This window comes from Streptomyces erythrochromogenes, assembly GCF_040684695.1.
In the GTDB taxonomy this organism is placed as follows: domain Bacteria; phylum Actinomycetota; class Actinomycetes; order Streptomycetales; family Streptomycetaceae; genus Streptomyces; species Streptomyces erythrochromogenes_C.
In genome coordinates, this window is record NZ_JBFBGM010000004.1 from 279,238 (window position 1) to 323,803 (window position 44,566).

Sequence of the window (44,566 nt, forward strand, 5' to 3'; positions counted from 1 at the left end):
CGCTCAAGGAAGCCCTCGACGCGATCATCAAGGACGGCACCTACAAGGCCGCTCTGGACAAGTGGAACGCGGGCTCCGGCGCCGTCACCGAGGCCAAGATCAACGCCGGTTCCTGACCTCCGCGTACCACCGCAGCACACTGAAGGGCAGTCACTGTGACTGACAAGCTCGACAAGGACCCGGGTCCGGCGGACACCCCGCCGGCCGGTTCCGTCCCCCCCGAGGCGATCCGTGCCATCCCGGTCCGCCACTACGGCCGCTGGATCAGTGCCGTGGTCGTCATCGGTCTGGTCGTGGCGCTCATCGTCGCCTTCTCCCAGGGCAACGTGCGCTGGGCGACCGTGCCGGAGAAGCTGTTCGACCCCTCGATCCTCCGAGGCGTCGTCAACACGATCTGGATCAGCGTCACCGCCATGGCCCTGGGCCTGGCGCTCGGCGTCCTGTTCGCGGTCATGCGCCTCTCGAAGAACCCGGTGACCAGCACCATCGCCTGGTTCTACATCTGGCTCTTCCGCGGCACCCCGGTGTACGTCCAGCTCCTCATCTGGTTCAACCTCGCCCTGATCTTCCCGATCCTGAACCTCGGGTTCTACAAGGACGAGATGACCCAGGTCATGACGCCGTTCCTGGCCGCCCTGCTGGGTCTGGGCCTCAACGAGGGCGCGTACATGGCGGAGATCGTCCGGGCCGGCATCCAGTCGGTCGACGAGGGCCAGACCGAGGCCTCGCACGCGCTGGGCATGACCCGGACGCAGACCATGCGCCGCGTCGTCCTGCCGCAGGCCATGCGGGTGATCGTGCCTCCGACGGGCAACGAGTTCATCAACATGCTCAAGACGTCGTCGCTCGTCGTCGCCGTGCAGTACTTCGACCTGCTGCGCGCCGCGCAGGACATCGCCTCGACCTCCTTCGCGGTCATGGAGATGTTCTTCGTCGCCTCGATCTGGTACCTGGCGCTGACCAGCGTGTTCAGCGTCGGCCAGTACTACCTGGAGCGCCGCTACGCCCGTGGCGCGCTCCGGACCCTGCCGCCCACGCCGCTGCAGAAGATCAAGGCGAAGCTGTCCAGCTTCTCGAACAGCAAGGCGGTGGCCTGATGACTGCCATGGTGAAGGCCGAGGGCGTCCACAAGTCCTACGGTGCGGCGCACATCCTCAAGGGCATCGACCTGGAGGTCGCTCCGCGTGAGGTCTTCTGCCTGGTCGGCCCGTCCGGCTCCGGCAAGTCGACCTTCCTGCGGTGCATCAACCACCTGGAGCAGATCAACGCCGGACGGCTGTACGTCGACGGGGACCTCGTCGGCTACCGCCAGAAGGGCGACAAGCTCTACGAGCTGAAGGACAGCGAGGTCGCGGCCCAGCGCCGGGACATCGGCATGGTCTTCCAGCGCTTCAACCTCTTCCCGCACATGACGGCCATAGAGAACGTCATGGAAGCCCCGGTCATGGTCAAGGGCGAGTCCAAGGCCGTGGCCCGCGAGCGCGCCATCCGCCTCCTGGACCGGGTGGGCCTGGGGGAGAAGGGCGGGAACTACCCCTCCCAGCTCTCCGGCGGCCAGCAGCAGCGCGTGGCGATCGCCCGCGCGCTGGCCATGGAGCCGAAGCTGATGCTCTTCGACGAGCCCACCTCGGCCCTGGACCCCGAGCTGGTCGGTGACGTCCTGGACGTCATGCGGGACCTCGCCGAATCGGGCATGACCATGATCGTGGTCACCCACGAGATGGGCTTCGCCCGCGAGGTCGGCGACAACCTCGTCTTCATGGACGGCGGCGTCGTCGTCGAGTCGGGCCACCCCCGCGAGGTACTGGGCAACCCCCAGCACGAGCGCACCAAGGCGTTCCTCTCCAAGGTGCTGTAGTCGGGACCGGCGGACGCGGCCGAGGGGCGGTACGGATTCCCGTACCGCCCCTCGGTCTTGCCGCGCCCCGGTTCCGCCGCCGTTGCGGATTCCCTACTTCAGACCTAGGACCAGCGCGTCGGAGGGCGAGCGCCAGACCGTACGGGCCTCCGCGAAGCCCGCGGCGCGCAGGGTCTCGGCGTGCCAGGCCGCGGAGGGGGTGTCGCCGTCGGCGTGCTCCCCGTAGATCTCGAAGCGGCGGGCGGTCGGCTCGGCCAGCGCCGGGTCGGCGGCGGCCAGGGCCCACCACTCGCGCCAGTCCACCGCCCCCGCCTCCTTGGCCCGGTCCATGCCGGCGTGCCGGTGAGCGCGCTCGGCGGCGTTGATGCGCGGGGTGGCCGGGTCGGGCATGTGGTCGGCGTTCATGAACGCCCCGCCGGGGACCAGCAGCGGCGCGAGCTGCCCGTACAGCACCGCCAGGTCCTTGCTGTGCAGCCAGTGCAGGGCGGTGGCGGTCAGGATGACGTCGTAGCCCTCGCGGCCGCCGTGGGGGAGGGCCGAGCGCCAGTCGGGGTCCTTGAGGTCGGCGGTCACGAACGAGACCCGCCCGTCCCCCGAGAAGTGGCCCCGGGCGATGGTCAACAGCGCGGGGTCGAGATCGACGCCCGTACTGGTGGCTCCCGGGAACCGCTTGAGGACGCGGTCCGTAATACTTCCCGTACCGCATGCGAGATCCAGCACCCGGGGGGTGGATCCCACCAGTGCCTCGACCATGTCCAGCATCACCCGGAACCGCTCCTCGCGGTCGGGCATGTACCACTCCTGCTGGCGGTCCCAGCTGTCCTGCCAGGCCTGCCAGTCGGTACCGGTCCGCCCCGCGTCGGTCGTGTCCGCCGTGTCCGTCGCATCCGCCATCCCGAACCCCTCCCTACGTAATACCCTCGAAGACGTCTCAGCTGTTACGAGAGACACTAATCCGCAGCCGTAAGGACTACAAGTGGAACTGGCCCATTACTCGGACTTCGCCGTGCGCCTGGTCAACACCGAGGAGCCGGCCCGCAACAAGGACGCGCTCACTTCGGTGGACGCCGTCCGCGCCCTGTTCGGCGCCAGCCAGCAGATGGCCCGCCGCGTCACGGACACCGACATCACCCGCTTCCGCAACGTGCGCGGCCGGCTGCGGGCCGTCTTCGAGGCCGCCGACGGCGGCGACCACGTCCTCGCGGTCGACCTGCTGAACTCGCTGCTCATGGAGTTCCCCGTCAGCCCCCAGGTCTCCGGCCACGAGACCCTCGACGACGACGGCCGCCCCGACTGGCACATCCACCTCGCCGAGCACCCCTCGAACGCCTCGGCCGGCTACGCCGCCATGGCCGCCATGGGCCTGGCCTTCGCCCTCACCGAGCACGGCCCCGACCGCCTCGGCCTCTGCCAGGCCGCGCCCTGCCGCAACGCCTACCTCGACACCTCCACCAACCGCTCCCGGCGGTACTGCTCCGACCGCTGCGCCACCCGGGCGAACGTGGCCGCCTACCGCGCCCGCAAGCGGCTGGAGGCCGAGGCGTCGGCCCGCAGCACGCGCAGCGACGAGGCCGCCCAGGACAACCGGGCCCTCAGCGAGCGCTGATCCTCCTCGCGCGGCCGGAACCGCAGGACCGCCGTCGCCAGCACCAGCTCGCCGGGCACCGCCCCGTAGACGGTGCTGTCGCCGGTCTCGTTGTACGGGTTGTCGCCCAGCACCCACCAGGAGCCGCCGGGCCGCCGCTCCACCGCGCGCTTGACCACGAGCAGGTCCTGCTGGAACGGGTGGCGCAGCACCACGATGTCGCCCGGCCGGACGGCGGCCCCGTACCGGACCACGAGCCGGTCCCCGTCCAGCAGCGTGGGCACCATCGACGGGCCCGTCACCTCCACCACCTCGAACCGCCTGCGCGGGCGGGCGCTCTCCACCATCCGTGTCCTCCTCGTCACTCCCGCATGCTGCCGCACGGCTCCGTACATTCGCTCACCGGTCCGGCCGTGACCCTGGACTTTTGTCCTAAGCCCACGGGGGCGCCCGCGAAATCCGGTTCCCCAGCGAGTAATGTCCCCCCTTGAGAAGACGATCACGAGGAGGACAACTCCATGCTTTCCCGCCTCTTCGCCCCCAAGGCGAAGGTCTCCGCCCACTGCGATCTGCCGTGCGGCGTGTACGACCCTGCCCAGGCCCGCATCGAGGCCGAGTCCGTCAAGGCCGTGCAGGAGAAGTACCAGGCCAACGACGACGCCGACTTCCGCGCGCGCGCCATCACCATCAAGGAGCAGCGCGCCGAGCTCGCCAAGCACCACGTCTCGGTGCTGTGGAGCGACTACTTCAAGCCGCCGCACTTCGAGAAGTACCCGCAGCTGCACACCCTGGTCAACGACACCCTGAAGGCCCTCTCGGCCGCCAAGGCGTCGAACGACCCGGCGACCGGCCAGAAGGCCCTCGACCTCATCGCCGAGATCGACCGCATCTTCTGGGAGACCAAGGCCGCCTGAGCCTTGCCCACCGCGCAGAGGGGCCCGTCCGCAGCAGCGGACGGGCCCCTCCGGCGTACCGGACACGTGCGGGTGTCCCCGATTCGGGTGTCGCCGATTCGGCCAAAACCCGACCGCCCTCGTCGGCGGGCGGGACCGGCCGGACTACTCGTCCTCGTCGTCCTCGTCGTCCAGCCGGGCCAGCCAGGTGGCCAGGCGCTCCACCGGGACCTCGAAGTCCGGGTTCAGGTCGACGAAGGTGCGCAGCTGCTCGGCGAGCCACTCGAAGGTGACCTCCTCCTCGCCGCGCCGCTTCTCCAGCTCCTCGATGCCGCGATCGGTGAAGTACAAGTCGGGCTCCGTGCCGTGATGTGGATGTGCAGGGGGTGTTTCCCGCCAGGATAATCCGCGGCGCCCGGGAGACCTCCCGTGCCCGGTGCCGCCGACGCTAGCCTGGACGTCCGACGAGCGGGCGGGGGCGTGGATGACCGACGGGCGCACGACCGGGACGGCGCGCGCCTTCGAGCTCCTCGAACCCCTCGTCCAGGCGGCGACCGTACGCGTCCACGCCCCGCCGGGCGGGTATGACAACCCCGGCAGCCATCGGACCGGTCCCACGTGGGGGAGCGGTTTCTTCATCGCCCCCGGCTGGGTCCTGACGTGCGCGCACGTGGTCGGCGAAGGGGGTGCCGCCGTGCGTCTGACAGGCCGCGAGGTCGGCATCACCTTCCACTCCGGCAGACCCCGCCGCGGCGGACCCGGCCCGGCCGGGGCCGTCACCGGAACCGTCACCGGGCGCGTGGAGTGCGTACTGCCCGAGCGCCTGGAGGAACGGCGGCCCGGCCGGCACGCCCTGTGGGACCTGCCCGACCTCGCGCTGGTCCGGGTCCTGGCCCCGGTCTCCCACGCCTGCGTCTGGCTCACCGACCGCTCCCGGCCGCGCTTCGACGAGGTCGCCTACTTCGGCTGCACCGAGGACCTCGGCACACCCGAGATCACCGGCCGCACCACCAGGCTGCGCGGCAGCGCGGGCAACGGCGCCGCCATCCGGCTCGCCGACGACGACGAGATCGACCCCGGCATGTCCGGCGGGCCCGTCGTGGACCTGGCCCGCGGCGAGGTCGTCGGCGTCGTCAAGGCCCGCCGGCAGACGGGCGGCGGCGGACTCGCCGTCTCCGTCGTGCAGTTGCGCACCCTGCCGACGGCCGCGCGCGGGCAGGTCGGGCTCTACCGCCGGATCATGCAGGCCCACGACCTGTACCACTACGACCGGCACCTCAGCGACCTCGACAACCGCCGCACCTGGACCGACGTGCACGGCGAACTCCCGCCGCAGGAGCGCGACCCGTACGGCGGCCGCGGCCGACTGACCCCCGGCGAACGCACCACCCTGTACGGGCTCCTGGCCGAACTGCCCCCGCCGAGCTCCTCCGAGGCCGTACGCGCCCTGGTCGAGTCCGTCCGCGGCGAGGAACCGGACCCGCAGCCGCCGGCCCCGCTGAGCTGGCGCGACGGACTGGGCCTGCTGCACGACCCGCCCGGCGGGACCGGCGAGGCCGCGACCATGCTCCGCTACGCCACCGACGTCAGCGTGGCCGACTACCGCGAACCCCCGACGCCGGGCGCGGACGAGGAACTGTGGGACTGGGTACGGGCCACGGCCGAGCGGCTCTGGCGGCCCCTGCGGCGCGAACTCGGCGAGCGCCGCGAACGGGGCCTCGCCGAGCGGGAGGGCCGCCGCCGGGCCTCGGCCGGGCGGGCCGCGGCAGGACCGGCCCGGCGGGCCGGCGGACTGCCGCCCGGCGCCTCGGTCCTGCTGGAGGTGTGGGCGCACGGCTGGGAGCACCTCTACGACTGGCGGGTCTCCGTGCTGGCGGGCCCGGCCCACCCCGGGCGGCTGACCCCCGTGGACTCCGGCGTACGGGCCACCGTGGCGGACCTGCCGGAGCGGCTGCGGGCCCCGCTCGCCGAGGCCTTCCGGCGGTGCGACACCCACGTGGCGGCGGCCCTGCTCGAAGTGGCCGTCGCCCCCGAACTGTTCGGGCTGCCGGTGGAGGAGTGGGTGGTGGCCGGCGGGGTACCGCTGGGCGTGCAGCGGCCGGTGGTGCTGCGCCACCCCGGCGACCCGGACGGCTACGGCCCGTGCACGCACCCGGGCGGTCCGGACGCCCACGTCCCGCAGCCCCATCCGGCGGACCACGAGGGCAGCCGGGCCGCCGCCCGGTGGGCCCGGGTCCAGGCGGGACCGCTCCAGGACGAACGGGCCGACTGCGCGGGCGGCCGCCCGCGCGCGCCCTCCGCCGCATGGCTGTCCGGCCTGCCCGACAACACCGTCCCGGTGCACTGCCGGACCGCCGACCAGGAGCCCACGCTGGGATCCCTGCACGCCGTACGGGACGCCGGCTACGGGGTGGCCGTGACCCGCAGGCCGCCCCCGGACCCGGGGGCGTCGTGCGCGCCGTTCCACCGCGGGCTGCGGGAGGAACTGGCCGACGCGGGCGGAGCCGAGGTGCTGCCGCTGCGGTTCCAGACGTTGCGGGGACGGGCGTACGGGGCGGACCCCGACGCCTACTGGGCCGCGGGGGCGGGGCTGGTGTGGGAGGACCCGGCGCGGCCGCTGCCGGACGTCGAGCCGCTCCACGGCGACCTGTGACGGCGCCCGGCGGCAGTGCCAGGCGTCGCGCCCGGCGGATTCGAGGGAGGGAACACGCACCATGAACGACGACTGGCTCATCTACCGCGGGATCGGCGAGCCCCACGACGGCATCGACGCCCTGCCCGACCCGCCGCCCTGGCGCGACTTCGACGGCGGGCCCGTCGTCGAGCCCGGCCCCGCGGCGGCGGCCGCCGAGGGCAACGTCGCCCGCCGGCTCGGAGCCCACCGGCAGGCCGCCGAACTGCACCGGCCGGAGCCGGAGGAGCTGGAAGCGATCAACGCGGCGCTGTACCTGCGTCGGCCGCTGCTCGTGACCGGCTTCCCCGGAACCGGGAAGTCCACCCTCGCGCACTCCGTCGCCCACGAGCTGAAGCTGGGCCGGGTACTGCGCTGGCCGGTGGTCTCCCGGACCGTGCTCCAGGACGGGCTCTACCGCTACGACGCCCTCGCCCGGCTCCAGGACGTGCAGCTCGCGGCCGGCGGCGCGGGGGCGGCCGGCGGGGCGCCCGGCACGCCGCCCGGCGCCGTCCCCGCCATCGGGAAGTACATCCGGCTCGGGCCCCTGGGCACCGCCCTGCTGCCCACCGCACGGCCCCGCGTGCTCCTCGTCGACGAACTCGACAAGAGCGACATAGACCTCCCCAACGACCTCCTGAACGTCCTGGAGGAAGGGGAGTTCGCCCTCCCCGAGCTGGAGCGCGTCGCCGACACCGAGCCCGAGGTCGAGGTCCTCACCGACGACGGGACGAAGGCCACCGTGCGGGGTGGCCGCATCCGCTGCCGGTCCTTCCCGTTCATCATCCTGACCAGCAACGGCGAACGGGACTTCCCCGCAGCCCTGCTGCGGCGCTGCATCCAGCTCAAACTCGGCCAGCCCGGCGAGAAGCGGCTGGCCACCATGGTCCGCGCCCACCTCGGGGAGGAGGCCGCCCGGCTCGGAGGCGACCTGATCCGCGAGTTCCTCGGCCGCTCCCAGTCCGAACTGGTCGCCGCCGACCAGCTCCTCAACGCCGTCTACCTCACCCACTACGCCTCCCCGGCGACCCGGGAGGACCTCGCCGACCTGCTCATCCAGCGCCTCGACCGCCCGAGGTGAGCGGCCGTGTCCGAACCCGCCGAACCACCCGTCCCCCCGTGCGCCGTCCCGCCCTGCGCCGCCGCGCCGCCGCCCGCCGCGCCGTCGCCCACCGCGTCCGGCGTCCGTGAACTGGCCGCCCTGCTGCGGGCCGCGGGGCTCGACCCGTCCGTCGAGGAACTCGCCGACGCCCTCTGGCTCGCCGGACACATCCGCGGCCCCGGACCCGCCCTGCCCGGCGCCCGGGACCCCGCCCGGGAAACGGACCCCGAGGATCCGGCCGCGGAGCCCGTGGACCCCGTACGCGCGGACGCGGACACCGAGGACCCGGTGCGGCTCTACGCCCCCGGGGCGCACCCCGCCGCGGAGGCCGGGGACGGGACGCCCGAGGAGTCGCCCGAGGAGTACGGAGTACCCGTACGCGTGCCCGGGGCCGCCGCCCTGCCCCGCATCCTCGACGTCCAGCGGGCCCTGCGCGCCCTCCAGCGGCACCGCCCGCCCGCCCCGCCCACCCGCCTGGTGATCGACGAGGGCGCCACCGCCGACGCCAGCGCGCGCGCCCTCGGACTGCTCATCCCCGTGCTGCGGCCGGAGAGCCGGCGCGAGGCGACCGTACGCCTCGTCATGGACGCCTCGCCCTCGATGGCCGTCTGGCAGGACATGTTCGAGGAACTGCGCACCGTCTGCGAGCGGCTGGGAGCCTTCCGGGACGTCCAGGTGCACTACCTGCACCGCCGCCCCGACGGTACGGCGGCGCTCGGCCGCGGCCCCGCCCCCGGCTCCGCACTGCGCTCCGGGGACCAGCTGCGCGACCCGACCGGCCGCGCCCTGACCATGGTCGTCTCCGACTGCGCCGGCCCCCTGTGGCGCGAGGGCGCGGCGCAGCGGCTCCTCCACCGCTGGGCCGCATGCGCCCCGTGCATGGTGGTCCAGCCCCTGCCCCAGCGGCTGTGGGGGCGCAGCTGGCTGCCGACCGAGCGCGGCACCCTCGCCCGGCTGGAGGGAGCCGGGCAGAAGCTGCGGTTCCGCCCGGACCGGCCGGCGCCGCCCGGACGGCCCACCGGCGGGATCGCCGTGCCCGTACTGCCGCCGAGCCCGACCGCCCTCGGGGCCTGGGCCCGGCTCGTCGCCGGCCTCGGCACCGGGCCCGTCGCCGCCGAGGTGGGCCGCGTACGGGCCGACCACCCCGCCGCGCCCGTCCCGCCGCCGCCCGCCGTCCGCCCGCCGCGCGAACTCGTGGCCCGGTTCCGCTCCTCGGCCGCGCCCCGCGCCGTACAGCTGGCCGTGTACCTGTCGGCGGCCCCGCTGACCCTGCCCGTCATGCGGCTGGTGCAGCGCACGATGCTGCCCGACTCCGAACCGTCGGACCTGGCGGAAGTCCTGCTCAGCGGGCTGCTGAGGCGCAGCGGACCGGGCCCGGGGCACTGGTACGCGTTCGTCCCCGGGGTGCAGGACGTCCTGCTGGGGCCGCTGGGACGGGACGAGGCCGCGCTGGTCCTCAAGCACTGCTCGGAGTACGTACGGGCGCACTTCGGGGCCGGCGTACGCAACTTCCCCGCACTCGCGGTCGCCCAGCTGACCGGGGTGGCGCCGGCGGTGACGGCCGCCGGGCCCGAGGACGGGGACCGGCCCCCCGAGGGGCGGCTCCCGCAGGCCTTCGCACAGGTTTCGGCCAAAGTCGTACGGCGCTACCTGCCCGGCATGCCGCAGGACGGGCGGCCGGTACGGGAACCCCCGGCGGTCCCCCCGATCGCCCGGGCCGGGGCGGTGCGCGCCGCCCGGGACCGGCTCGCGGACGCGGACGCCGACGGCGACGCGGGCGCACGGGCCCTGCACGAGGCCGTGGCCGTCCTGCGGCGGGCGGCCGCGGCCCCGGCCGGGCCCGCGGACCCGCCGGAGGAGGCCGAGACGGAACTGGCGTCGGCGCTGCTGCGGCTGTGGGCGGCCGAACGCGACCCGGAGGTCCTCGCCGAGGCGGAGCGGTCCGTGACCGGGCTGCGGACCGCCGCGGCGTGGGCGGTGCGAGGGCGGGTGCTGTACGAGCGGGCGCTCGCCGCCGGTCCGGACCCCGAACTGCTCGCGGCGGCGGACCGCGAGTTCGCGGCGGCGGCCGCGTCCGCCACGGCCGACCCCGAGCTGCGGCGGGACTGCGCGGTACGCCGGGCCGAGACCCTGATCCGGCTCGCCGGGCTCCGCGAGGACGCGGGCGCGCTGCGCGAGGCCCGCGCGGCCCTCGAACCCCTGGCCGGCCCCGCGCCCGGCGGGGACCCCGGCCCCCCGGACCCGCAGGCGCCCCCCGAACCGATCCCCGAGCCGTTTCCCGAGCTGCAGCTGGCCCTCGGCCGGGTGCTGCTGGCCCTCCTGCCCCGCACCCCCGACCCGGCCGAACGCACCGCCCTGGCCGAGGAGGCGGCGGCCCGCCTGACGTCGGTCCTGGCCGCGGCCCCGGCCGCCCCGCCGGCGGCCCGCGCCGGGACGGGCGCCGCGCAGGTGCGCGTGGAACTGGCCGACGCACTGCGCCACCTGCCCGCGCGGCTGGAGGACGCCGCCGGGCAGCTGGCCGCCGCCCTGGAGGAGACCGGCGGGGACCCGGAGCTGCGGGTGGCCGCCCTGCTGTGCCTGGCCCGCGTGCACCGCGAGCGGTACGCGCGCGACGCCGATCCGGCGGCACTGGAGGACGCGGCCGAGGCGTACGGCCGCGCCCGCAGGCTCGTACCCCGCGACGGCGAGGCCTTCCGGGAACTCCTGCCCGAGTGGGGCGAGGTACTCCTGGACCGGGCCCGGGGCGCCGGAGGCCGCCGGTTCACCGGGGCGGCCGTACGCGTGCTGCGCGAGAGCCGGGCGGCGGTCCCGCAGTCCGATCCCGGAGCCGCGCACCGGCTGATGCGGCTTGCCACCGGGCTGCGGCTGCGGCACGCCTACGAGCGGGACGCGGTCGACCTGCGCGAGGCGGAGTACCTGCTGGAACTGGCCGTCCGCAACGGCCGCGGCCCGCTGGAACGGGCCCGCGCCTGGCGGGACCACGGCGACGTGCAGCAGGAGATCCACGGCCACACGCGGGCCGCGGACCGCCTCGACCGGGCGGCCGAGTCCTACCGGCTGGCCTGGCGGGCCGCCCTGGAGGCCGACCGCGAGGGCCGCGACGACCACGAGGGCCGCGAGGAGCACGACGGCCGGGCGGGCCGCGAGGACACCGCGCTGCGTCTGGCCGCGCGCGTGCAGGAGTCCCGCGGGGCCGTACTGGAACGGCTCGCCCGGCCCAGGGCCGCCCTGGAGGAGTACCGCTCGGCGCTCCAGCTCTGGAAGCGGATCGGCACCGACCCCGACGGGCGCTCCGACGGCCTCCGCGCGCGGGTGCGGGCCCTGGAGGCGGGGCAGTGAGGCCCGCGCCACGGGGCCGGCACGCTGTTTCCACCGCCCCGGCCCGGGGGAAAAGGCAGGGAACCGTCCGGAATGCGACGCGACATGGGGAGCGGCGGCACATGGTGACGAAACGTCAGGACGTGGCGCCGGCCACCGCCCCGGGATGCCCGGGGCGACTGCCGGACCTCTCCGGGCTCGACCTGGCCGCCCTGCGCGGAATCGACCATCCCGTACTGGCCGAGGTGATCGAAGGCCTGGTCGAACGCGTGACCCACCCGGCCGAGATCCTCAACGCGTTCGACTCCAGCGCCGCCTAGCCCCCGATGGGGTTGCGGGTTCGCTTCGGCCGGGCCGGGCGGTCCTGCTCGGCCGGTGTTCCCGGGGCTCGGCCCCGGACCACGCGCCTCAATCGCCGGCGAGGCTGAATGGGGCCGGGTTTTCGCGGGGCGGGATGGCGCTGGTGGGGCGGTGCCCCGGCCGAGTGTCTCCTCGGCTCGGCGCGGGCGGGTATGTCGCGGCTGTCGGGCGGTGGTTGCACGCTCGTCCTGCGGGGACACTCCGCCGTGTCCCCACCCCAGGCCACTGCTCCGGCGCTCGCGGAACCGGGCTCGCGCTGCTGGAGCGGGGACGGTGAGGGGTGTCCCCGCAGGACGAGGCGCGACCACCGGGTACGGCCGAGAAGTGGCCGCGCGCGCCGAGCCGAGGAGATACCCCTCGGCGGCACCGCGACCCACCCGCACGGGCCACCGGTACTACCGGAGGGGCGCGCGGGGCACCCGGGTTGACCACTTTCCGCCGTTAGCCGGGACCGGCGGAAGGGCAGGGATGGACAGTCCGCCGGGGCGCCCCCGGCGGCGGGGCGGGGAGGGAGCGCGGCGATGCGGCGAGCGATCACGAGCGCCTCCGCGCTGCCCGCGCCCGCCACCCCCGGCCCGGATCCCGCCCGGCCCACCGCCGAAGGCCCCGCGCCAGCGACCCGGCGCAACGGCGAAGGCCCCGCGCCAGCGACCCGGCATACCGGCGAAGGCACCGCGCCAGCGGCCCGGCATGCGCGCAGCGCCCCCTGGCCCTATACCCGCCTCGACGTCGCCGCCGCGCGAGCCGCAGGGCATCCGCCCCATCCCATCCGGCAGTTCGTCCTCAAGACCCGCAGCCGCTGCAACCTCGCCTGCACCTACTGCTACGTCTACGAGATGGCCGACCAGGGCTGGCGCGACCAGCCCGTCGCCATGGCCCCCGCCACCACCGCCCGCGCCGCCCAGCGGATCGCCGAGCACGCCGCCGCCCACGACCTGCCCCGCGTCGACCTCGTCCTGCACGGCGGCGAACCCCTCCTCACCGCCCCCGCCGCACTGGCCGCGCCCGTGGAGGCCGTACGCGCCGCCCTCGCCGCCACCTCCCCCCGCACCCGGATCACCGCCACCGTCCAGACCAACGGCACCCTGATCACCCGCGGCCGCCTCACCGCCCTGGCCGCCTCCGGGATCCGGGTCGGCGTCAGCCTCGACGGGGGACTGCCCGCGCACAACACCCGCCGCGTCGACCGCGCCGGACACCCCGGCTTCGGAGCCGCCGCCCGCGGTCTGCGCCTCCTCGCACGCCACCCCGACAGCTACGCCGGCGTGCTCTGCGTCATCGACCTCGACCAGGACCCGGTGGAGACCTACGAGTCCCTGCTCGCCTTCGCCCCGCCCACCGTCGCCCTGCTGCTCCCGCTCGCCAACTGGAGCGCCCCGCCGCCCCCCGGCCCCGGCCCTGGCTCCGGCCGCCGCCCCGGCGGGACCCCGTACGCCGACTGGCTCCTCGCCGTCTTCGAGCGCTGGTGGCACGACGGCGAACGACGCACCCGCATCCGCCTCTTCGAGGAGATCATCGCCCTGCTGCTCGGCCTGCCCGCCACCACCGAAACCCTCGGGCTCGCGCCCGCCGCCACCGCCGTCATCGAGACCGACGGCTCCATCGAACAGGCCGATTCGCTGAAATCCGCGTACGAGGGGGCCGCAGCCACCGGCATGGCCCTCGACACCCACAGCTTCGACCAGCTCCTCGACCACCCCGGCTTCGCCGCCCGCCAGCTCGGACGGGACGCGCTCGCCGCCGGATGCCGTGCCTGCGAACTCGTCGAGGTGTGCGGCGGCGGCCACTACCCGCACCGCTACCGCGCCGGCGAGGGCTTCCGGCAGCCGTCCGTCTACTGCGCCGACCTGCAGGTCCTCATCCGGCACATCGCCACCGCCGTACAGCACGCCGCCACCGCCGGCCGGCGCCGCGCCACCGCCGTCCACCCCCCGGCGGCCGCCTCGTGACCGCCGCCCTCACCGCCTTCAGCGTGCCCTCCCGCACCCTGCGCGCCCTCGCCTCCACCGAGCCCTCCCCGGACGGCACCCGCCTGGTCCGCGACGTGCGCCGCTCCAAGCGCCTGGTCCTGCTCCGCGCCGTCCTCGACGCCGCACCCTGCGGCAGCTCCGGCCGGACCGCCGACCACTGGGCCCTGCTGGAGGAGGCCGAGCGCCACGACCCGGCCGCCGTACGCGACGTACTGCACTACCCCGCCACCGGCGTCTGGGCCGAGGAGACCCTGCGCCGGCTGCACGCCCCCTTCGGCCCGCCGCCCGACCTCGCCCACCTCGGCGCCCTCGCCGCGGCCGCCGCCCTGCGCGCCGGGATCCCCTTCACCCACACCCTGCGGCCCGTGCACGGCCGCCTCGTCCTGCCCACGCTCGGCCTGCTGCGCCCGGACCGCCCCGGCCCGCTCGCCCTCACCGAACGCTCCTGGGACCCCGAAGACCCCGCCACCCTGCCCCTGCACGCACTCCCCGGAGGCCGCACCGCCCTCGACGACCTCGACCCCTACCGGGCCTCCGGACCCGCACAGCCCGCCCCCCTGCGCCCCGCCCGCCGCCTCACCCCCAAGGGCCACAAACGGTGGGACACCCAGTGGTCCGGCGCGCTCACCCTCCTCCAGCGCTACGACACCGTCCGCGCGGAGGAGGCCGAGCAGCTGCTGCGCTCCCTCGTACCGCTGGCCGGCGGCTCCCGTTCCAGCGGCGCCACCCTCCCCGCGGCCGCCGGCTGCGTACTCGCCCGCGCGCAGGCCCCGCCCGCCCTCGCAGCGACCCTCGTCCACGAGGTCCAGCACGGCAAACTGACCGCCCTCGCCGACGTCCTCACCCTGCACACCGCCGACGCCGTGCCCCGCCACTGGGCCCCCTGGCGCAGCGACCCCCGCCCGCTGGAGGGACTCCTGCACGGCACCTACGCCCACCTGGCCCTGGCCGGGTACTGGCAGCGCGCCGCCCTCTACGGCGCCCGCGGAGCCTGGGCCCAGCACGCCCGGATCCGCGCCCAGGTCGCCGCCGTCCTGCCCGCCCTGCACGCGCACGACCGACTGACCACCGCGGGACGGGAGTTCACCGACGCGATGGCCGCCGCCGAACGGGCCATGGACGAGCTCCCGCCCCCAGGGGACCAGCACGCCGCGGCTCGCCGCGCCGTCGACCGCGAGCGGCGGGCCTGGTGCGAGGCACACCCCCAACTCGCCCCGTTCGCACAGGTCTGACGGACCGTCCGCTGCGGTACCTTTTCAGTCCCGTCCACTGCCCGCAGCCCAGGGAGACGGCCGCATGACCACCGGTAGCCGGCAGGACCGCGAATCGGCGCAACAGCCCCAGCAGCCACCCCAGCCCCAGCGGCCGCAGCGCTTCGTCATCAGCTTCGCGGGCTTCAACCGCCCCTGGGCCGTGTGGATCGCCCACCGCCTGGAAGAACACGGCCACCGCGTCGCGCTCCAGCGCTGGGACCCGCAGAGCAGCCCCGGCCTCACCCAGGCCCTCGACGACCTCGCCCGCTCCGGCAGCCGCGTCCTCCTCGTCCTCAGCGAACGCTACTTCTCCGCCGGCACCCACACCGACGACGAGTGGAACACCGCCCTGCGCGCCGTCACCGACGACCACCCCGACCGGTTCGCCGCCGTCTGCCTCACCGACGCCCCCCTGCCCAGCGCCGTCGCCGTACTGGAGAAGACCGACCTGTGGGGCCTCGACGCCTACGAGGCCGAGTACCGGGTCCTGCGCCGCCTCGAACTGCCCACCGACCGCGTCGGCACCGAAACCGGCCGCCGCGGCCCCCGCTTCCCCAACGACCCGCCCGAGATCTGGGGCCGCGTCCCCCGCCGCAACCCCCGTTTCACCGGCCGCAACGACGTCATCGGCACCCTGCGCCAGGCCCTCGCCGAAGCCCCGCCCGGCGCGTCCACCGTCACCCTCCTCGGCCTCTCCGGCGTCGGCAAGACACAGGTCGCCACCGAGTACGCCTACCGCTTCGCCTCCGAGTACGACGTCGTCTGGTGGGTCCCCGCGGAGGACCGCCCCACCCTCCGCGAACGCCTCGCCGACCTCGCCCCCGCCCTCGGCCTCCCGCGCGGCGCCGGCAGCTACGGCGAGCAGATCCGGGCCGTCCTCGAAGCACTGCGCCGCGGCACCCCGTACAGCCGCTGGCTGATGGTCTTCGACGGCTGCGACAACCCCGACGACCTCATCGACCTGCTGCCCTCCGGCGGCGCCGGCGACGTCATCATCACCTCCCGCAACCGCGAATGGGCCGCCCGCCACACCAGCCTCGTCGAGGTCCCGCTCTACGCCCGCCCCGAGTCGATCACCTTCATCCGCCGCCGCGCCCTGCGCCTGACCGCCGACGAGGCCGACCAGCTCGCCGAGGCCCTGGAGGACTACCCGCTCGCCCTCGACCAGACCGCCGGCTGGCTCGCCGACTCACCCCTGCCCGTCGGCGACTACCTCGCCCTGCTCCAGCGCCGCATGGACTCCCGCGAGGCCGTCGCCGTCTCCGAGGACTACCCGCTGCCCTTCCCCACGGCCCTCGCCATACTCCTCAACAACGTCCGGGAGAACTTTCCCGACGCCCTCGCCCTGCTCCGGCTGTTCGTGTTCTTCGCCCCCGGCCCCGTACCGCTGCGCCTCCTGCGCGAATTCCCCGCCGACGACGTGCCCGAACAGCTCGCCGGCCTCATCAACGACCAGATCCGCTGGAACGGCGCCCTCAACAAGCTCGTCCAGTTCTCCGTCGTACGGCTGGAGTACTCCGACCTCCCCGTCGAGGAGGGCGGCGGCGGGCTGGAGACCGTACAACTGCACCGCATGGTCCACGGCATCGTCCGCGAGGACCTCTCCGAGGACGAGGCCGAACCCCTCGCCCGGGCCGTCCGCCAGGTCCTCGCCGCGGCCGACCCCGGCCGCCCCTCCGACTCCCGGCTCTGGCCCCGCTACGCCGAACTCGTCCCCCACCTCACCCCCTCCGGGGTCATCACCAGCAGCAACCCGCGGATCCAGAACTTCCTGCTGCACTGCCTGCGCTACCTGATCCTCGCCGGCGAATACCGCACCTGCCTGCGGCTCTGCGAGGAGACCGACCAGATCTGGCGCGCCCGGCTCGGCGACGACCACCCCAAGGTCCGCGAGCTCAGCTACCAGTACGGCAACTCCCTGCGCAACCTCGGCCTGTTCCGCCGCGCCGAGATCCTCACCAGGGCCGTCGCCGATCGGCTCACCGGCGAACGCGGCGACCAGGACCTGGAGAGCCTGCGCGCCACCAGCGCCTACGGCGGCGTCCTGCTGTGCATCGCCAAGTTCGAGCCCGCCCGCGAGATCTTCGAGCACTGCCTGGCCACCTACCGCGAACTGCTCGGCGAGGACGACTCCATCACCCTCGACGCCCAGAACAACCTCGCCGCCACCTACCGCCTCCTCGGCCGCTACCAGGACGCCTACGACCTCGACCTGGACACCCTGCGCCGCCGCGAACGCGTCCTGATGCCCCTGCACATCTCCACCCTCGCCTCCGGCATCGCCTGTGCCATGGGCCTGCGGCTCATGGGCCGCTACCGCGAGGCCCAGACCCGGCAGGAACAGGGCGTCAAACTCAACACCCAGGTCCTCGGCCTCGGCCACCCCCAGACCCTGCGCGCCGAACACAACCTGGGCCTCTGCCTGCGCCGCTCCGGCGACATCCCCGGCGCCGGCCTGCGCCTGCGCACCGTCTGGGAGCGGGCCACGCGCGTCTTCGGCATCGACTACCCGTGGACGCTGATGGTCGCCTCCGACTACGCCACCTACCTCAGGGAGTACGGCGACATCGGCGAGGCCCGCCGCATCTCCGAGGACGTCGTCCGCGGCTACCAGTCGCAGCTCGGCCTCGCCCACCCGTACAGCATCGGCACCGTCGGCAACCTCGGCCTCGTCCTGCGCGCCCAGGGCGAACGCGCCGAGGGCCTCTCCCTCGCGGAACAGGCCCTCGTCGGCATGCGCGGCGCACTCGGCAGCCGGCACCCCTGGACCCTGGGCTGCGCCCTCAACGCCACCGGACACCGCAACATCACCGGCCGGCTGGAGGACGCCCTCGACCTCAGCCGGGAAACCCTGCGCACGGCCGAACGCGTCCTGGGCCCCGACCACCCGATGACGCTGAGCGCCCAGATCGCCCTGGCCGCCGACCTGCGGTCCGTACGCGAGGACACGGAGGCGGGCAAGCACGAGGAGGCCGGCATCAAGGGCCTGACCCGCACCCTGGGCGCCCAACACGTCCACACGGTCTCGGCCAAACAGCGCTCGCGCCCGTACTGGGACTTCGAGCCGCAGCCCTGACCCGGTCCCGCCGACGTCCGCGGTGCGTCAGTCGACGGGACGCAGCGCCCGCTCGGAACGCAGGGCCGCCCACGCCGCGACGGCGGCCAGCACGGCCACCCCGGCGAGGGCGAGACCGCCGGCCAGGGGCGACGGGTCGGGCGGTACCTGGTTCCAGACGTACAGCTCGTACTGCGCCTCGGGGGGCAGGTTCAACAGGTCGGCGATCCAGCGGTGCGGCAGGAACGGCGCCACCGGGAGCATCACGAGCGGCGCGGTCACGAGCAGGGGGCCCGCTCCGAGCGCGAGCGTCCCGATGACACTGCGCAGCAGGGCGGCCCCGAGTCCGGCCAGGCTGATGAAGAGGAGCTGGACGAGGAGGGCGCCGGCGATCGCGCCCACGGCCTGGCCCCAGGTCGCGGACTCGGCGGGCAGGGGAGGCACGGTCTCGACCGTGCCGCCGCCGAACCCCGGCGGGATCGTGCGCGGCCGTACGGGCGACAGCCGGGCCAGCGCCGACGTGGACAGCCACAGCAGCACGCCCGTGACGACCTGACCGGCGAGCGACAGGGCGAGCGCCGCGCCGATCCTGCGCGCCCACAGCACCCCGACCCGGTTCTCGAACAGGCGCAGGGCGCCCCAGGTCCCGCCTTCCAGGCTCTGGCCGAGACCGGTCGCGATGACGACCGCCGTGAGGAGGAGCCCCAGCAGGGTCCCGGACTGCCAGGCCGCCGCCCGCAGTGCGGCCGGGAGCGAGGTGAGAGCCGACACCGAGGGGTCGAGCACCCCGTACGAGGCGCCCGCCATCCAGAGCCGGACGACGAGACCCAGGCTCACCGCCGTGGCCACCGCGGTGGCTCCCCAGACGGGGGCGGTCCACAGGGCGCGCAGCTCACCGGCCCAGGCGGCCCCTTCCGCGCGCGTGGGCCGACGTCGGGTACCGGCCATCAGGCGCGGTCCCGGGTCCGGTTCAGGCGGCCGAGCCCGAGCCACAACAGGCCGATGAAAGCCAGGGTCGGCAGGACGCGCAGCAGGACGGGGGCCGTGGAGGGATCGGTGGAGATCCAGAAGTGGTCCCACACCCCGTCCACCGCGCCGAAGCCGACGAGGTCGGCCAGGGCGCCGCCGGGAAGCCAGGCGCCCAGCCCCGGAGCGGCGGAGGTGCGGACCACGAGCACGAGCAGCAGCATTCCCGCGAGGAAGGTGCGCAGCGGCTGGCGGAGCAGTGCGGCCAGGGCGACCGCGACGGCTGCCGCCCCGGCCAGGACGGCGGCGCCTGCCAGAACGCCCAGAGCGGTGTCGGCGAGGACGGACCCGAGCGCCCCGGCGGAGGGCAGCGGATGGGCGCCACGGCCGTAGAACATGCCGAACGCGGCCGTCACGGCGGCGGACGCGCACAGCAGTGTCAGGCTCCACACCCAGATCGCGACGGCCTTTGCGGCGAGCAGCCGGCCGAGGCGGGATTCGTAGAGGAGGAGCGGCACGATGGAGCCCCGGCTCCACTCCCCGGCGACGGAGAAGGCCGCCACCATGACGAGGAGCGCGAGACCGGGCACGGACGTCAGCAGGCGCACGGTCCACAGGAGCGAACCCACCGGGTGCTGAGCCTGCGCGGCACGGACTCCCTCGGCGGTGAACCGGTCCTGGATCCGCTCCAGCCCGACGGCCTGCAGCGGCACTTCGGCGAGGCACTTGGCCTTCTGCTCGGGGCCGTTGCGCGGGGATTCGCACGACTTCGGAAGGAAGTCGAGGTTGGCCTGCACCTGCTTGATGTTGTACGAGGCCATGCTCTGGCTCACCCAGGCGCAGTACAGGGAGCCGAAGACGAACAGGGCGGCGAGGGTGAGGGCGAGCGGGTGGCGCAGCAGTCGCCGGGTCTCGGCCCGGACGAGGCGGTTCACGGACGCGCCCCGTTCCCGACGAGCCCGAAGAACCAGTCCTCGAAGGCGGCCGGACCGCTTTCCGGGTCGTAGCCGAGCGCGTCGAGGGTGCCGGCGGCGACGACGCGGCCCTGGGCGAGCATGATCACGCGATGGCAGATGCGCTGGATCTCGTCGAGCTGGTGGCTGGAGACGAGTACCGCTGCCCCGCGCTCGGCCTCTTCCGCGACGATCCGCCGCACCATGCGCAGACCCTCGGGGTCGAGCCCGTTGGTGGGCTCGTCGAGGATCAGCAGGTCGGGCTGCTTGAGCAGCGCCGCGGCGATGGCGAGCCGCTGCCGCATGCCCTGCGAGTACGTCCCGAGGCGCCGGTCGGCGGCGCCGGTCAGCCCGACGCGGTTGAGCGTACGGGCGATCCGCCCGCCGTCGGGAAGGCCGGCGGTGTCGAGCAGGGTGCGCAGCATGGCGCGCCCGGTGGACCAGCGGTGGAACGCGGGGGCGTCGAGTGCGGCCCCGAGCCGGTCGAGCTGCCGCGGCCGCATGGGCAGGGACTCCCCGAACAGCCGCACCTCACCGGAGTCCGGGGTGGACAGCCCGGTGATCACCCGCATCAGGGTGGTCTTGCCCGCACCGTTGAACCCGAGGAGGCCGACGATCTCGCCGGCCTCCAGGCTGAGATGGACCCCTTCCAGCACGGAGTGCTTCCGGAAGCTCTTGGTCACTTCGTGACAGGAAAGGACGCTCATCGTCTGAGATTACTTCCAGTTGTAGACGACGCGGCCCGACGAGTGGACGAAGTGCGGCGCGTTGGCGATCTGCATGTAGTAGCTGCCGGCCGGGGCGTTGTTGAATTCCTTCCAGTACGTGCCGTTGTCGCAGGACCAGTCACGCCAGGCGACCCACTGGTCGGGCTGCCAGGACTTGTCGATCTTGAAGTCGTAGCCGACCCGGCCCTGGGCGCCGTTGCTCGTGGCGCACTGGTCCTGCGTGGCCGACTGGCTGTTGCCCGGGGCGGACCAGCGACCGGTCTCGGCGCCGACGCCCTCGTCGGTGAAGGAGAAGTTCTTCACCTGGGTGTACGCGGCGGACGCGCTCGGCGCGAGCGCGCCGACGAGCCCGACGGCGAGCGCGGCCGTGGCCATGGTCGACTTCATACGAGTGCGCAAGGGGTTCCCTCCCGTTTGCCCCACCAGAGCGGTGGAGTACGTGAACTGACGCGTCGTCATCGACGCTCAGCCGAAGATGATCTTCACATTGACTGCAACTTCGGTCAAATTGAGGAAGGTTTGCGCCAATCATCGACAAGGGTGTTTATTCTTCCGGTGAGTTGCCTTCGGGTGGAGGGGCGATCCGGGGCGGCCCATGACCGGCCCACGGGGCCTGCGGACGCCGTCAGGCAGGAGCGCGTAGCGATGCGGGGCGCTCCGGGCTCCGCCCGCGCATCGCTGATTTTCCCGATGGTCTCTCGTCGCCCGGACAGCCGGAAGGCCCGGCCCCCCGAGGGGGCCGGGCCTTCCGGATGCTGCTGTGGCCGCGAGGGTTACGCCTCGAAGACCTCGTTGATCAGCTGCTGCTGCTCCGCCTGGTGGCGCTTCGCGGAGCCCACCGCCGGGGACGAGCCGTGCGGGCGCGAGATGCGCCGCAGGCGCTCGCCCGCCGGGACGTCCGCGCCGACCGCCAGGTCGAGGTGGTCGATCAGGTTCAGCGCGATGAACGGCCACGCACCCTGGTTCGCCGGCTCCTCCTGCGCCCAGATGTACTTCGCCGCGTTCGGGAACTTGGCGATCTCGGCCTGGAGCTCGGCACCCGGGAGCGGGTACAGGCGCTCGATGCGGATGATCGCGGTGTCCGTGATGCCGCGCTTCTCGCGCTCGGCCTCCAGGTCGTAGTAGACCTTGCCGGCGCAGAAGACGACCTTGCGGACCGCGTTCGCGTCCACCGTGCTGTCGCCGATGACCGGACGGAACGAACCGGTCGTGAACTCCTCCGCCTTCGACGCCGCCGCCTTCAGACGCAGCATCGACTTCGGGGTGAAGACGATGAGCGGCTTGTGGTGCGGGTTGTGGACCTGCCAGCGCAGCAGGTGGAAGTAGTTCGACGGCAGGGTGGGCATGGCCACCGTCATGTTGTCCTGCGCGCACATCTGCAGGAAGCGCTCGGGACGCGCGGACGAGTGGTCCGGGCCCTGGCCCTCGTAGCCGTGCGGGAGGAGCAGGGTGACGCCGGAGGTCTGGCCCCACTTCTGCTCGGCCGAGGAGATGAACTCGTCGACGACGGTCTGCGCGCCGTTGACGAAGTCACCGAACTGGGCCTCCCACAGGACCAGCGCGTCCGGACGGGCCAGCGAGTAGCCGTACTCGAAGCCCATGGCCGCGTACTCGGAGAGCAGCGAGTCGTAGACGTTGTAGCGGGCCTGGTCCTCGGACAGGTAGAGCAGCGGGGTGTAGTCCTCGCCGGTCTCCCGGTCGATGAGGACCGCGTGGCGCTGGCCGAAGGTGCCGCGGCGGGAGTCCTGGCCGGACAGCCGGACCGGGGTGCCCTCCATCAGCAGCGAGCCGAAGGCGAGGGTCTCGCCCATGCCCCAGTCGATGGTGCCCTCGTCGATCATCGCCGCGCGGCGCTGCAGCTGGGGCAGCAGGCGCGGGTGGACCGTGACGCCCTCGGGGATGGTGACCTGGGACTCGGCGATCCGCTTGACGACGTCCTGCGAGATCGCGGTGTCGACGGCGACCGGGAACTCCTGCGCGGTCTGCGCGGGCGTGACCGGGGCGCCGACGGCCGGGGCCGTGGCGGCCTCGCGGACCTCCGCGAAGACCTTCTCCAGCTGGCCCTGGAAGTCCTGGAGCGCCTGCTCGGCCTCTTCCAGGGTGATGTCGCCACGACCGATGAGGGACTCGGTGTAGAGCTTGCGCACCGAGCGCTTCTTGTCGATCAGGTCGTACATCAGCGGCTGGGTGAACGCCGGGTTGTCGGACTCGTTGTGGCCGCGGCGGCGGTAGCAGATGAGGTCGATGACCACGTCCTTGTTGAACGCCTGGCGGAACTCGAAGGCGAGCCGCGCGACGCGGACGACGGCCTCCGGGTCGTCGCCGTTCACGTGGAAGATCGGCGCCTCGATCATGCGGGCCACGTCGGTCGCGTACATCGAGGAACGCGAGGACTCCGGGGCGGCGGTGAAGCCGACCTGGTTGTTGATGACCACGTGCACGGTGCCGCCGGTGCGGTAGCCGCGCAGCTGCGACATGTTCAGCGTCTCGGCGACGACGCCCTGGCCGGCGAAGGCCGCGTCGCCGTGGAGGGCGAGCGGGAGGACGGTGAAGTCCGTGCCGCCCTTGTTGATGACGTCCTGCTTGGCGCGGGCGACACCCTCCAGGACCGGGTCGACCGCCTCCAGGTGGGAGGGGTTCGCGACGAGCGAGACCTTGATCTGCTCGCCGTCGAGGCCGGTGAAGGTGCCCTCGGCGCCCAGGTGGTACTTGACGTCGCCGGAGCCGTGCATGGACTTCGGGTCGAGGTTGCCCTCGAACTCGCGGAAGATCTGCGCGTAGGACTTGCCGACGATGTTCGCGAGCACGTTCAGGCGGCCGCGGTGGGCCATGCCGATGACGACCTCTTCGAGGCGGGCCTCGGCGGCCGAGTCGATGACGGCGTCGAGCAGCGGGATGACGGACTCGCCGCCCTCCAGGGAGAAGCGCTTCTGGCCGACGTACTTCGTCTGCAGGAAGGTCTCGAAGGCCTCCGCCGCGTTCAGGCGGCGCAGGATGCGCAGCTGCTCCTCGCGCTCCGGCTTGGTGTGCGGGCGCTCGATGCGGTCCTGGATCCAGCGGCGCTGCTTCGGGTCCTGGATGTGCATGAACTCGACGCCGGTGGTGCGGCAGTACGAGTCGCGCAGGACACCGAGGATGTCGCGCAGCTTCATCATGGACTTGCCGGAGAAGCCGCCGACCGCGAACTCGCGCTCCAGGTCCCACAGGGTGAGGCCGTGCTCGGTGATGTCGAGGTCGGGGTGCTTGCGCTGCTTGTACTCCAGCGGGTCGGTGTCGGCCATGACGTGGCCGCGGACCCGGTAGGAGTGGATCAGCTCGAAGACGCGGGCGGCCTTCGTGACGTCGTCGTCGTGGCTGGCGTCGATGTCGCGGTTCCAGCGGACCGGCTCGTACGGGATGCGCAGCGACTCGAAGACGGAGTCGTAGAAGTCGTTCTCGCCGAGGAGCAGGTTGGCGACGATGCGCAGGAACTCGCCGGAGGCCGCACCCTGGATGACCCGGTGGTCGTAGGTCGAGGTCAGGGTCATGACCTTGGAGATGCCCAGCTTGTTCAGGGTGTCCTGCGAGGTGCCCTGGAACTCGGCGGGGTAGTCCATGGAGCCGACGCCCATGATGACCGACTGTCCGGGCATCAGGCGGGGCACGGAGTGCACGGTGCCCAGGCCGCCGGGGTTGGTGAGGGAGCAGGTCACGCCGGTGAAGTCGTCCATCGTCAGCTTGCCGACGCGGGCGCGGCGGACGATGTCCTCGTAGGCCTGCCAGAACTCGAAGAAGTTGAGGGTCTCGGCCTTCTTGATGCCGGCGACGACGAGCTGGCGGTCGCCGTTGGGCTTCACCAGGTCGATGGCGAGGCCGAAGTTCACGTGGTCGGGCTTGACCAGGGTCGGCTTGCCGTCCTTCTCCGCGAAGGAGTGGTTCATCGACGGCATGGCCTTGATGGCCTGGACCATCGCGTAGCCGATGAGGTGCGTGAAGGAGATCTTCCCGCCCCGGGCCCGCTTCAGGTGGTTGTTGATGACGATGCGGTTGTCGAACAGCAGCTTCACCGGGACGGCGCGGACGGACGTGGCCGTCGGGACGTCGAGGGAGGCGTTCATGTTCTTGGCCACGGCTGCCGCCGGGCCGCGGAGCGTCACCAGCTCGGGGCCCGCGGGGGCCTCGGTGGCGGGCGCGGCCTTCTGCGGGGCTACGGAGGCGGGGGCGGGCGCGGCCGGTGCGGCGGCCGGGGCCTGGGAGGTGACAGTCACAGCAGGGGCACCAGAGGGGATGGCAGGAGCAGGGGCAGGAGCTGACACAGGCGGAGGAGTCGGCGTCGCGGTGTGCGCGGGCGCGGCGTCCGCCGCCCCCGTGGCGGCGTCGGCGACCTGCGGGGTCCGGGCGACGGCGGTGGCGGCCTGTGCGGAGGCGCCGTCCGTCGGCGTGGACTTATCGGGACCGGCCGACGTCACCGGAGCGGCAGCGCCCCCCGGCTTGTAGTCGGCGAAGAAGTCCCACCAGGCGCGGTCGACCGACTGCGGGTCCTGGAGGTACTGCTGATAGATCTCGTCGACGAGCCACTCATTCGCGCCGAAGCCTGAGGCAGGGTTCTTCCCGCCCTCTGCTGCTTCGGTCGTGGTGCTCGAGTTACTGGGGGACTGTGGCGACACGGCGGCAACCGCCCTCTTCCGCTTCACAAGGTATGGACAGCGGGAATAAAGGCTACGCCTCCTGGACCGCTGCATGCAGGCCGGGCGGGACTTACGTCGTGCAGGTCACATCGAACGGCGGGTTTCATGACGTGGAATGGCGGGAAACCAGCCTGGTTCGGGTAGGGGGCACCGAGGTTGCGGCCCCCATGGCTTCGCACCCCTGACGGACCCCGGGTACGTGTGGCCGAGATCATGTCCTTCCCAGTCGAACCCTACGTCAACACGCGACCTACGAGCTGCCCGGAAGCGTGACGAGGATGCGGCAGCCACGTGACGATTCGGCCACCCCGATCCGGCCGCCGTGCAGCTCCACGGCCCAGCGGGCGATCGCCAGGCCCAGTCCGGTGCCCCCGTCGCCGCCCCGGGCGCTGCCCCGGTTGAACCGCTCGAAGACCCGGTGGCGCTCGGCCTCCGGGATGCCGGGGCCCTCGTCGCGGACCTCCAGCGCCAGGTCACCGGGCGTCTCGCCGGCCCGGGCCCGGACCGTGACCCGGCCGTGCGGCGGGCTGTGCTTGACCGCGTTGTCGATCAGATTGGCCACCACCTGGTGCAGCCGCTCGGCGTCGGCGTACGCGCACAGGTCGGGCGGGAAGACGTCCAGGTGCAGGTGGACGTCGTTGCGGGTGTGCCCGCCGGAGCCGGAGAGCAGCCCCGGCCGGCCGGAGGCCGCCAGCCCCGACTCCTTCAGCACCCCGGACAGGTACGGCCACACCTCGAAGCGGCGGGCCCTCAGCGGCACCACCCCGTTGTCCACCCGGGACAGGTCCAGCAGGGTCTCCACGAGCCGGCCGAGGCGCTCGGTCTGCTTCAGCATGGTGCGCATGGTCTCGGGGTCGGCGGCGGAGACCCCGTCGACGACGTTCTCCAGCACCGCCCGCAGCGCGGCGATCGGGGTGCGCAGCTCGTGCGAGACGTTGGCGACGAGCTCCTTGCGGTGCCGGTCCACGGCCTCCAGGTCGTCCGCCATCAGGTTGATCGTGGAGGCCAGGTCGCCCAGCTCGTCGCGGCGTCCGGCGCCCCGCACGCGCCGCGTGAAGTCGCCGTGGGATATCGCACGGGCCACCGTCGTCATGTCGTCCAGCGGCGCCGTCAGGCTGTGCGCCACGAACTGGGTGATCAGCATCGAGGCGATCACCGAGAAGACGGTGATGAACCGCAGCTCGGTGTCCGTGCGCAGGGCCACCAGGAGCAGGCCGGTCGTGATGAAGACCGAGACGACCACGAGCGTGCCGAGCTTGGTCTTGATCGAGAACGGCGAGAAGGGCCGCAGCCCCCCGGTGGGCCGCTGGCGCTGGCGCGGCCCCGCCGCCCGGCCGTTCACGGCTGGGCCGGGGTCTCCAGGGCGTACCCGACGCCGTGGACCGTACGGATCCGCTCGGCGCCGATCTTCCGCCGCAGGGCCTTGATGTGGCTGTCGACCGTACGGGTCCCGGACGCGTCGGCCCAGTCCCAGACCTCCGCCAGCAGCTGCTCCCGGGAGAGCACGGCCCGCGGGGTCCCGGCCAGGCACACCAGCAGGTCGAACTCGGTCGGGGTCAGGTGGACGTCCTCGGTCTGCACCCGGACCCGGCGCTGCGCGTGGTCGATCTCCAGGTCGCCCAGGCGCAGGGTGGCGCCGCGCGGGGTGTGGGCGGCGATCGTGGCCCGCTCCACCCGCCGCAGCAGGACGTGGACGCGTGCGGCCAGCTCGCGCATGGAGAACGGCTTCGTCATGTAGTCGTCGGCGCCGACGCCCAGCCCGACCAGCATGTCGGTCTCGTCGTCCCGGGCGGTGAGCATCAGCACCGGGACCGGGCGCTGTGCCTGGACCCGGCGGCAGACCTCCAGCCCGTCGAAGCCGGGCAGCATGACGTCGAGGACCAGCAGCTCGGGCAGCCAGCTCTCGGCCGCCGCTACGGCCGCGGGACCGTCGGTCGCCGTCTGTACCTGGAAGCCCTCGGCGCGCAGCCGGGCCGCGATGGCCTCCGCGATGGTGCGGTCGTCCTCGACGACGAGCACACGCCGCTGGGCGCCGGGGGTTGCCGCGGCGCCGGTGTGGGTGGTGTGTGTCTGTTCCATGTCCGCCCCTGAAGATCCCGCTGAATGGGGTGCAGCGTAGAGGAGGCTCCGGCCTGCGGCTACGTGGGGTTCGGACACGGCATATGCGCTGGACCTGAGCAAATGGAATGGGTTGTACCGCATGTCGGACCCCCCGCGGGACCGGCACCCGGCGGGTGGGGCGGTCAGCTGCCCCACCGGCTCCGACCTCGTCGGATCCCTCTTGGAGGGGGCCTACAAGGCCAGTCCGTGACCATGGGGGAAGACGGGGTCGTGAGTGTCGTTCGGCACATCGGGACGGGACGCCGCGACCGCCGCCATCGAACGCGGGAGCTCGAAGGGGTTGATACAGACCAGGGTGGGGACGCGGTCCAGCGAGCGCTACGCCCGGGAGCTGGAACACGCCCGCCCGGGAGCGTGGACATGCCCGCCCGGCTGCGCGGGTTCCTGGACCGGCTGCTGCGGGAGCTCAGCCCCGCGTGAACGGCGGCAGCGCCTGCGCCACCTTCACCAGGGCCGGAGGCAGGGAACCCTCCTCGCCCGCGACCTCGTACCCGCCGTGCGCGAAGGCGTAGAAGAACCCGTCGTAGATCTTCGGGCCGCCCGTCGCGATCCTGGGCTGACGGGCGAAGTCCGCCTCCCGGAGCGCGGTGCGCAGGGCCGCCAGCTCCCCTTCCGACAGCTTCCCCGAGCCCTCCGGCCCCGCCTTCGCGTCCAGCCGGGACCAGGAGCCGTCGCCCTTGACGACGAGGGTGTGCGTCTCGCCCGCGAAGCCCCCGCTGCGGGTCACCCGGACCAGGGTCTCGCCGGGGGCGGGCGCCGCACTCGTGCCCGCACTCGTGTCCGCGCCCGGGCTCAGGCTGGGGCTCGCGGCGGGCCCCGTGCTCGCGGTGGGGCCCGTACTCGTACCCGGACCCGTGCTCGTACCGGTACCCGAGGTCGGGGCGTCGTCGCCACCTCCGGAACCGGACGGTCCGCACCCCGTCAGGACCACCGCACCCAGAAGTACCGCCGCCACCGCCCGTAACGCGTGCACACCCACCTCCGCAGCCACTCGGGTCCACCCCCGAGTATGGAGTCCGCACCCTCGATCCGACAGTTCCAGGAGGCCGCCATCAGACGCATCGCGCCATGGCGCCTGCTGCCGCCGCTGCTCGCCGCGGCCCTCGGCCTGTGGGGCCTGGAGCGCGGCGGCAGCATGTGGCGCGACGAGTCCGTCACCTGGCAGGTGGCGCACCGCACGCCCGGCGAGATCTGGGACCTCCTCGGCCGCGTCGACGCCGTGCACGGCCTGTACTACGCCCTCATGCACGGCGTGTTCCAGGCCTGGGACGGCGGCCTGTGGGCGCTGCGGCTGCCCTCCGTCGCCGCCACCGCCCTCGCCGCCGCGGGCGTGGCCGCCGTCGCGCACCGGCTCGCGGGGGAGCGGGCCGCACTGATCGCCGGCTGCGTGTACGCCGTGCTGCCGCCCGTCCAGATGTACGCACAGGAAGGCCGCTCGTACGCCCTGGTCGCCGCCGCCGTGGTGTGGGCGACCCACCTGATGCTCCGCGAACGGTGGATCGCCTACACCGTCGTGCTGCTCCTCGGCTGCTGGCTGCACGAGTTCGCCGCGCTGGCGCTGCTCGCCCACGCCTTCACCGCCCACCGGGCACGCGGCTGGCGGTGGAGCGCCGCGACCGTCGCCGTGCTGCTGCTGCCGCTCGCCGCGGTCGGCGTGCGCCAGGCCCACCAGCAGCTCGGCTGGCTGGGCCGGCCCAGCTGGCAGGACTGGGCCGCGTACGCCGTGGTGGGCGGGGCCTGCCTGCTGCTCGCGCGGGGCGCCCCGAAGGACCTCGTACGGGTGGCGCTGCCCCTCGCCCTGCTGCCGCCCGGACTGCTCATGGCGGTCTCCCTGATCAACCCCTGGTACGTCGACCGGTACGTGCTCTACGCGCTGGCCGGGCCCGCCCTGCTGGCCGGCGCACGGCTGGCCGCCGCCCGCGGATGGTGGCCGTGGGTGCTGGCGGGAGCCCTCCTCGTACCGTTCGGGATCTGGTCGGCCTGGCTGCGCACCCCGGAGAGCCGCAAGGACGACGTCCTCGCGGTCGCCGCCGCCGTGCGGGAGCGGGCCCGCCCGGGGGACGCGGTGGTGTTCATGCCCTCCCGCAGGCGCGAGTGGCTGCTGTCCTCGCCGGACGTCCACGCAGGCCTGCGCGACATCGCCCTCGCCACCGGCCCGGCCGCCTCGCACAGCCTGCAGGGCACCGAGCGGTCCCCGGAACGGATCCGCGCGGCCCTGCTCGCCTCGCCCCGGGTGATCGCCCTGCAGGACCCGGTGGGGCAGCCGCTGGACCCGTACCCGCGCGAGGCGGTCAAGCGGGAGGTGCTGGCCGGCCGCTTCGACCTCTGCTCGGTCACCGACGTACGGGGCGCCCGGGTCGCCGTCTACGCCCGCCCGGGCGGCTGCGCCGCCACCTGACGCGGGGCCGGTCCGCCCGGCCCGGGGAGGGCTCGGCGAACCGGCCCCGTACGGGGGCGGCGGCGGGCCCGGCAGGGGCGCGCCGGAGGATGGGGGCGATCGCGTCGTACAGCTCGCGGGCCGTGACGCCGGCCGTGACGCCGGCCGTGACGCCGCCCGTGACACTCCAGGAGGTGCTGCCGCATGCCCACGTCCGACCACCCGGCGTCCGTGGACCCCGCGCCCTGCCACCACGCAGCCGACACCCCCGCGCCCGGCGGGGCGGGTCCCCGCGGGCCCGGGCCCGGGCCCGCGCATCCGGGACCGCTGGTCGGGGCCGACTGGCTCGCCGCCCGGCTGGGCGACCCGGGACTGGTCGTCTTCGACGCCTCCGTCGGCGCCCACCGCGCCGCGGGCCGCCGCATTCCGGGCGCCCGCCCCTTCGACCTCGACGGAGCCCTCTCCGACCACGCGGCCCCCGCCCCGCACACCATGCCCGGCCCCGCCGCCCTCACCGAGGCGCTGCGCTCCCTCGGCCTCCACGACACCGACACCGTCGTCGTCTACGACGGCGCCGGGGTGTACTCCAGCGCCCGCGCCTGGTGGATGCTGCGCGCCGCGGGCTTCGACCGGGCCGCCGTCCTCGACGGGGGCCTGCCCGCCTGGACGGCCGCCGGCCTGCCCGTCGAGGCCACCGGCCCGGAGTACTCGGGTCCGCGCGGCTCCTTCACCGCCCGGCCCCGCCCCGGGCTGCTGATCGACGCCGAGGCCGTCGCCGCGGCCCTGGCCGACCCGGCCGCGGCCGTCCTGGACGCCCGTACCCGCGAACGCTTCGAGGGCACCGCCCCGGAACCCCGTCCGGGCCTGCGCGGCGGGCACATGCCGGGCGCCGCCAGCCTCCCCTTCGGCGACCTCCAGGGCCCCGACGGCCTGATGCGCCCGGCCGGGGAACTCCGCGCGGCCTTCGAGGCGGCCGCGGGCGACCGCGCACGCCTCCGCTTCAGCTGCGGCTCCGGGGTGACCGCCTGCGTACTGGCCCTCGGCGCCGACCTCGCCGGCTACCGGGACCTGGCGGTGTACGACGGCTCCTGGAGCGAATGGGGCCTGCCCTCGCCCCTGCGCCCGGTCGCCACGGGCCCGGGCCGCTGAACGGCGGTCAGCGCGGGCCGTCGGTGTTCCGGATCATCTGCCGCAGGACCTTGAGCGCGGTCACGTAGTCGGCGTCGTCGATGCCCTCGTGGATGCGGTCGCGGATGGCGGGAGCGTGCTGCTTGAGGCGGGTGCGGGCCTCCTCGCCCGCCGTGGTGATCCACAGCCTGCCGGTGTCGTCCCTGGTGACCCGGCCCTGCTCCAGCAGGGCCTCGGCCTCGGCGGCCAGGTCGTCCTCGGGCCGTAGGTAGGACCGCATGGCCTCCTGGAGCCGGGGCACGGTCATCCCCGTACCGTCCGGCGAGAGGTCCTCCTTCGACAGGTGGCGCAGCACCCAGTACGCGGGCTGGGTGAAGCCGAGTTCGGCCTGCCGGGCTCGGGTGAAGGCGATCAGGGCCTCGTAGGCCAGTCCGGTCCAGTAGGCGGCGGGCTGTGCGGCGAGTTCGGCGTCGGTGAGGTGCGGGACGGTCATCGGCTGTTCCCCCTTGGAAGATCGCTCGTGCGAGCACCGTAGAACCTGAACCAAGGTTGAGGGCAAGGGGTGCGAGGGGCGTGAGGGGTGTGAGGGGCGGGCCGGGAGTCCGGTGCGGGGCCGGGGCCCGGGGGATAACCCGACCTCGGATCCGGGTACCGGCACCATCGGCCGGGCGGCGCCCGCGCCGGAGGATCGGTGCATGACTTCCCACACCACGGCGGCCCGGGCCGCCCGCGCCGCGGCCGTCGCTCTCGCGGCCGGCGTCCTCATGGCCGGATGCTCCTTCGTCGACGGCCCGCGCAGGACGGCTCGCGCCGACACGGTGGTCACCGAGGCGGTCACCGCCGTCGAGGTGACCGGCACCCGCGCCGGGTCGATCGAGGTCACCGCCGCCGCCGGTCCCGGCGTCACGGTCCGCCGTACCGTCCACTACCGCGGCGACACCGCCCCCGTCACCGGCCAGCAGGTCAGCGGGGGAGTGCTCACCTTCACCGACGGGTGCTCCGGGAACTGCTCCATCGACTACCGCCTGGAGGTCCCCGCCACCGCGAAGGTCACGCTGGAGAGCGACAGCGGCGACATCACCGTGACGGGCGTGGCCGCCGCCGAGGTGGAGGCCGACTCCGGCGACGTCCGGGCCGAGGCCGTCACCGGACCCCTGAGGATCAGCACTAGCTCGGGCGAGATCACCGCCACCGGTCTGACCTGCCCGAGCGCGGCGGTGCACTCGGACTCGGGCGACACCCGCGTGGAGTTCGCGAAGGCCCCCTCCTCGGTGCTCGCCGAGACCACCTCCGGCGACGTCAGCCTGAAGGTGCCCGCGGCCCCCTACCGCCTTTCGGTCGACACCACCTCCGGGGCCCGCGACGTCACCCTCCCCGACGACGCCTCGGCCCCCGCCCGCCTCTCGGCGAAGACCACCTCGGGCGACGTCCGCATCTCCCCCCTGAACGGCTGACCCGACCCGGGCAGCACGACCGACGGAGTCCGTTCGCCCCGGGCGAACGCAGGTTGGGGAACACCGGCGGGCGCAGATGCATTGAGTCGGCATAGCTCAACTTCACTGCCGGAGGGAAGATCATGGCTTCGACGTCCGTAACGCTCACCCTGCCCGTGCTGCCGCTCGACGACGAGGTCGTGCTGCCCGGAATGGTCGTCCCGCTGGACCTGTCCGACGCCGAGGTGCGCGGAGCCGTCGAGGCGGCCCAGGCCGCGGCGGGCAGCAGCGGGAAGCCCCGGGTCCTGCTCGTGCCGCGGATCGACGGCAAGTACGCCGCCACCGGTGTGCTCGGAACCGTCGAGCAGGTCGGCCGCCTCTCCGGCGGCGACCCCGGCGCGCTCATCCGCGGCCTCGGCCGCGTCCGGATCGGCGCCGGCACCACCGGGCCCGGAGCGGCCCTCTGGGTCGAGGGCGAGACCGTGGACGAGAGCGTCCCCGATCCGCTGCCGGGCGCCGTCGCCGAGCTGGTCAAGGAGTACAAGGCCCTCGCCACCAGCTGGCTCAAGAAGCGCGGTGCCTGGCAGGTCGTGGACCGCGTCCAGCAGATCGAAGGGGTCTCCGCCCTCGCGGACAACTCCGGCTACTCGCCCTTCCTGACCGTCGAGCAGAAGGTCGAACTGCTGGAGACGGCCGACCCGGTCGACCGCCTCAGGCTCGCCGTCAAGGCGCTCAGCGACCACCTCGCCGAACAGGACGTCGCCGAGTCCATCGCCAAGGACGTCCAGGACGGCGTCGACAAGCAGCAGCGCGAGTTCCTGCTCCGCCGTCAGCTGGAGGCCGTGCGCAAGGAGCTGCGCGAGCTGAACGGCGAGAAGGACGGCGAGGAGTCCGACGACTACCGGGCCCGCGTCGAGGCCGCCGACCTCCCCGAGAACGTCCGCGAGGCCGCGCTCAAGGAGGTCGACAAGCTGGAGCGGTCCAGCGACCAGAGCCCCGAGGGCTCCTGGATCCGCACCTGGCTGGACACCGTGCTCGAACTGCCCTGGAACGAGCGCACCGAGGACCAGTACGACATCCAGGGCGCCAGGGCCGTGCTCGACGCCGAACACGCGGGCCTGAACGACGTGAAGGACCGCATCACCGAATACCTGGCCGTGCGCAAGCGGCGCAGCGAGCGCGGCATGGGCGTCATCGGCGGCCGGCGCGGCGGCGCCGTGCTCGCCCTCGTGGGCCCGCCCGGAGTCGGCAAGACCTCGCTCGGCGAGAGCGTGGCCCACGCCATGGGCCGCAAGTTCGTCCGCGTCGCCCTCGGCGGCGTACGGGACGAGGCCGAGGTCCGCGGCCACCGCCGGACCTATGTCGGCGCCCTGCCCGGCCGCATCGTCCGGGCCATCAAGGAAGCCGGATCCATGAACCCCGTGGTCCTGCTCGACGAGATCGACAAGGTCGGCTCCGACTTCCGGGGCGACCCCGCGGCCGCCCTCCTGGAGGTCCTCGACCCGGCCCAGAACCACACCTTCCGGGACCACTACCTGGAGGTCGAGCTGGACCTGAGCGACGTCGTCTTCCTGGCGACCGCCAACGTGCTGGAGGCCATCCCGGAGGCCCTCGCCGACCGGATGGAGCTCGTCCGCCTCGACGGCTACACCGAGGACGAGAAGGTCGTCATCGCCCGCGACCACCTGCTGCCCCGCCAGCTGGAGCGCGCCGGGCTCGCCGCCGACGAGGTGGTCCTGGAGGAGGACGCCCTGCGCAAGCTGGCCGGGGAGTACACCCGCGAGGCGGGCGTGCGCACCCTGGAGCGGGCGATCGCCCGCCTGCTGCGCAAGGTCGCCGCCCAGCACGAGCTGGGCGAGCGCGAGCTCCCGTACCGCATCGGGGCCGACGGGCTGCGCGGCCTGATCGGACGCCCGCACCACGTGCCCGAGTCCGCCCAGGACCCGGCCGAACGGCGCACCGCCGTCCCCGGCGTGGCCACCGGCCTCGCGGTCACCGGCGCGGGCGGCGACGTCCTCTTCGTGGAGGCCTCGCTGGCCGACCCGGAGACGGGCGCGGCCGGACTGACCCTCACCGGCCAGCTCGGAGACGTGATGAAGGAGTCGGCGCAGATCGCGCTGAGCTTCCTGCGCTCGCACGGCGCCGAACTGGAACTCCCCGTCGCCGACCTGAAGGACCGGGGCGTGCACATCCACTTCCCGGCGGGCGCCGTGCCCAAGGACGGCCCGAGCGCGGGCATCACCATGACCACCGCCCTCGCCTCGCTGCTCTCCGGACGACAGGTGCGCACGGACGTGGCCATGACCGGCGAGGTCTCGCTGACCGGGCGGGTCCTGCCCATCGGCGGCGTCAAGCAGAAGCTGCTCGCCGCCCACCGGGCGGGCCTGACCACCGTGATCATCCCCAAGCGCAACGAGGCCGATCTGGACGACGTCCCGGCCGAGGTGCTGGAGGGGCTGGAGGTGCACCCGGTGACCGATGTCCGCCAGGTGCTGGAGCTCGCCCTCGACGGGGCGCAGGTGCCGGTCACCGCCGTCGCCTGACGGCCGTCCCGCCGCCGTCCCGCCGCTCCCCGGAGACGGCTTCAGGACGGCTCCAGGACTGCTTCCGGACGGCCCGGGGTCCCGCTGCGGCGGGGCCCCGGGCCGTCCGTGCACCCGCTGCGAAATACTGGGCCCCCCACCCACCGGGCCCCACCCGCCGGGGTGCCACACATCGAAGAAGGAGCGGTACGTGCACGGGAGTGAAGACCAGGAGTTCCTTGCCCTGGAGCGGGAGCTGTCCGTCTTCCTCCGGCGGGCCCGCGCCTCCTCCGGCGAGATGGCCCGCGAGCTCCACCCCGAGCTGGAGCCCGCCGCGTACGGGCTCCTCGTACGGCTGGAGGCGGCCGGCCGGCAGCGGGCCACCGAACTCGCCGCCTACTTCGGCGTCGGCAAGGCCACCATGAGCCGGCAGCTGCGGGCCCTGGAGGTCCTGGGCCTGGTCGCCCGCGAGCAGGACCCCGCCGACGGGCGGGCCTTCCTCGTCGGGCTCACCGAGGAGGGGCGCGAGCGCTTCCTGCGGGTACGGGGCGCACGGCGCGAGCAGTACATGCGCAAGCTCGCCGGCTGGGACCGCGGCGAGGTCGCGGAACTGGCCCGCCTGCTGCACCAGTTGAACGCCGGCGCCGAGTAACGCCCCCTCAGAGCTCCGCGTAGACCGCCGACGCGTCGTCGTGCCGCTTGTGCCGGGCCGACGGGCGCGCCGGGTCGGACTCGATGGCGCGGACCCGGCCGATCAGCCCCTCCGCACCCTCCTTCCGCAGCACCGCCAGGCACTCGGCCCAGTCGCCCTCCCCGAACGTGTCCGTCCACCGGCTCGCCCCGTCCGTGAGCGCGGCCACCGCCCGCACCCGCGCCCGCGGGGTGCGCCCCGTGACCGCCCGGGCCGCCACCGCCGGATCCGCGGCCGCCGTGAAGAAGCCGCCCTCGGCGTTGCGCAGGGCGTCGGTCGCGGCCACGGAGCGCAGCACCTCGCGCGGCACCCGGTCCAGCCGGTCGTCGAGCACCGCCGTCACCCCGCCCCCGGGCGCCTGGAGCAGGAGTACGGAGTCCGAGAGCACCAGGTGCTCCACGTACGCCTCGTCCCAGCGGACCACGACCACCGTCGCCTGCGGGGTGCGGACGTGAGAAAGGTCACAGGTGCCGCGGTGGGCCCCGGCCGTGGCGCGGACGGCTTCGGCCAGGATCCGGTCCAGCGGCATGTCCCGTCGCGATCCGGACAGTTCGGTCAATCGGCCGCCGAGCCGGGCCGTGAACCACGGCACTCCGTGCACGCACCCGTCGTCGCCCGCCGGCGGGGTGACCCCGTCGAGGGCCACGAGGACCCCGCCCCCCGAAGCGGGCGCCGAGGCCGACACCCAGTCCTCATTGGGGCGTTCCTTGCTGCCGGGTGCCGTGGCGAGGTCGATGCGCATACGGACATTCTGCCCGGCGGGGGCCCGGAAGTCGGGGTTGGTACGGACCAGGAGGGGGTGAAGTGGATGGTCCCTGCACGCGAAACGTCCGGGGAGCTGCCCGGCGGGGCTCCGGCCCGGGCGGGCCGATGTGGGCGGGCATACTGCCAAAGGCCGCATCGATCTTTCAACCGCCTGTCCACGGAGCCGCTCTGGGGCAGGGTGCCCGAGTTGGTCGCCAACTCATCCGTGATGTTCACTCGTTCGAGTGGCCGGGTGGGCGATGTGCGGCTCTCTCCCCAACACGCTGCAAAGGTCTGAGGCGGTACGAGGGGGCAGGGGGCGTTTACTTGTTGACCGGCCGTTACCTCGGCCACACGAGTAGACGAGCAACAGCACACGTACAGGATTGCGAGCACCGGTGCAGAAGAAGCGGTCTCGGAACAAGGGGCACCTCCCGGCGGTAGCTGGGGGAGGCACCGCCGCCGAAGGCCCGGCCCCCGCAGGACGCCGCGTCCGCGTGCGCAGCCGGCTGGTCGTCGGCGTCGCCGTCGCAGGGCTCACCGTCCTCGTGGCCGGCACCCCCGCCGTCGTCACCGCCGCCAGGGAGCTGAACGACTCCCAGCGGCTGGTCACCCTCGCGGAGCAGACCGGCCAGATCCTCACCCTCACGCACGTCCTCGCCGACGAGCGCGACGCCGTCGTCGAGTACGCCGCCAAGGGCCGCCCCGGCGCCGCCAGGGCCGGCCTCCAGGAACGCATACTGCGCACCGACCGGCAGATCACCGAGGCCGCCGCCGAGGTCGACCCGGCGGCCGACGAAGCCCTCGCCATGGCCCTCGCCCGCGTCGCGTCCGTCCGTACCGAAGCCATCGACGGCAAGGGCACCGCCCTCGCCGCCCACCAGGCCTACACCGGCGTCATCACCGAACTCCTCGCCCCCGGCACCCGGCTCGCCGAGCTGACCCCGCCGCGCGCCGGGGACGCCCTCGCCACCACCCGACCCCTGCCGCCCCTGGGCCAGGCCGTGGACCAGGCCTCGGCCACCCGCGGACTGCTGCTCGGCGCCCTGGCCGTGCCCCGCGGCGAACAGTCCCCCGGCTCGGCCACGGTCGACGAACTCAGCGCCGCCGCACAGCGCTCGCGCGTACGGGAACAGGCCGCCCTCGACGACTTCACCCGGGTCGCCCGGCCCGACGTGCGCCAGACCCTGACCGCCACCGTCACCGGCCCGGAGGTCAAGGCCGCCGACGACTACCTCAAGCGGCTCCTGGACCGGCCCACCCTGGCCCCGTCCGACCGCAAGACCGACGGCGCCGCAGTCGGCGCCGCGCTCACCTCCCGCATCGAACGGATGCGCACCGTCGAGGCCACCCTCGCCGGCGAACGGGCCACCGCCCTGGCCTCCCTGCGCGACGACGACGTGACCCGGCTGGAGATCCTGGTCGCCGCCCTCGGCCTGCTGTTCCTCGTCGCCGTCGGCTTCGCCACCGCCGTCGCACGCTCGCTGACCCGCCCGCTGTCGGTCCTGCGGCGCGGCGCGGAACGGCTGGCGACCCCCGAGGGCTCGGTGGAACCGGTGCGGTTCACCGGCCGCAACGACGAGTTCGCCGAGGTCGTCCGGCACCTGAACGCCGTACGCGACCAGACGGTCTCCCTGCACACCCGGATCGCCGGGCTCGACGCCGACCGGCGCCGCATCATCGGCCGCAACGAGGCGCTCGCCTCCGGCCGGGAAGCGCTCGAAGAGGAACTGACGAAGCTGCGCGCGGGGCTGGAGGAGCACCGCCGCATCATGTCGACGACCTCCGTCTCGCTGTCGCTGCGCACGCTGGGCCTGGTGGAACGCCAGCTCGCCGTCATCGAGGAGCTGGAGTCCAAGGAACAGGACCCGGACCGGCTCGCGACCCTCTTCAAGCTGGACCACCTGGCGACCGTGATGCGCCGCCACAACGAGAACCTGCTGGTCCTCGCCGGTCAGGAGCACGGCCACGGGCAGGGCCTGCCGGTGGCACTGGTCGACGTGATGCGGGCCGCCGTCAGCGAGATCGAGCGCTACGAGCGCGTCGACCTCGCGGCGCTGCCCTCGTACACGCAGGTCGCCGGGCACGCCGCCGACGACATCTCGCACGTGCTGGCCGAACTGCTGGAGAACGCCACGACGTTCTCCCCGCCGGACGTCAAGGTGAAGGTGTCGGGCTGGACGCTCGACAACGGCGACGTGGTCCTCTCCGTCGTCGACGAGGGCATCGGCGTCACCGAGGACCGCCTGGAGGCGCTGAACGCCCGGCTGTCCACGCCCGAGGCGTACGACGAGGAGCCGGAGGAGGAGCACGGCCTGGGCCTCGGCCTGTACGTGGCCGGGCGGCTCGCGGCCCGGCACGGGGTCACCGCGGAGCTGCGCGGCGCGCGGCACGGGGGGACCGAGGCCCTGGTGGTCGTCCCCGCGGCGCTGCTGCCCGCCACCCCGCCGGCCTCGCCGGTCCACCACCTGGCCACGCCGGGCGCGCCGTCGCTGCACCTGCCGGGCGTGATAGCGGAGGCGAACGAGAACACCCTCCCGGCCCGCCGGCGCGGCGCGCACGCCGCGCCCGAGGCCGACTCGGTGGACCCGGTGGATCCGATGGACCCGGTGGAACCGGCCCCCGCCGATGCCGCCGACGCAGCGGAGCCCGTCCTCCCGGCCGAGACGGTCACGCCGGTCACCCTGGCCGAGGCCCTGGCGGCCCCGACGGAGACCGACCTCCCGTCACCCGCCGAGCCCACGGACCAGGCCTTCCCGGCAGCCCCGCCCGCGGACGCCCCTCCGCCGGACCAGGTGTTCACCGCGGCCCCGGCCGCGGACGCGCCCCCGGCGGACCAGGTGTTCACCGCGGCCCCGGCCGTGGAGGCCCCGCTCGCGGAGGAAGCCTTCCCGGCTGCCCCGGCCGCGGACGCCCCTCCGGCCGACCAGGTGTTCACCGCCGAGCCCCCCGCAGGGGAGCAGCTGCTCGCCCGCATCGTCCACGACACGGACCCGGCCGACTTCACGCTGCCGGATCCCGCCGGACCCGACCCCGCCGAGCCCCCCGCAGGGGACCACGCCCACGCACCCGCCGAGGCCGACTGGCTCCCCCGCCAGGGCAGCCACCCCGCCGACCCCGCCGACGGCGGCGGCCCCGTCACCGACAAGGGCCTGCCGAAGCGCACCCCGCGCACCGTCGCCGCCCCGCGCAGGGAGGACGTACCGCCCCAGCCGCCGCGCCGGGTCGACGCCGAAGAACTGCGGCGCCGGCTCGGGGGCTTCTACCAGGGAGCCCAGGACGGCCGGCGCGTCGTCGCCGCCGAGCTCGCGCAGGACCTGCAGCAGGACACGCGGCAGGACCCGGGGCAGGACCGGGGGCAGGGACAGAGCAATACCGACCAGGGGGACAGCGCACAGGAGGCACGCACATGACCGCGCCCAGTACGTACGGACTGAGCACCCAGGCCCGCAACCTGCAGTGGCTGCTGACCGACCTGGTCGAGGAGGTGCCCGGCGTCAACTCCGTCGCCGTCGTCTCCTCGGACGGGCTGCTGCTCCTGTCCTCCGACCCCGCAGCGGGCGGCGCGGGCGAACCACAGGCGACGCCGAGGCCCAAGGGGCCACGGGGGGCGTCCGCCGACCTCGCCACCATCGTCTCCGGACTCGGCAGCCTCACCACGGGGGCGGCCGCCCTCATGGAGTTCGGCGCCGTCAAGCAGACCATGGTGGCGATGGAGAACGGATCGGTCTTCGTCATGGCCATCAGCGACGGCTCACTGCTGGGCGTGCACGCCACGCCCGACTGCGACATGAGCGTCGTCGCCTACCACATGGCCCTGTTCGTCGGCCGCGCCGGACACGTCCTGACCCCCGAAGTCCGCAGTGAGCTGCGCCAGTCGATGGAGAACACCCCGTGAGGAGAACGGCCGCCGACCGACTCCCGATACGCGGGGCCGACCGCCGACCCGCCCGCGTCCGCCCGTACTCCCTGACGGGCGGACGGACACGGTTCACCCAGGTCCTGAACGTCGAGACGTTCGTCGCCGCCCTGGACACCAAGGCGTCCGAGCCGCAGAAGCCCGACCGCATGCCCGAGATGCCCGCCATCGTCGAGGTCTGCCGTCGCATGCGCACGATCGCCGAGATCGCCGCGCTGCTGAAGCTGCCGCTCGGTGTGGTCCGCGTCCTGGTCAGCGACCTCGCCGACCAGGGCAGGATCCGTGTCTACGCAACGGGCAACGGCTCCGGCCGGCCCGAACGCGCGCTGCTGGAAAGGGTGCTCGGTGGTCTTCGCCGTCTCTGACACAACGGGGGTGGACGACGAACCGGTCCAGCCCTGGCAGTACGACCGCTCCCGCGCACCCGTCGCCGTCAAGGTGCTGGTCGCAGGTGGCTTCGGGGTCGGCAAGACCACCTTCGTCTCCTCCGTCTCCGAGATCACCCCGCTGCGCACCGAGGCGGTGATGACCCAGGCCAGCGTCCCGACCGACGACCTGACCGGCACCCCGGACAAGCACACCACCACCGTCGCCATGGACTTCGGCCGCGTCACCCTCGACGACGACCTCGTCCTCTACGTGTACGGGACCCCGGGCCAGGAACGGTTCTGGTTCATGTGGGACGACCTGGTGCGCGGAGCCATCGGCGGGCTCGTCATGGCCGACACCCGCCGCCTGCGCGACTGCTTCCCCGCCCTCGACTACTTCGAGAGCTCCGGGCTGCCGTACGCCGTCGCCGTCAACCACTTCGAGGGCTCGCATTCCTACGAGCCCGAGGACGTGCGCGAGGCGCTCAGCGTCCCGCCGCACGTACCCGTGGTGATCATGGACGCGAGAGAGCGCCGGACGGTGATCGAATCCCTGCTGGCGCTGGTGGGGCACGCCCTCGACAGCACTCCCGAATAAGAGGACTTGAGAGATGCGCAGGATACTTGTCGTCGGAGCCGGCCAGTCCGGTCTCCAGCTCGCCCTCGGACTCCAGTCCAAGGGGTACGAGGTCACCCTCATGTCCAACCGGACCGCGGACGAGATCCGCACCGGGCGGGTCATGTCCACCCAGTGCATGTTCGACACCGCGCTCCAGCACGAGCGCGACCTGGCGATCAACTTCTGGGAGCAGCAGGCGCCGAAGATCGAGGGCCTCGGCGTCTCGGTCGCGGCCCCCGACGGCAGCCGCCCCATCGACTGGCTCGGCCGGCTCAAGGGCCACGCCCAGTCCGTGGACCAGCGCGTGAAGATGTCCGGCTGGCTGGACACCTTCGCCCAGCGCGGCGGACAGCTCGTCATCCACGGGGCGTCCGTCGCCGACCTCGACTACTTCTCCCGCACCTACGACCTGGTGCTGATCGCCGCCGGCAAGGGCGAGCTGGTGTCGATGTTCGGGCGGGACGCGGCGCGTTCCCCGTACGACGCCCCGCAGCGCGCGCTGGCCGTTTCGTACGTGCACGGGCTCGGCCCGCGCCCCGAGCACCCCGAGACGGAAGCGGTCCGCTGCAACCTGGTCCCGGGCGTCGGCGAACTGTTCGTCATGCCGACCCTGACGACCTCGGGCCGGGCGGACATCCTGTTCTGGGAGGGCATCCCCGGCGGCCCGCTCGACGTCTTCAACGGCGTCAAGGACCCGGCGGAGCACCTGGCGCTCACGCTGGGACTGATGGAGAAGTACACGCCGTGGGAGTACGCCCGGGCGACGAAGGTGGAGCTGACGGACGCGGGCGGCACGCTCGCCGGCCGCTACGCGCCGGTCGTGCGCAATCCGATCGGGCGCCTCCCCGGCGGCGGGCTCGTCCTGGGCGTGGCCGACGTGGTCGTCGCCAACGACCCGATCACGGGCCAGGGTTCCAACTCGGCGTCCAAGTGCGCGGCCTCGTACCTCTCCTCGATCCTCATGCACGGGGACAAGCCGTTCGACGAGGCGTGGATGAAGGCCACCTTCGACAAGTACTGGTTCACCACGGGCAAGCCGGTGACCCAGTGGACGAACGCCATGCTGGGCGTGCCGCCGGAGCACGTGCTCAACCTGATCGGCGCGGCCGGGCAGCTCCAGCCGGTGGCGAATCGATTCGCCAACGGTTTCGACAACCCGGCCGACTTCGACGCGTACTTCTACGACCCCGAGGACGCGGCCGACTACCTGGCCGAGGTCACCGCGTCCGTGGAATCCGCGTCCGCGGGCTCCGCGTCCGTGGGCGCCTCCTCCGCGGAGTAGCCGGTGTCGTCCCCCGCCGCCGCCCCCGAGGTCTCGGGCAGCGGCGGCGGGGTGAACTCCGCCAGCGGCGCCCCCTCCGGGTCCGGCCGCACCGCCCCGAGCAGCGGGTTCGCGGCGATCGGCGAGACCTTCACGACGGACCCCGGCCGCGGCGCCTGGATCACCTTGCCGTCACCGACGTACAGGCCCACGTGGGTGGCCTTGGGGAAGTAGACCACCAGGTCCCCCGGCCGCAGCTGGTCCAGCGGCACCTTCGGCAGCTGCGCCCACTGTTCCTGGCTGGTCCGCGGGATGCTCCGGCCGGCGTGCGCCCAGGCCTGAGAGGTCAGGCCCGAGCAGTCGAAGGACCCGGGCCCCTCCGCGCCCCACACGTACGGCTTCCCGATCTGGGCCGCCGCGTACGTCAGGGCCGCGCCACCGGCGGCCGTGGGGGTGCCCGTGCGGGTGGGGAGGGACCCGGAGGTCACCAGGTCCCGCTGCGCCGCCGCCGTCTTCTCCGCCTCGCGCGCCCCCAGCCGGGTGAGCTGCTCCGGAGTCAGCGAAGCCAGCAGCCGCTCGACCTGCTTGAGCTGCGAGGCGACCTCCTCCTTGTGGACCTTCTGGCGCGCGGCCAGCGTCTGCCGGGTGTCCAGGTCCTTGCGGGCCCGCACGGCGAGCGCGTCGGCCGCCTTCTCGCCTTGCGCCAGACGGCTCAGCGCCGCGGCCCGGCGGGCGCCCTCGCGGGCGGCGAGCCGCCGCTGCTCCAGGGCCGCCTGCGGGTTCCCGGCCAGCAGCATCCGGGCGTAGGGGGACAGGCCCTGGCCGCCCTGGTACTGCTCGCGGGCGAGCCGCCCGGCGAGGGCCCGCTCGGAGTCGAGGGCCGTACGGGCCCTGCCGAGCTCGGCGGCCCGCGACCGCTCCTCGCGCCGGCCCGCCTCCAGGGCGTCCTCCGTGGTCTTGTACGCCTCGGAGGCCTCCTCCGCCTTCTGGTAGAGGCCCTGCAGGCGGGTGAGCAGGGCGCCGACGTTCTCCCCTTCGGGCAGAACCGGCTCGGCGCCGGCGTTCTGGACCGGTCCGGCGACGAGGAGCGCTACGGCGATGCAGGCAGCGCGAAGCCCCCGATATGACATGGGATCACCTCCGAGACCGCCGATGCTGCCACGCCCGGTATGACAAATCGCCCAACGGAGTCGGCCGGTCGAAAGGCCCCACCCGGTTGGCGGCGGGGCGGGGCGGGGCGGGGTGGGGCGGGGCGGGGTCGGAGCACGGCGGGATCCGACGGGGCGGGGGTGGACAGGCGCGGGGTGGGGTGGGGGAGCGGCGTTCCGGCGGGTCGGGGACCGGAAGGCGCGGCGGCGGTGTGGGGGAGCGGCATTCTGGCGGGGCGGAATGCGGCAGCAGGGCGGCGGCTTCGGGTGGGCGGGATCCACTCGGGCGGGAGTCAGTGACGTTCTGGGGGTTTTTCCGTCTGTCCGATGGTTTTCCGGGTCGTGCCGGTCCCTCAAGGGCGCTCCTGCGTCGCGTCGCGTTGCGATGGCCTTCGGCCACCCTTGACCGCCCGTCCCGCCCCGGAACTGCAAGGACCGGCGGAAAACCCCAAAAGAACGAGCCGGGCGACGAGAGGCCATCGGGGCGGTGTCCAGCGCGGGCAGAGCCCGGTACGCCCCCAATCGCTACGCGCTCCTGCCTGAAGGCGTCCGCAGGCCTCGTGGGCTGGGCATAAGCCGCCCTAGATCGCTACGCGCTCCTGCCCGGAGGCGTCAGCGAGCCCCTGTGGCTGGACATAGGCCGTCGCAGATCGCTGCGCGCTCCTCGATCACGCGTCCGCAGCCCGTCCGGGGCCGGTCACAAGCCGCAGAGGCCCGATGACCTGCTCATGGACGGCGTCTGCGGGCGGATCGGGGGAGGGAAAGCGCCGGATGACGGCTGAGGCGAACCCCATCCGTGTCTGCGCGAGTGCGAGCCTCGGAGGGTCGTCAGTTTGCCCCAATTACCCCTCTTTGG

36 protein-coding genes (1 of these 36 cut by a window edge) are annotated in these 44,566 nt (G+C 73.8%); 22 read left to right on the forward strand and 14 right to left on the reverse strand.

Going from position 1 to position 44,566, the window contains the following annotated elements:
• The 3 genes in view from AB0O53_RS10245 to AB0O53_RS10255 are tightly spaced (at most 39 nt apart) and all read left to right on the forward strand, a layout consistent with a single transcriptional unit that may run on beyond the window.
• Positions 1 to 116, forward strand: the final stretch of a protein-coding gene (locus tag AB0O53_RS10245) for an ABC transporter substrate-binding protein (protein ID WP_350987946.1). It extends 847 nt beyond the left edge of the window; the window shows 116 of its 963 coding nt (coding positions 848-963); the start codon falls outside the window, past its left edge; the stop codon is at positions 114 to 116.
• Between the two features lie 39 nt (positions 117 to 155).
• Positions 156 to 1,097, forward strand: coding sequence for an amino acid ABC transporter permease (locus AB0O53_RS10250; RefSeq protein WP_060176759.1), 942 nt, complete (start codon positions 156 to 158; stop codon positions 1,095 to 1,097).
• Entirely contained in the window at positions 1,097 to 1,858 is a 762-nt protein-coding gene (locus tag AB0O53_RS10255; protein WP_350987945.1) for an amino acid ABC transporter ATP-binding protein, read from the forward strand. The genes AB0O53_RS10250 and AB0O53_RS10255 overlap by 1 nt, the downstream gene beginning before the upstream one ends.
• A 93-nt stretch (positions 1,859 to 1,951) precedes the next feature.
• Here the strand turns inward: AB0O53_RS10255 and AB0O53_RS10260 are convergent, their stop codons facing one another.
• Positions 1,952 to 2,752, reverse strand: a complete 801-nt coding sequence (locus AB0O53_RS10260; RefSeq protein WP_350987944.1) for a class I SAM-dependent methyltransferase — start codon at positions 2,750 to 2,752, stop codon at positions 1,952 to 1,954.
• 82 nt (positions 2,753 to 2,834) lie between these two features.
• Here AB0O53_RS10260 and AB0O53_RS10265 point away from each other — a divergent pair, with 82 nt between their 5' ends.
• Positions 2,835 to 3,464, forward strand: a complete 630-nt coding sequence (locus AB0O53_RS10265) for a CGNR zinc finger domain-containing protein (RefSeq protein WP_350987943.1) — start codon at positions 2,835 to 2,837, stop codon at positions 3,462 to 3,464.
• Here AB0O53_RS10265 and sodX read toward each other — a convergent pair.
• A complete protein-coding gene (gene sodX / locus AB0O53_RS10270; protein WP_350987942.1) occupies positions 3,368 to 3,790 on the reverse strand; it encodes a nickel-type superoxide dismutase maturation protease in 423 nt (140 codons plus the stop codon). The genes AB0O53_RS10265 and sodX overlap by 97 nt on opposite strands.
• A gap of 171 nt (positions 3,791 to 3,961) precedes the next feature.
• On the opposite strand from sodX, the gene sodN reads away from it, so the two are divergent.
• Positions 3,962 to 4,357, forward strand: coding sequence for a superoxide dismutase, Ni (sodN, locus tag AB0O53_RS10275; protein WP_030036761.1), 396 nt, complete (start codon positions 3,962 to 3,964; stop codon positions 4,355 to 4,357).
• A gap of 144 nt (positions 4,358 to 4,501) precedes the next feature.
• Here sodN and AB0O53_RS10280 read toward each other — a convergent pair whose 3' ends face one another.
• Positions 4,502 to 4,687 carry a DUF6104 family protein gene (locus tag AB0O53_RS10280; RefSeq protein WP_010061466.1) on the reverse strand — a complete coding sequence of 62 codons (186 nt, stop codon included), beginning with the start codon at positions 4,685 to 4,687 and terminating at the stop codon, positions 4,502 to 4,504.
• A 133-nt stretch (positions 4,688 to 4,820) separates the two neighbouring features.
• Here AB0O53_RS10280 and AB0O53_RS10285 point away from each other — a divergent pair, with 133 nt between their 5' ends.
• From AB0O53_RS10285 to fxsT, 7 genes are all read left to right on the forward strand, one after another.
• A complete protein-coding gene (locus tag AB0O53_RS10285) occupies positions 4,821 to 6,989 on the forward strand; it encodes a VMAP-C domain-containing protein (protein ID WP_365194450.1) in 2,169 nt (722 codons plus the stop codon).
• Between the two features lie 61 nt (positions 6,990 to 7,050).
• Positions 7,051 to 8,088, forward strand: coding sequence for an AAA family ATPase (locus AB0O53_RS10290; protein ID WP_350987940.1), 1,038 nt, complete (start codon positions 7,051 to 7,053; stop codon positions 8,086 to 8,088).
• Between the two features lie 6 nt (positions 8,089 to 8,094).
• Positions 8,095 to 11,448, forward strand: coding sequence for an SAV_2336 N-terminal domain-related protein (locus AB0O53_RS10295; protein ID WP_365194452.1), 3,354 nt, complete (start codon positions 8,095 to 8,097; stop codon positions 11,446 to 11,448).
• Between the two features lie 101 nt (positions 11,449 to 11,549).
• Positions 11,550 to 11,747, forward strand: a complete 198-nt coding sequence (gene fxsA, locus AB0O53_RS10300; protein WP_350987938.1) for an FxSxx-COOH cyclophane-containing RiPP peptide — start codon at positions 11,550 to 11,552, stop codon at positions 11,745 to 11,747.
• 561 nt (positions 11,748 to 12,308) lie between these two features.
• Positions 12,309 to 13,736 carry an FxsB family cyclophane-forming radical SAM/SPASM peptide maturase gene (locus tag AB0O53_RS10305; protein WP_365194455.1) on the forward strand — a complete coding sequence of 476 codons (1,428 nt, stop codon included), beginning with the start codon at positions 12,309 to 12,311 and terminating at the stop codon, positions 13,734 to 13,736.
• A complete protein-coding gene (locus AB0O53_RS10310; protein ID WP_350987936.1) occupies positions 13,733 to 14,989 on the forward strand; it encodes an HEXXH motif domain-containing protein in 1,257 nt (418 codons plus the stop codon). The genes AB0O53_RS10305 and AB0O53_RS10310 overlap by 4 nt, the downstream gene beginning before the upstream one ends.
• A gap of 64 nt (positions 14,990 to 15,053) precedes the next feature.
• A complete protein-coding gene (gene fxsT / locus AB0O53_RS10315) occupies positions 15,054 to 18,086 on the forward strand; it encodes an FxSxx-COOH system tetratricopeptide repeat protein (protein ID WP_365194458.1) in 3,033 nt (1,010 codons plus the stop codon).
• 27 nt (positions 18,087 to 18,113) lie between these two features.
• Here fxsT and AB0O53_RS10320 read toward each other — a convergent pair whose 3' ends face one another.
• The 8 genes from AB0O53_RS10320 to AB0O53_RS10355 form a co-directional block, all read right to left on the reverse strand.
• Positions 18,114 to 19,013: a hypothetical protein gene (locus tag AB0O53_RS10320; RefSeq protein ID WP_365194461.1), complete on the reverse strand. Its 900-nt coding sequence runs from the start codon at positions 19,011 to 19,013 to the stop codon at positions 18,114 to 18,116.
• A complete protein-coding gene (locus tag AB0O53_RS10325; protein WP_365194464.1) occupies positions 19,013 to 19,966 on the reverse strand; it encodes a hypothetical protein in 954 nt (317 codons plus the stop codon). The genes AB0O53_RS10320 and AB0O53_RS10325 overlap by 1 nt, the downstream gene beginning before the upstream one ends.
• Positions 19,963 to 20,691, reverse strand: a complete 729-nt coding sequence (locus AB0O53_RS10330) for an ABC transporter ATP-binding protein (protein ID WP_365194467.1) — start codon at positions 20,689 to 20,691, stop codon at positions 19,963 to 19,965. Before AB0O53_RS10330 ends, AB0O53_RS10325 begins: the two co-directional genes overlap by 4 nt.
• Positions 20,692 to 20,700: 9 nt before the next feature.
• Positions 20,701 to 21,087 carry a hypothetical protein gene (locus AB0O53_RS10335; RefSeq protein WP_365194470.1) on the reverse strand — a complete coding sequence of 129 codons (387 nt, stop codon included), beginning with the start codon at positions 21,085 to 21,087 and terminating at the stop codon, positions 20,701 to 20,703.
• Between the two features lie 398 nt (positions 21,088 to 21,485).
• Complete coding sequence (locus AB0O53_RS10340; RefSeq protein ID WP_365194472.1) at positions 21,486 to 25,358, reverse strand: multifunctional oxoglutarate decarboxylase/oxoglutarate dehydrogenase thiamine pyrophosphate-binding subunit/dihydrolipoyllysine-residue succinyltransferase subunit; 3,873 nt, start codon at positions 25,356 to 25,358, stop codon at positions 21,486 to 21,488.
• A gap of 271 nt (positions 25,359 to 25,629) precedes the next feature.
• Entirely contained in the window at positions 25,630 to 26,721 is a 1,092-nt protein-coding gene (locus AB0O53_RS10345; RefSeq protein ID WP_381896020.1) for a HAMP domain-containing sensor histidine kinase, read from the reverse strand.
• Positions 26,718 to 27,458, reverse strand: a complete 741-nt coding sequence (locus AB0O53_RS10350; protein ID WP_030028984.1) for a response regulator transcription factor — start codon at positions 27,456 to 27,458, stop codon at positions 26,718 to 26,720. The genes AB0O53_RS10345 and AB0O53_RS10350 overlap by 4 nt, the downstream gene beginning before the upstream one ends.
• Positions 27,459 to 27,906: 448 nt before the next feature.
• Positions 27,907 to 28,227 (reverse strand): hypothetical protein, encoded by a 321-nt coding sequence (locus AB0O53_RS10355; protein ID WP_365194474.1) that lies wholly within the window; start codon positions 28,225 to 28,227, stop codon positions 27,907 to 27,909.
• 282 nt (positions 28,228 to 28,509) lie between these two features.
• Here AB0O53_RS10355 and AB0O53_RS10360 point away from each other — a divergent pair, with 282 nt between their 5' ends.
• Both AB0O53_RS10360 and AB0O53_RS10365 read left to right on the forward strand, forming a co-directional pair.
• Entirely contained in the window at positions 28,510 to 29,898 is a 1,389-nt protein-coding gene (locus tag AB0O53_RS10360; RefSeq protein ID WP_350987928.1) for a hypothetical protein, read from the forward strand.
• Positions 29,899 to 30,081: 183 nt separating this feature from the next.
• Entirely contained in the window at positions 30,082 to 31,026 is a 945-nt protein-coding gene (locus AB0O53_RS10365; protein WP_365194477.1) for a sulfurtransferase, read from the forward strand.
• Between the two features lie 7 nt (positions 31,027 to 31,033).
• Here the strand turns inward: AB0O53_RS10365 and AB0O53_RS10370 are convergent, their stop codons facing one another.
• The gene (locus tag AB0O53_RS10370; RefSeq protein ID WP_350987926.1) at positions 31,034 to 31,498 is read right to left on the reverse strand and encodes a MarR family transcriptional regulator; all 465 of its coding nucleotides are present in this window, start codon (positions 31,496 to 31,498) and stop codon (positions 31,034 to 31,036) included.
• Positions 31,499 to 31,700: 202 nt separating this feature from the next.
• Between AB0O53_RS10370 and AB0O53_RS10375 the strand changes: the two genes are divergently transcribed.
• The 3 genes from AB0O53_RS10375 (at position 31,701) to AB0O53_RS10385 (ending at position 35,612) form a co-directional block, all read left to right on the forward strand.
• Positions 31,701 to 32,459, forward strand: a complete 759-nt coding sequence (locus tag AB0O53_RS10375; protein ID WP_365194480.1) for a DUF4097 family beta strand repeat-containing protein — start codon at positions 31,701 to 31,703, stop codon at positions 32,457 to 32,459.
• A gap of 122 nt (positions 32,460 to 32,581) precedes the next feature.
• Entirely contained in the window at positions 32,582 to 34,981 is a 2,400-nt protein-coding gene (gene lon / locus AB0O53_RS10380; protein ID WP_350987924.1) for an endopeptidase La, read from the forward strand.
• A 190-nt stretch (positions 34,982 to 35,171) separates the two neighbouring features.
• The gene (locus tag AB0O53_RS10385; protein WP_031151678.1) at positions 35,172 to 35,612 is read left to right on the forward strand and encodes a MarR family winged helix-turn-helix transcriptional regulator; all 441 of its coding nucleotides are present in this window, start codon (positions 35,172 to 35,174) and stop codon (positions 35,610 to 35,612) included.
• A gap of 7 nt (positions 35,613 to 35,619) precedes the next feature.
• Here the strand turns inward: AB0O53_RS10385 and AB0O53_RS10390 are convergent, their stop codons facing one another.
• Positions 35,620 to 36,393 (reverse strand): hypothetical protein, encoded by a 774-nt coding sequence (locus AB0O53_RS10390; protein ID WP_365194482.1) that lies wholly within the window; start codon positions 36,391 to 36,393, stop codon positions 35,620 to 35,622.
• A 499-nt stretch (positions 36,394 to 36,892) separates the two neighbouring features.
• Here AB0O53_RS10390 and AB0O53_RS10395 point away from each other — a divergent pair, with 499 nt between their 5' ends.
• The 5 genes from AB0O53_RS10395 to AB0O53_RS10415 are packed head-to-tail and all read left to right on the forward strand — an operon-like array spanning position 36,893 to position 42,583.
• Positions 36,893 to 39,808 (forward strand): sensor histidine kinase, encoded by a 2,916-nt coding sequence (locus tag AB0O53_RS10395; RefSeq protein ID WP_365194484.1) that lies wholly within the window; start codon positions 36,893 to 36,895, stop codon positions 39,806 to 39,808.
• On the forward strand, positions 39,805 to 40,293 hold the full coding sequence (locus tag AB0O53_RS10400) for a roadblock/LC7 domain-containing protein (protein WP_350987921.1): 489 nt from the start codon (positions 39,805 to 39,807) through the stop codon (positions 40,291 to 40,293). Before AB0O53_RS10395 ends, AB0O53_RS10400 begins: the two co-directional genes overlap by 4 nt.
• Positions 40,290 to 40,679, forward strand: a complete 390-nt coding sequence (locus tag AB0O53_RS10405; RefSeq protein WP_350987920.1) for a DUF742 domain-containing protein — start codon at positions 40,290 to 40,292, stop codon at positions 40,677 to 40,679. Before AB0O53_RS10400 ends, AB0O53_RS10405 begins: the two co-directional genes overlap by 4 nt.
• Complete coding sequence (locus tag AB0O53_RS10410) at positions 40,660 to 41,280, forward strand: GTP-binding protein (RefSeq protein ID WP_350987919.1); 621 nt, start codon at positions 40,660 to 40,662, stop codon at positions 41,278 to 41,280. Before AB0O53_RS10405 ends, AB0O53_RS10410 begins: the two co-directional genes overlap by 20 nt.
• A 13-nt stretch (positions 41,281 to 41,293) precedes the next feature.
• On the forward strand, positions 41,294 to 42,583 hold the full coding sequence (locus AB0O53_RS10415; RefSeq protein ID WP_350987918.1) for a styrene monooxygenase/indole monooxygenase family protein: 1,290 nt from the start codon (positions 41,294 to 41,296) through the stop codon (positions 42,581 to 42,583).
• Here the strand turns inward: AB0O53_RS10415 and AB0O53_RS10420 are convergent.
• Positions 42,505 to 43,692, reverse strand: coding sequence for a C40 family peptidase (locus tag AB0O53_RS10420; RefSeq protein WP_365194488.1), 1,188 nt, complete (start codon positions 43,690 to 43,692; stop codon positions 42,505 to 42,507). The genes AB0O53_RS10415 and AB0O53_RS10420 overlap by 79 nt on opposite strands.
• Positions 43,693 to 44,566 lie beyond the last annotated feature (874 nt).

Excerpts from the sequence above, each read along its gene's own strand:
- AB0O53_RS10255 (WP_350987945.1), top strand. The coding sequence starts at position 1,097 with ATGACTGCCATGGTGAAGGCCGAGGGCGTCCACAAGTCCTACGGTGCG.
- AB0O53_RS10260 (WP_350987944.1), bottom strand. The coding sequence starts at position 2,752 with ATGGCGGATGCGACGGACACGGCGGACACGACCGACGCGGGGCGGACC.
- sodX (WP_350987942.1), bottom strand. The coding sequence starts at position 3,790 with ATGGTGGAGAGCGCCCGCCCGCGCAGGCGGTTCGAGGTGGTGGAGGTG.
- sodN (WP_030036761.1), top strand. The coding sequence starts at position 3,962 with ATGCTTTCCCGCCTCTTCGCCCCCAAGGCGAAGGTCTCCGCCCACTGC.
- AB0O53_RS10285 (WP_365194450.1), top strand. The coding sequence starts at position 4,821 with ATGACCGACGGGCGCACGACCGGGACGGCGCGCGCCTTCGAGCTCCTC.
- AB0O53_RS10290 (WP_350987940.1), top strand. The coding sequence starts at position 7,051 with ATGAACGACGACTGGCTCATCTACCGCGGGATCGGCGAGCCCCACGAC.
- fxsA (WP_350987938.1), top strand. The coding sequence starts at position 11,550 with ATGGTGACGAAACGTCAGGACGTGGCGCCGGCCACCGCCCCGGGATGC.
- AB0O53_RS10305 (WP_365194455.1), top strand. The coding sequence starts at position 12,309 with ATGCGGCGAGCGATCACGAGCGCCTCCGCGCTGCCCGCGCCCGCCACC.
- fxsT (WP_365194458.1), top strand. The coding sequence starts at position 15,054 with ATGACCACCGGTAGCCGGCAGGACCGCGAATCGGCGCAACAGCCCCAG.
- AB0O53_RS10320 (WP_365194461.1), bottom strand. The coding sequence starts at position 19,013 with ATGGCCGGTACCCGACGTCGGCCCACGCGCGCGGAAGGGGCCGCCTGG.
- AB0O53_RS10330 (WP_365194467.1), bottom strand. The coding sequence starts at position 20,691 with ATGAGCGTCCTTTCCTGTCACGAAGTGACCAAGAGCTTCCGGAAGCAC.
- AB0O53_RS10335 (WP_365194470.1), bottom strand. The coding sequence starts at position 21,087 with ATGGCCACGGCCGCGCTCGCCGTCGGGCTCGTCGGCGCGCTCGCGCCG.
- AB0O53_RS10350 (WP_030028984.1), bottom strand. The coding sequence starts at position 27,458 with ATGGAACAGACACACACCACCCACACCGGCGCCGCGGCAACCCCCGGC.
- AB0O53_RS10360 (WP_350987928.1), top strand. The coding sequence starts at position 28,510 with ATGGAGTCCGCACCCTCGATCCGACAGTTCCAGGAGGCCGCCATCAGA.
- AB0O53_RS10365 (WP_365194477.1), top strand. The coding sequence starts at position 30,082 with ATGCCCACGTCCGACCACCCGGCGTCCGTGGACCCCGCGCCCTGCCAC.
- AB0O53_RS10370 (WP_350987926.1), bottom strand. The coding sequence starts at position 31,498 with ATGACCGTCCCGCACCTCACCGACGCCGAACTCGCCGCACAGCCCGCC.
- AB0O53_RS10375 (WP_365194480.1), top strand. The coding sequence starts at position 31,701 with ATGACTTCCCACACCACGGCGGCCCGGGCCGCCCGCGCCGCGGCCGTC.
- lon (WP_350987924.1), top strand. The coding sequence starts at position 32,582 with ATGGCTTCGACGTCCGTAACGCTCACCCTGCCCGTGCTGCCGCTCGAC.
- AB0O53_RS10390 (WP_365194482.1), bottom strand. The coding sequence starts at position 36,393 with ATGCGCATCGACCTCGCCACGGCACCCGGCAGCAAGGAACGCCCCAAT.
- AB0O53_RS10400 (WP_350987921.1), top strand. The coding sequence starts at position 39,805 with ATGACCGCGCCCAGTACGTACGGACTGAGCACCCAGGCCCGCAACCTG.
- AB0O53_RS10415 (WP_350987918.1), top strand. The coding sequence starts at position 41,294 with ATGCGCAGGATACTTGTCGTCGGAGCCGGCCAGTCCGGTCTCCAGCTC.
- AB0O53_RS10420 (WP_365194488.1), bottom strand. The coding sequence starts at position 43,692 with ATGTCATATCGGGGGCTTCGCGCTGCCTGCATCGCCGTAGCGCTCCTC.